At 61.0% G+C, this 57,671-nt stretch carries 44 protein-coding genes (1 of these 44 running past the window's edge); 18 read left to right on the forward strand and 26 right to left on the reverse strand.

The window, feature by feature from the left end; translation table 11 throughout:
* Positions 1-168: 168 nt before the first annotated feature.
* Entirely contained in the window at positions 169-1,380 is a 1,212-nt protein-coding gene (locus tag KVG85_RS02340; protein WP_016770856.1) for a pyridoxal phosphate-dependent aminotransferase, read from the reverse strand.
* Positions 1,381-1,604: 224 nt separating this feature from the next.
* On the opposite strand from KVG85_RS02340, the gene msrB reads away from it, so the two are divergent.
* The 3 genes from msrB to KVG85_RS02355 all read left to right on the forward strand — a co-directional run bounded on the left by msrB (position 1,605) and on the right by KVG85_RS02355 (position 3,045).
* A complete protein-coding gene (gene msrB, locus KVG85_RS02345) occupies positions 1,605-2,000 on the forward strand; it encodes a peptide-methionine (R)-S-oxide reductase MsrB (protein WP_217862876.1) in 396 nt (131 codons plus the stop codon).
* Between the two features lie 104 nt (positions 2,001-2,104).
* Positions 2,105-2,590, forward strand: coding sequence for a glutathione peroxidase (locus tag KVG85_RS02350; protein WP_217862877.1), 486 nt, complete (start codon positions 2,105-2,107; stop codon positions 2,588-2,590).
* Positions 2,587-3,045 carry a MarR family winged helix-turn-helix transcriptional regulator gene (locus KVG85_RS02355; protein WP_217862878.1) on the forward strand — a complete coding sequence of 153 codons (459 nt, stop codon included), beginning with the start codon at positions 2,587-2,589 and terminating at the stop codon, positions 3,043-3,045. The genes KVG85_RS02350 and KVG85_RS02355 overlap by 4 nt, the downstream gene beginning before the upstream one ends.
* Here KVG85_RS02355 and KVG85_RS02360 read toward each other — a convergent pair.
* Positions 3,029-5,350, reverse strand: coding sequence for a hybrid sensor histidine kinase/response regulator (locus KVG85_RS02360; protein WP_217862879.1), 2,322 nt, complete (start codon positions 5,348-5,350; stop codon positions 3,029-3,031). The two genes, KVG85_RS02355 and KVG85_RS02360, sit on opposite strands and share 17 nt — an antisense overlap.
* A 165-nt stretch (positions 5,351-5,515) precedes the next feature.
* Here KVG85_RS02360 and KVG85_RS02365 point away from each other — a divergent pair, with 165 nt between their 5' ends.
* On the forward strand, positions 5,516-6,406 hold the full coding sequence (locus KVG85_RS02365; protein WP_016770851.1) for an ATP-binding protein: 891 nt from the start codon (positions 5,516-5,518) through the stop codon (positions 6,404-6,406).
* Positions 6,403-6,885 (forward strand): GAF domain-containing protein, encoded by a 483-nt coding sequence (locus KVG85_RS02370; protein WP_130901296.1) that lies wholly within the window; start codon positions 6,403-6,405, stop codon positions 6,883-6,885. The genes KVG85_RS02365 and KVG85_RS02370 overlap by 4 nt, the downstream gene beginning before the upstream one ends.
* Here KVG85_RS02370 and KVG85_RS02375 read toward each other — a convergent pair whose 3' ends face one another.
* From KVG85_RS02375 to KVG85_RS02410, 8 genes are all read right to left on the reverse strand, one after another.
* Positions 6,886-9,831, reverse strand: coding sequence for an HD domain-containing phosphohydrolase (locus tag KVG85_RS02375; protein ID WP_217862880.1), 2,946 nt, complete (start codon positions 9,829-9,831; stop codon positions 6,886-6,888).
* Between the two features lie 49 nt (positions 9,832-9,880).
* Positions 9,881-13,525: a transporter substrate-binding domain-containing protein gene (locus KVG85_RS02380; RefSeq protein WP_217862881.1), complete on the reverse strand. Its 3,645-nt coding sequence runs from the start codon at positions 13,523-13,525 to the stop codon at positions 9,881-9,883.
* Between the two features lie 8 nt (positions 13,526-13,533).
* Positions 13,534-14,160: a response regulator transcription factor gene (locus KVG85_RS02385; RefSeq protein ID WP_016770847.1), complete on the reverse strand. Its 627-nt coding sequence runs from the start codon at positions 14,158-14,160 to the stop codon at positions 13,534-13,536.
* Positions 14,161-14,542: 382 nt separating this feature from the next.
* On the reverse strand, positions 14,543-15,871 hold the full coding sequence (locus KVG85_RS02390) for a deoxyguanosinetriphosphate triphosphohydrolase (RefSeq protein WP_016770846.1): 1,329 nt from the start codon (positions 15,869-15,871) through the stop codon (positions 14,543-14,545).
* A 69-nt stretch (positions 15,872-15,940) separates the two neighbouring features.
* The gene (locus KVG85_RS02395; RefSeq protein WP_217862882.1) at positions 15,941-17,104 is read right to left on the reverse strand and encodes an EAL domain-containing protein; all 1,164 of its coding nucleotides are present in this window, start codon (positions 17,102-17,104) and stop codon (positions 15,941-15,943) included.
* 120 nt (positions 17,105-17,224) lie between these two features.
* On the reverse strand, positions 17,225-17,563 hold the full coding sequence (locus KVG85_RS02400; RefSeq protein WP_016770844.1) for a hypothetical protein: 339 nt from the start codon (positions 17,561-17,563) through the stop codon (positions 17,225-17,227).
* Positions 17,560-17,946, reverse strand: a complete 387-nt coding sequence (locus KVG85_RS02405; protein WP_016770843.1) for a phage holin family protein — start codon at positions 17,944-17,946, stop codon at positions 17,560-17,562. The genes KVG85_RS02400 and KVG85_RS02405 overlap by 4 nt, the downstream gene beginning before the upstream one ends.
* Before the next feature lie 2 nt (positions 17,947-17,948).
* Positions 17,949-18,263 carry an ElaB/YgaM/YqjD family protein gene (locus KVG85_RS02410; protein WP_016770842.1) on the reverse strand — a complete coding sequence of 105 codons (315 nt, stop codon included), beginning with the start codon at positions 18,261-18,263 and terminating at the stop codon, positions 17,949-17,951.
* Between the two features lie 301 nt (positions 18,264-18,564).
* Here KVG85_RS02410 and KVG85_RS02415 point away from each other — a divergent pair, with 301 nt between their 5' ends.
* Positions 18,565-19,773, forward strand: coding sequence for an ammonium transporter (locus KVG85_RS02415; RefSeq protein ID WP_041478438.1), 1,209 nt, complete (start codon positions 18,565-18,567; stop codon positions 19,771-19,773).
* Here the strand turns inward: KVG85_RS02415 and KVG85_RS02420 are convergent.
* Positions 19,770-21,482 carry a cation:proton antiporter gene (locus KVG85_RS02420; protein WP_217862883.1) on the reverse strand — a complete coding sequence of 571 codons (1,713 nt, stop codon included), beginning with the start codon at positions 21,480-21,482 and terminating at the stop codon, positions 19,770-19,772. The two genes, KVG85_RS02415 and KVG85_RS02420, sit on opposite strands and share 4 nt — an antisense overlap.
* A gap of 198 nt (positions 21,483-21,680) precedes the next feature.
* On the opposite strand from KVG85_RS02420, the gene KVG85_RS02425 reads away from it, so the two are divergent.
* From KVG85_RS02425 to KVG85_RS02435, 3 genes are all read left to right on the forward strand, one after another.
* Positions 21,681-21,920, forward strand: a complete 240-nt coding sequence (locus KVG85_RS02425) for a glutaredoxin family protein (protein ID WP_217862884.1) — start codon at positions 21,681-21,683, stop codon at positions 21,918-21,920.
* Between the two features lie 109 nt (positions 21,921-22,029).
* Positions 22,030-22,347, forward strand: coding sequence for a hypothetical protein (locus KVG85_RS02430; RefSeq protein ID WP_016770837.1), 318 nt, complete (start codon positions 22,030-22,032; stop codon positions 22,345-22,347).
* A 70-nt stretch (positions 22,348-22,417) separates the two neighbouring features.
* Complete coding sequence (locus KVG85_RS02435; RefSeq protein ID WP_217862885.1) at positions 22,418-23,308, forward strand: pseudouridine synthase; 891 nt, start codon at positions 22,418-22,420, stop codon at positions 23,306-23,308.
* Between the two features lie 82 nt (positions 23,309-23,390).
* Here KVG85_RS02435 and KVG85_RS02440 read toward each other — a convergent pair whose 3' ends face one another.
* Together KVG85_RS02440 and mobA are read right to left on the reverse strand one after the other, a co-directional pair.
* Positions 23,391-23,612 carry a YgdI/YgdR family lipoprotein gene (locus KVG85_RS02440; protein WP_016770600.1) on the reverse strand — a complete coding sequence of 74 codons (222 nt, stop codon included), beginning with the start codon at positions 23,610-23,612 and terminating at the stop codon, positions 23,391-23,393.
* 78 nt (positions 23,613-23,690) lie between these two features.
* The gene (gene mobA / locus KVG85_RS02445; RefSeq protein WP_217862886.1) at positions 23,691-24,293 is read right to left on the reverse strand and encodes a molybdenum cofactor guanylyltransferase MobA; all 603 of its coding nucleotides are present in this window, start codon (positions 24,291-24,293) and stop codon (positions 23,691-23,693) included.
* Between the two features lie 81 nt (positions 24,294-24,374).
* On the opposite strand from mobA, the gene moaB reads away from it, so the two are divergent.
* Positions 24,375-24,914 (forward strand): molybdenum cofactor biosynthesis protein B, encoded by a 540-nt coding sequence (moaB, locus tag KVG85_RS02450; RefSeq protein ID WP_217862887.1) that lies wholly within the window; start codon positions 24,375-24,377, stop codon positions 24,912-24,914.
* Entirely contained in the window at positions 24,898-26,124 is a 1,227-nt protein-coding gene (locus tag KVG85_RS02455; RefSeq protein WP_130927529.1) for a molybdopterin molybdotransferase MoeA, read from the forward strand. The genes moaB and KVG85_RS02455 overlap by 17 nt, the downstream gene beginning before the upstream one ends.
* Positions 26,125-26,183: 59 nt before the next feature.
* Here the strand turns inward: KVG85_RS02455 and KVG85_RS02460 are convergent, their stop codons facing one another.
* Positions 26,184-26,492 (reverse strand): hypothetical protein, encoded by a 309-nt coding sequence (locus KVG85_RS02460; RefSeq protein WP_217862888.1) that lies wholly within the window; start codon positions 26,490-26,492, stop codon positions 26,184-26,186.
* A 314-nt stretch (positions 26,493-26,806) separates the two neighbouring features.
* Here KVG85_RS02460 and yegS point away from each other — a divergent pair, with 314 nt between their 5' ends.
* The gene (gene yegS, locus KVG85_RS02465; protein ID WP_217862889.1) at positions 26,807-27,724 is read left to right on the forward strand and encodes a lipid kinase YegS; all 918 of its coding nucleotides are present in this window, start codon (positions 26,807-26,809) and stop codon (positions 27,722-27,724) included.
* Here the strand turns inward: yegS and KVG85_RS02470 are convergent.
* From KVG85_RS02470 to KVG85_RS02480, 3 genes are all read right to left on the reverse strand, one after another.
* Complete coding sequence (locus KVG85_RS02470; protein ID WP_016770832.1) at positions 27,708-28,367, reverse strand: response regulator; 660 nt, start codon at positions 28,365-28,367, stop codon at positions 27,708-27,710. The two genes, yegS and KVG85_RS02470, sit on opposite strands and share 17 nt — an antisense overlap.
* Positions 28,364-29,257, reverse strand: coding sequence for a sensor histidine kinase (locus KVG85_RS02475; RefSeq protein WP_122507494.1), 894 nt, complete (start codon positions 29,255-29,257; stop codon positions 28,364-28,366). The genes KVG85_RS02470 and KVG85_RS02475 overlap by 4 nt, the downstream gene beginning before the upstream one ends.
* Positions 29,258-29,718: 461 nt before the next feature.
* Positions 29,719-30,189 carry a hypothetical protein gene (locus KVG85_RS02480; RefSeq protein ID WP_073472559.1) on the reverse strand — a complete coding sequence of 157 codons (471 nt, stop codon included), beginning with the start codon at positions 30,187-30,189 and terminating at the stop codon, positions 29,719-29,721.
* Positions 30,190-30,643: 454 nt separating this feature from the next.
* Between KVG85_RS02480 and KVG85_RS02485 the strand changes: the two genes are divergently transcribed.
* Positions 30,644-31,579: a chemotaxis protein CheV gene (locus KVG85_RS02485; RefSeq protein WP_016770829.1), complete on the forward strand. Its 936-nt coding sequence runs from the start codon at positions 30,644-30,646 to the stop codon at positions 31,577-31,579.
* 190 nt (positions 31,580-31,769) lie between these two features.
* Positions 31,770-32,576, forward strand: coding sequence for an MOSC domain-containing protein (locus KVG85_RS02490; RefSeq protein WP_217862890.1), 807 nt, complete (start codon positions 31,770-31,772; stop codon positions 32,574-32,576).
* A 72-nt stretch (positions 32,577-32,648) separates the two neighbouring features.
* Here the strand turns inward: KVG85_RS02490 and ppnP are convergent, their stop codons facing one another.
* The 8 genes from ppnP to KVG85_RS02530 all read right to left on the reverse strand — a co-directional run bounded on the left by ppnP (position 32,649) and on the right by KVG85_RS02530 (position 41,975).
* The gene (gene ppnP / locus KVG85_RS02495) at positions 32,649-32,933 is read right to left on the reverse strand and encodes a pyrimidine/purine nucleoside phosphorylase (RefSeq protein WP_024013687.1); all 285 of its coding nucleotides are present in this window, start codon (positions 32,931-32,933) and stop codon (positions 32,649-32,651) included.
* A 71-nt stretch (positions 32,934-33,004) separates the two neighbouring features.
* On the reverse strand, positions 33,005-33,547 hold the full coding sequence (locus tag KVG85_RS02500) for a 3'-5' exonuclease (protein WP_122691521.1): 543 nt from the start codon (positions 33,545-33,547) through the stop codon (positions 33,005-33,007).
* Between the two features lie 70 nt (positions 33,548-33,617).
* Positions 33,618-35,645 (reverse strand): acetyl/propionyl/methylcrotonyl-CoA carboxylase subunit alpha, encoded by a 2,028-nt coding sequence (locus tag KVG85_RS02505; protein ID WP_437182168.1) that lies wholly within the window; start codon positions 35,643-35,645, stop codon positions 33,618-33,620.
* A gap of 46 nt (positions 35,646-35,691) precedes the next feature.
* Positions 35,692-36,489 (reverse strand): enoyl-CoA hydratase/isomerase family protein, encoded by a 798-nt coding sequence (locus tag KVG85_RS02510; protein ID WP_217862892.1) that lies wholly within the window; start codon positions 36,487-36,489, stop codon positions 35,692-35,694.
* Positions 36,486-37,643: a citronellyl-CoA dehydrogenase gene (gene atuD, locus KVG85_RS02515; RefSeq protein WP_016770823.1), complete on the reverse strand. Its 1,158-nt coding sequence runs from the start codon at positions 37,641-37,643 to the stop codon at positions 36,486-36,488. The genes KVG85_RS02510 and atuD overlap by 4 nt, the downstream gene beginning before the upstream one ends.
* Positions 37,644-37,673: 30 nt before the next feature.
* Complete coding sequence (gene atuC / locus KVG85_RS02520) at positions 37,674-39,290, reverse strand: geranyl-CoA carboxylase subunit beta (RefSeq protein ID WP_110601482.1); 1,617 nt, start codon at positions 39,288-39,290, stop codon at positions 37,674-37,676.
* A gap of 3 nt (positions 39,291-39,293) precedes the next feature.
* On the reverse strand, positions 39,294-40,178 hold the full coding sequence (locus tag KVG85_RS02525) for an SDR family oxidoreductase (RefSeq protein WP_217862893.1): 885 nt from the start codon (positions 40,176-40,178) through the stop codon (positions 39,294-39,296).
* A gap of 12 nt (positions 40,179-40,190) precedes the next feature.
* Complete coding sequence (locus KVG85_RS02530; RefSeq protein WP_217862894.1) at positions 40,191-41,975, reverse strand: acyclic terpene utilization AtuA family protein; 1,785 nt, start codon at positions 41,973-41,975, stop codon at positions 40,191-40,193.
* 184 nt (positions 41,976-42,159) lie between these two features.
* On the opposite strand from KVG85_RS02530, the gene KVG85_RS02535 reads away from it, so the two are divergent.
* From KVG85_RS02535 to KVG85_RS02545, 3 genes are all read left to right on the forward strand, one after another.
* Positions 42,160-42,783, forward strand: coding sequence for a TetR/AcrR family transcriptional regulator (locus KVG85_RS02535; protein WP_016770820.1), 624 nt, complete (start codon positions 42,160-42,162; stop codon positions 42,781-42,783).
* A 93-nt stretch (positions 42,784-42,876) separates the two neighbouring features.
* The gene (locus KVG85_RS02540; RefSeq protein WP_217862895.1) at positions 42,877-43,674 is read left to right on the forward strand and encodes a substrate-binding periplasmic protein; all 798 of its coding nucleotides are present in this window, start codon (positions 42,877-42,879) and stop codon (positions 43,672-43,674) included.
* 85 nt (positions 43,675-43,759) lie between these two features.
* Positions 43,760-44,773, forward strand: coding sequence for a GNAT family N-acetyltransferase (locus tag KVG85_RS02545; RefSeq protein WP_217862896.1), 1,014 nt, complete (start codon positions 43,760-43,762; stop codon positions 44,771-44,773).
* Between the two features lie 122 nt (positions 44,774-44,895).
* Here the strand turns inward: KVG85_RS02545 and KVG85_RS02550 are convergent, their stop codons facing one another.
* Positions 44,896-45,450 (reverse strand): RNA polymerase factor sigma-70, encoded by a 555-nt coding sequence (locus tag KVG85_RS02550; RefSeq protein WP_008088195.1) that lies wholly within the window; start codon positions 45,448-45,450, stop codon positions 44,896-44,898.
* Between the two features lie 370 nt (positions 45,451-45,820).
* Here KVG85_RS02550 and KVG85_RS02555 point away from each other — a divergent pair, with 370 nt between their 5' ends.
* Positions 45,821-57,671, forward strand: the 5' portion of a protein-coding gene (locus KVG85_RS02555; protein WP_217862897.1) for a non-ribosomal peptide synthetase. 1,148 nt of this gene lie beyond the right edge of the window; only the first 11,851 of its 12,999 coding nucleotides appear in the window; its start codon is at positions 45,821-45,823; the stop codon falls past the right edge of the window.

A 57,671-nucleotide genomic window follows, 5' to 3' on the forward strand; every position in this document is an offset into this window, starting at 1 on the left:
CCTCGATTCCGACACGGATGACACAGCCTTTCGCCCCGCCGCCATTAGGTCAGATACGTCTGTACGGCTCGCATCGCAAGTGTAGAAGGGCTGCAAAGGCGCGGAACAAAGATGTGTTGCTGAATCAGACAGTGCGCAACAGCCAATTCGTTGCGCACTGCTGGCCCATTACTGGCGGTAGGACTTGAGGAAGTTGCCGATGCGGCCGATGGCCATTTCCAGATCATCGACGCGGGGCAGGGTGACCACGCGGAAGTGGTCCGGCCACGGCCAGTTGAACGCTGTGCCCTGCACCACCAGCAGCTTCTCGGAAAGCAGCAGATCAAGCACGAATTTCTCGTCGTTATGGATCGGGCACACCTTCGGGTCAATTTTCGGGAACGCGTACAGCGCGCCCATCGGCTTCACGCAGCTGACGCCGGGAATATCGTTGAGCAACTCCCAGGTGCGATTGCGCTGCTCCAGCAGGCGACCCTGCGGCAGCACCAGATCGTTGATGCTCTGGTAGCCCCCCAGCGCGGTCTGGATCGCGTGCTGGCTCGGCACGTTGGCGCACAGGCGCATGTTGGCTAGCATGTCGATGCCTTCGATGTAACTCTGCGCGTTGTGTTTCGGCCCGGAAATGGCAATCCAGCCGGAGCGGAAACCGGCCACGCGGTAGGATTTCGACAGGCCGTTGAAGGTCAGGCAGAGCAGGTCCGGGGCCAGCGAAGCGGTGCAGATGTGCACGGCGTCGTCATAAAGAATCTTGTCGTAGATCTCGTCGGAGAACACCACCAGATTATGCGCCCGGGCGATTTCCAGCATGCCCAGCAACACTTCCTTCGAGTACACCGCACCGGTCGGGTTGTTCGGGTTGATGATCACCATGGCCTTGGTGTTCGGGGTGATCTTGGCCTTGATGTCGGCCAGATCCGGGAACCAGTCGGCGCCTTCGTCGCACAGATAATGCACAGCGTTACCGCCAGCGAGGCTGACGGCAGCGGTCCACAGCGGATAGTCCGGGGCTGGCACCAGCACTTCGTCGCCGTTGTTGAGCAGCGCCTGCAGCGACATCACGATAAGCTCGGACACACCGTTGCCCAGGTAGATGTCTTCGATGCCGACACCTTCAACCTGCTTCTGCTGGTAGTACTGCATCACCGCCTTGCGCGCGCTGAACAGGCCTTTGGAATCGCTGTAGCCCTGCGCGGTCGGCAGGTTGCGGATCACGTCCTGGAGGATTTCGTCCGGCGCTTCGAAACCAAACGGCGCCGGGTTGCCGATGTTCAGCTTGAGGATGCGCTGGCCTTCCTCTTCCAGTCGTTTGGCGTGCTTGAGCACCGGGCCGCGAATGTCGTAGCAGACGTTGGCGAGCTTGTTCGATTTGCTGAACTGCATGGCGATGTGATCCCGAAAATGAACGATCCAGGCGGCAAATGGACAACCGTACTGGGATTGCTGCGTCTTCGCACAGGCGGAGGTCTGGCGCTTTAGCGCTCAGAATCCGTTTGAATGCGCCCGGTCTGGCTGCCAGACTGGCGCGTGACGAGGCGCAATCATACGTGCCGCCCGATCCGTGGAAAAGGTACAGATCGGGCTTTTTCAGCCGCTGAGGTGTGATGATGGAAAAGTTGCAGAAAACCCTGGAAGAGTGGAAGGCCATGCTCGACCCCGAGCAATACAACGTCTGCCGTCTGAGTGCTACCGAGCGTCCGTTCTCGGGCAAATACAACGACACCAAAACCGACGGTGTCTACCACTGTGTCTGCTGCAACGAGCCTTTGTTCGATTCCAAGACCAAATTCGACTCCGGCTGCGGCTGGCCGAGCTTTTACGCGCCGATCGGCGAAAGCGCGATGACAGAAATCCGCGACACTAGCCACGGCATGATTCGCACTGAAGTGAAATGCGCGCGCTGCGATGCGCATCTGGGGCACGTATTCCCGGATGGCCCGCCACCGACCGGCCTGCGTTATTGCATCAACTCGGTGTGCCTGAATCTCGAGCCGCGCGAATAACCGAAACAGGCGACATTGCGTCGCCTTTTTATCGAGTAATTAGATTGCACACAATTCAATTGCTCGTTATGTTTGCGCCTTCCTCACCATTGCGGAGCCGACCCATGAGCGACAACCTGCTGAATATCCCGTGCACCACCATCAAGGGTGAGCATAAGACCTTGGCCGATTTCGCCGGCAAAGCGGTGCTGGTGGTCAATACCGCGAGCAAGTGTGGCTTCACTCCGCAATACAAGGGCCTCGAAGAACTCTGGCAGACCTACAAGGACCAGGGGCTGGTGGTGTTGGGTTTCCCGTGCAACCAGTTCGGCAAACAGGAGCCGGGCAATGAGGGCGCCATCAGCGAGTTCTGCGAACTGAATTTCGGCGTCAGCTTTCCGCTGTTCAAGAAGATCGACGTCAACGGCGCCGATGCTCACCCGCTGTTCGTGCAGTTGAAGAAGCGCGCCCCGGGCCTGCTCGGCTCGCAGGGCATCAAGTGGAATTTCACCAAGTTCCTGATCGGCAAGGATGGCCAGTTGGTCAAGCGTTTCGCCCCGACGACCAAGCCGCAGGACCTGAGCGGCGAGATCGAAGCTTTGTTGAAATGAGTCAGCCGGGTGATTCGCTGAAGCTCGACAGCCAGTTGTGCTTCAAGCTGTACGCGGCCTCGCGGGCGGTGATTCGCGCCTACAAGCCGATGCTCGATCAGTTGGGCCTGACCTACCCGCAGTACCTGGCGATGCTGGTGCTGTGGGAATGGCAGGACGCTGCGCCGGAGCAACCGACGGTCAAGGCCTTGGGCGAACGCTTGGCCCTGGATTCGGGGACGTTGACGCCTTTGCTCAAGCGTCTGGAGCAGATCGATCTGGTCCAGCGTCGGCGCTCGGCGCGGGATGAACGCGAAGTTCATTTGAGCCTGACGCCTGCAGGGCAAGCATTGCGCGAGCAGGTCGGGCCGCTGAAAGCGCGCCTGCTCTGCGACAGTGGCGTTGATCTGGACCGGCTCAATGGTTTGCGCGCCGGCCTCGATCACTTGCTCGGGCAGATCAAAGGGCTTTCGTAGTCGGCATCCACTGATCGAGCAACGCGGCGAGTTCTTCGCGGCGAAACGGTTTGGCCAGATAGTCGCTCATGCCCGCCGCGCGGCAGCGTTCGCGTTCCTCGGACATGGCATTGGCGGTCAGCGCGACAATCGGCAGATTCGGCCAGCGCCCGCTCTGGCGAATCTGCCGACTGGCTTCATAGCCATCCATCACCGGCATGTTGCAGTCCATCAGCACCAGATCGAAATCGGCAAACTCCAGCTGATCCAGCGCCTCGGCGCCATGCCCCGCCACCACCACATCGCAGCCAAGCTTGCCAAGCATGCCTTTTGCCACCAGTTGATTGACCGGGTTGTCCTCGACCAGCAGCACCTTGCCCCGACGCGCGGACGGCGAGGCGTCCGCTTGCGCTTCGGTGAGGGCGGCGACCTCCGGTTGCAGAATCCGTCGCAGATGCTGGTACAGCGCGTTGCGCGCCAGCGGCCGGGCCTGCTGCTGCAAGGGGGCGAGGGCGGCGGCTTCTTCGCTGGGCAGAAAACTGCCGTAAGCAGTCACCAGCAGAATCGGCGCGGTGATGCTCGGGCGCAGACCGAACAGGCATTCCGGACAATCGGTGATCAGCACATCCGGATTCAGGCCCAGCAGCGAATCATCAATGGTGCGCTGCGTGTATTCCAGGCCCCACACCGGCAACAGGCTTTTCAGCAATTCCGCCAGGCCACTGCTGGCTGCAGTAATGGCGAGGACCTTGCCACGTAACGGCTGCGGAGGGAGGGCGCGAGTGTGGCAGGGCAGTGGCAGTTCGGCGCAGAACTGGCTGCCGAAGCCGCTTTCGGAACTGATGGTCAGCCGACCCTGCATCGCTTCGCACAGGTTGTACGTTAGCGCGAGCCCCAGCCCGGTGCCGCCGTACTGACGGGTGATACCAGCGCCGGCCTGGGTGAACGGCTGGAAGATTTTCACCTGCGCTTCCTGGGCGATGCCGATGCCGGTGTCGCAGACTTCGATGCGCACGCCATTCCTGTGCGCCGACAGACGCACATCGACGCGACCGAAGCGGGTGAATTTCAGCGCGTTGGACAGCAGGTTGCTGACGATCTGCCGCACCCGGGTCGGGTCGCCCAGCACCAGCGCCGGGAAGTGCGGCTCGATCAGGCAGGTCAGCTCTACGCTCGGCGCGGCGTTCTGCGAGAGCAGGTTGGCAGTGTCTTCGATCAGCGAGCCGAGGTCGAACGGGATGTTTTCCAGCTCCAGTTGCCCGGCGTCGAATTTCGACAGGTCGAGAATATCGTTGAGCAGTTCCACCAGCACCTTGCCCGAGTCGTGGGCGATCGACAGTTGTTGCTGCTGCTCGGCGTTGAGCGGGCCGTCCAGCGACAGCGCGATCATCCCTAGCAGGCCGTTGAGTGGTGTACGGATTTCATGGCTCATGTTGGCCAGAAACGCCGAACGCGCTTCGGCCATGTCCAGCGCAGTGCGGCGGGCCACTTCGAGCTCTTCGTTGGATTGACTGAGGCGGGCGTTGATTGCCTTGAGTTCGGCGGTGCGCGCCGAGACGATGTCTTCCAGTTGCGCGAGGTATTCGGTGAGGCGGTTTTCCGCGGTGCGCCTTTGCTGGATTTCGGTGGCGATGTTTTCGAACTGCTGATTGGCGACTTTGACCAGCACGCCGATTTCATCGTTGCCGTGGCCGGCGGGGCACTCAAGCGTGGTCGGCTCGGCGCTGCGCGGGTCGCGGCCGCTGAGTTCACGGATGACCCGCACCAGTGGTTTGGTCAGCATCACGTAGAACAGCGCCAGGAGAATCCCGGTCAGCAGCAGACTGCGGGCGAAACCGTTGAGCAGGGTGACTTCCGCGCGGCGCAAGAAGCGGCTGCCAAAGGCGTAAGTGTCGACTTCCAGTTTGAGGACGCCGAGGGATTCGTTGGGCAAATGGTCGAGGTACAGGCGATCTTCGAAATGACGCTTGGCGCCGAACAGGAAGTCGCTGATCAGCCGATAGCTGCTCTGCAGTTCCGGGCGTTTGACGTTGGCCAGCACGGTGTCGTTGTTGTCGATCAGTTGCGCGGCGATGATCGCCGGCGAGCGCAGCAGGCCGAGGGTGAGCTCCTGCGCCAGTTCGGCATCGATGTTGTAGGCGATGCGCGAGGCCGGATTGTGGCTGATTTCCAGCAGTGCGAGGATTTCCCGGTTGATGGAAGCGTCTTCGCTGGCATAATCGATGCCGATCTGCAGCAGACTGAGCAGGGTGCCCAGAATGAACCCGACCAGCACGGTAAGCCTGGCTTGCTTGTAAGACAGCCGGTGGGTGAATTTGATATCCATGGGTTGTTGAACCACTTCCGTTTCCCTTCGCTGCTCAAGCATAGTCGATCATGCAGGGATACCGAGGTTCCCGAATCGCCTTGTAACAAGGCTTGCTGAGGCGATTTTATCTGTGTGTCGTCGCTGGATCGTCATCATCACTGTGAAAGTGCCCGAGGAGAAGACGTGGATTCCCGATTGAATGCTTTTCTTGAACGCGCCGAGTCGGTTCTGGCGCGAATCGAACCACTGTTGCCGGCACCGCGCCCCGTCATTGACTGGAACACATGCCTGGCAGCGCGCTGGCAGCGTGACGGTCGCAGCGGCTACCTGTTGCCGCTGGAAGTCAGCCTCGACATGCGTCTGTCCGACCTGATCGGCGTCGACCGTCAGCTGGAGCAGTTGGGGCGCAACACCCAACAATTTCTTGATGGCATGCCGGCCAACCACGCCTTGCTCTGGGGCTCGCGCGGTACCGGCAAGTCTTCGCTGGTGCGTGCGTTGCTGGCCGAGCATGCCGCTGCCGGCCTGCGACTGATCGAGATCGAACGCGATCACCTGGCTGACCTGCCACGGGTGGTCGAGCAAGTCGCCAAATTGCCGCAACGTTTCGTGCTGTTCTGCGATGACCTGTCGTTCGAATCCGGCGAAGGCGACTATCGCGTGCTGAAGAGCGTGCTCGACGGTTCGCTTGAGCAGGCCCCCGACAACGTCTTGCTGTACGCCACTTCCAACCGCCGCCACCTGGTGCCGGAAAAGGAAAGCGACAACGAAAACTGGAAGCGCGTCGACGGCGAACTGCACCCGAGCGAAGCGGTGGAAGACAAGATCGCCCTGTCTGACCGTTTCGGTCTGTGGCTGTCGTTCTACCCGTTTACCCAGGAACATTTTCTCAACGTCGTCGAGCACTGGATCGGCCAGTTGGCCGCCAAGGCCGGCCTGAGCTGGCAGCGCGACGAAGCACTGGACATCCTCGCCGTGCGCTGGGCCACCGGCCGCGGTAATCGCAACGGACGTTGCGCGTATCAATTCGCCCGCTACTGGGTGGGACTGAAATTGCTGGAGCACAAGGCATGATTGATTTGCAACAAAGCGGCCAGGGCCTCGAAGGCTACGGTATGTTGGCCGCGCAACTGGAATCGCTACTGGCGGACGAACGCGACTTCATCGCCAATGCCGCGCAGTTCTCGGCGTTCCTGTTCAACCAGCTCGATGATCTGAACTGGGCCGGTTTCTACCTCAATCGCAACGAAGAGCTGGTGCTCGGCCCGTTTCAGGGCCAGATCGCTTGCGTGCGCATCCCGTTCGGGCGCGGTGTGTGCGGCGCTGCTGCTGCCAGCCTGCAAACCCAGCGCGTCGAGGATGTGCATGCTTTCCCCGGTCACATCGCCTGCGACAGCGCGTCCAACAGCGAACTGGTTGTGCCGTTGGTCAAGGACGGACGCCTGATCGGTGTGCTCGACCTCGACAGCCCGAAGCTGGCGCGTTTCGGCGCCGAAGATCAGACCGGCATCGAGCAACTGGCGGCGATTTTCCTGCGCCTGACCGACTGCTGATCAACCGCTGAGGCCAGCCTTGTGCAACAGGCTGGCCGTATCCACGCTGTCGATTTGCGCGGGATCAAGAAACCGCGTCGCGTACTGCATGTACACACCCTCATTGATGAACAGGCCGAACAGCGGCGCATCGATGTGCGCTTCACGGCACATGGTCGCCATGATCCCCAGCGCCTCGCTCAACGACTTGGCTTTCTTGTAAGGGCGATCGGCGGCAGTCAGCGCTTCGAAAATATCGGCAATCGCCATCATCCTCGCCGGCAGGCTCATTTCCTCGCGCTTCAGCCGTTTCGGATACCCGGTGCCGTCCATTTTTTCATGATGGCCGCCGGCGATCTCGGCAATGCTGTCCAAGTGACCGGGGAAGGGCAGGTGGCTGAGCATCATGATCGTCTGCACCATGTGATGGTTGATGATGTAGCGCTCTTCGCGGGTCAGCGTGCCACGGGCGATCTTCAGGTTGTACAACTCGCCGCGGTTGTACTTGTACGCGGGTACATCGAGTTTGAAGCCCCAGGGGTTGTCCTCGGGGATCAGCTCGTTCTTGTCGCGTTCGATCAGATGCTCGGGTTTGTCGGCAAGCAGTCTTTCACTGACGGGCAGTGTCGGCGCCGATGTTTTTGCCTGGCGGCGGTTTTCTTCCCAGGACACACCGAGGCGATCATCAAGTGTGCGCAGCCATCTGCGTTGCGCGACTTGCTCGAGGCGCAGCAGATCGGCCTCGGCCATGGCCTCGCCACCGAGATTGCAGCGGGCGACAAAGGCAAAATCGTCATCGAGCATCAGCAACTCACTATCACGGGCGCGGGCCAGCGCCGCTTCATCTGCACCGTTCGCCAACGTCTGCCAGTAATTGATCCACACGTCACGCTTGAGCACCTCGAAGCGGGTGCGGATTTCGTGGATGCGATCGTTGATGGTCTCGAGCTTGGTGGCTTTGTCGACCACGTATTCCGGCGTTGTGACCTTGCCGCAATCGTGCAGCCACGCTGCGATGTGCAACGCCTCCCATTCATCCTCGCTCGGTTGGTAAGCGCTGAACGCCGGGTCCTGGCTTGCCGCAGCAGCCTGGGCGAGCATCAACGTCAGTTCCGGCACCCGCTGGCAATGGCCGCCGGTGTAGGGGCTCTTGGCGTCGATCGCGCTGGCGAGCAGTTGGATGAAGGCATCAAGCAGTTGTTTCTGCCGCGCTTGCAGGCGCTGGCTTTCGATGCTCACCGCCGCCGCGCCGGACACCGCCTGCAAGAAGGCGATACGGTCGGGGCGCAGCTTTTCCAGATCGCCCGGCGCGCCGCTGTCATTGACCAGCAGAACCAGCAGGCCGATGGTTTCATTGTGCTGGTTGTGCAGGCGGATGCCGATCAGGTGAATGCGAGGTGATTCCATGGCCAAGAGGATTTTCTGCAAGTCGCCGGCCTGATCGAAGCCCAGATGGCTGACGGTATTGTTGGCGCTGGCCAATTGCTCGAACCACGCCGGGCCAGTGTTCTTATGCAGCTCGCGTCCCTCAATGTCGAACGCCTCCAGCTTCTGCGGCACGCCATCGATGACCAGTCCATAAGGCTCCATGCGCGCGCCGTCGGCTTCGCGCAGGTAGATCAGACCGGCCTGCGCCTGAGCGATCTGCACGGTTTCGAACAGCACACGTTCGAGCAGCGGGGCAAAACGGGTTTCGGCGCAAAGGCTGTCGGTGATGCGGAAGAAACTGCCCAGGGTTTCTTTCATCCGCGCCATCGACAGGCTCAACTGATCGACTTCCAGTACGGGCGAGCGGCGCGCCAGCGGAGAACTGAAGTCGAAGCTGCGGATGGCATCGGCTTCCTTGACCAGGGTATGCAGCGGTTTGACCAGAATCCGCGAAATCACCCAGCCCAATGGCAGGCACAGCAACAGGATGGCGAGGGTGATCAGCGCGCCTTGCCAGCGCATCCGGAACGCATCCACCAGCAATTCGTCTTCCGGCACCAGCAACGCCAGTTGCAAACCTTTCGGCCCGCCTTCCTCGATGCTGGTGCGCGCGAGGATCCATTGCCGGTCGTTTACTTGCAGACGCTTGCCGATAGTGTCGGAGCTGAGCAGCGCGTTCAGCTCAGGGCTGAGATCGGCCGCTCTGGCCAGTCGCGCGGTGCGGTTATCGACGATCAGGCGGTGGCTGTCGGGGTAGGCCACGGCGTTGCCGTCGGTGTCGTACAACGCGATTTCTGTCGAGGGCGTGACCCGGTGCTTGCCCAGGGCGGTCGACAGCGAAGCGAGGGTCAGATCGGCGCCGATCACGGCATTCTCGCCGCTGCGCCGGGCCAGCGTGGTGCCGACATTGTGGGTCGAGAAAAATACATAGGGCTCGGTGGTGATCTGCCCTGCCTGTTGCAGGGCGTCGCTGAACCAGGTCCGGCTGCGCGGATCGTACGGCTCTTGGGGATGCTCGCGGCGGTTGATCAGTGTCAGGGCCTGATCAAAGAACAGTGATTGCGAGCGTACAGTGCCTTGTGGCTCGTGCTCGATGCTCCAGACCTGATAGGCCGCCGCTTCAGGCGCCTGAAGCTGTGCCTTCAGAGCCGCAGTGCGCAGCGCGCGCACCATGAAGAAATCGCCATTGGCGTAACCCAGATACAGCGACGCCAGCGCCGGGTTGTCGGTCAGCGACTGGCTGAAGGGTCTGAGCAACGGCAGGCGTTGTTCCAGACTACTCGCCTGGGCCGCCGGGGTGTCCGCCAGCAGGCTCAGCAGGTTGCGGATCGGCTGATAGGTTGCCTGCAGATCGAGGCGTACATCCTGCTCGATGCGGTCAAACAGCTTTTCGCTGCTCGACAGGATGATCTGCGTGGTCTGGTGGTAATTGAACAGGCCCAGCACCACGCCCGTGAGCAATAAAAGAAAGGTGAACATGACGCTGATGTGCACGTGCAGCGGCAACCGGCGTTGCTCGGGGCGCAGTGGGCTGTGCATTGCTGGCTCTCCATGAATGTTTAACTCACTGCTCAGCGTCCAAGCATAGTTAAGACTCGCTGACTGTGCCTTGATCGGCCAGGGTCAATTGCTGCTGCAGGGCCTGCGCCAGTTCGAGCATCGCCTGGCTGGTTGCCGCCCAGCGACGCGCCATCTCCTGTGGCGCGAGCGCTTGCTCGCAAGCGGCCTCAAGCTCATCACAACATTCAATCAGCCGCGAGGCCTGCGCGATGCGTGCTGCGCCCTTGATCTTGTGCGCAACCACTGCCAGCGCTTCGCGATCATCCTCGGGCGACAGCCTGAGCAGTTCCTCGCGGTCGAGGCGGCTGCTCTTGAGCAGTTCCATCAGCATGCGTCGGGTCTGCGCCGGGTTGTTACCGGTCAGCAAGCTCAGACTTTGCAGGTCGAACACCGAGGCCGGTGATGCCGGCGTGATGCTGTCGATCCACTGTCCGAGCAGGGTCAGACTCAACGGTTTGAACAGGCAGTCGTTCATGCCGGCGAGCTTGCAGCGCTGGACTTCTTCCGGCTGGGCATTGGCGGTGAAACCCAGCACGGTGCACGGCTGGCGATGGTTTTGCAGTTCAAGCTGGCGAATCCCACGGGTCATGTCATAGTCGTTCATCAAGGGCATGTTGCAATCGACGATCACCAGATCGAAATGATCGGCCTTCCACCGTTCGAGGCCGCTGCAGCCATCTTCGGCAATGCTGAAGCGATGACCGAGAAACTCCAATTGCTGACACATGAGCAAACGGTTGGCCGGATGATCGTCGACAACCAGGACATGTAACGGCGTTGTCGCAGGCTTGATCAACGGTTCGCTTTTCGGCGGATTCGCCTTTGCCGGCAGGCTGTCCAGCGGCAGCGATATGCACACCTGAGTGCCGATGCCGGGCTGGCTGCTCAACTGCAGTTGTCCGCCCATCATTTCGCACAGGTTGCGACTGATCACCAGCCCGAGGCCGGCGCCGTTTTTTGCCTGCCTACTGCCGTTGTCCGCCTGCGAGAACGGCTCGAACAAGCGCTGTTGATCTTCGGCGCTGATGCCTGAGCCGCTGTCCTGCACGGTCAGTTGCATCAATGTTCGCCCAGCAGCATCTGCCGGGATCAGGTCGAGGGTGATCCGCACGTGGCCGCTTTCGGTGAACTTGATAGCGTTGCTGACCAGGTTGGACAGCACCTGCTTGAAGCGCAGCGGATCCAGATGCACATCCACAGCCGGGTGCGGCGGGTTGAAGACGACTTGCAAGGCAAGGTTTTTCTGCCGCGCGAGGCCGGCGAAGATACGCGCAACGGAGGTCACCGTGTCGACCAGATTGATCCATTCCGGCGAGAGGCTCAGACGTCCCGACTCAATGCGGGCAATGTCGAGGATATCGCCGATCAGCCCGAGCAGATCCTTGGCCGAATGGTAGGCCGTGTCGATCGATGCGCGATCGGGATGCTGCGGATCGATGCGTCGCAGGGTCAGTTCGAGCATGCCGATTACGGCGTTCATCGGTGTACGGATCTCATGGCTCATGGTTGCCAGGAAGGTACTTTTGGCCCGGTTCGCCTCGTCCGCCTGTTCTTTGGCTGCACGCAGTTTTTCAAACAATTGGCGGCGTTCACTGATGTCTATCCAGCCGCCGATAATCCCTTGAACGTCACCGCTGGAGTCGCGATAGGGAAGAATCCAGTGGTAAATCGTCAAACGGCGGTTGCCGATGTGCAGGGGCCGGTCGAGGATCAACGGAATGCCTTCGGCAATGACTCTCTGGTAATCGGCCTGGAATGCCTCGGCCTCGCAAGCGTTGCTCAGGGTGCCCTGCATCACGCCTTTGCCGATGATGTCCTCGCGTCTGGCGTTGAACGCTTCGAGATAACTGTCGTTGCAACTTTGCAGCAGACCCTGGCGATCTCGCACGTAGATCGGGTGCGGCGTGCCGTTGACCAGCGAGCGCATGAACTCCAGTTGATCGTTCAGCGCTCGTTCGGCAGCCTGGCGTTGCTTGATCTGGTGGCGCATGTAGGCGTTCCAGGTCAACAACAGCAGCAGAATCAGGCCGGCGGCCGCGACTACTTGATAGAACAGGCGCTGGTAGTTTTGCCAGATGTTCTGTGATGCCGTGGAGTAACCGCGCCAGCGGCCGTTGATCACCCCGAGCTCCTCGGGAGCGATGCTCAGCAGTGCCTTGTTGATGATCGAGGCCAGTTCGGTGTTGTCACGTGCGGTCGCCAGCGAGAAGGCTGCCTGACTGGTGCCGATCGTGGTGGTGATTTGCAGTGGCCGATCGAATATGCGCGATGAGATGAAATAGTTGGCGATCACCAGCGAGTTCACCGCACCGTCGACATGGTTGTCGGCGAGCATCGACACGGCGCTGAACGTGTCGGGGGTTTCGATCAGTTCGATGCCCGGAAAATTCTCATGCAAGTAGGCGACCAGCGGATTGCCTTGGGCGATCGCCAGACGCTTGCCTTTGAGTTGGCCCAGATTGGTCGGGCTGTCGGCGCTTTTGCGGGTCAGCAGCACGTAGGAATTTTCCAGATACGGGCGACTGAAACTCAGGTTTTTTTCACGTTCGGCGCTGGGCAGCAGGGCGGCAATCAGATCGGCCTTGTGGTTGTCGATCTGCCTGATCATTTCCGCATCGTTGCGGCTGCGCTGAATCTCGAAACGCAGGCCGGTACGCAAGCGGATCAGCTCGAGCAGGTCGGCACTGATGCCGCGGAAATTGCCGGCGCTGTCGAAGAAGGTCAACGGTGCGTAAGCTTCATTGACCACCACGCTGACGACGGGATGCTGCTTGAGCCAGTTTTCCTCACGATCTGTCAGCTGCAGTTTTCTGTCAGTGAGCAGCAGGTCGCTGCCGGCGCTCCAGCGCTTGGCGATGTCGTCGCGCTGACTGCTCGGGATCGCTGCGAGCACCGTGTCGATGATGCCCAGCAGCTGCGGATTGCTGCGCCGCACGGCGAAGCTGAAGCCATGGGCTTCCTGCTTGCCGAAGTTGGCCATACGGACGTTGTTGAGATAGCCCTTGTTGATCATGTAATGGGTGGAGAGGGTGTCGCCGAGAAACACATCGGCCTGGTCGAAGGCCACCGCGTTGATAGCGTTCTGATAGGACGGATAGCAGGTGATCAGCGCTTTGGGATACAGCGCCTTGATCTCCGGAAGCGGCAAATAGTGATACACCATGCTCAGGCGCAGGCCGGCGAGGCCTTCGGTCAGCGAGCGGGTTTCGTCCTCGCGGGTTACCAGTACCGGCTGATCGACCGCATAGGGTCTGGAAAGCGCGAGGTTGGCATTGCCTGCTTCGTAGCCATTGGCTGTGCCAAGCAGGTCGATCTGGCCATCGATCAAGGCGCGGATTGCAGCCTCGCGGGAGGGAAAGCGTTGCACGCGAATCGGCAAACCGGTGGCCTGACCGAGAATCCCTGCGTAATCGGCGGTCAGTCCCTCGTAGTCCTGGCCACTGACGGTCATGTCGAATGGCGGGTAATCAGGTGCGGAGGTACCCAGTTTCAGTTCGCTGCGAGTCTGCAGCCATTGCCGTTGTGACGGCTGCAGGACAGTCTGAACGGCCTCGGTGGCCGAGCGGCTGAGCAATGCATAGTCCGGTGAAGCGCTTGGCGCGGCGAGGGCATTGGCGCTCAGGTACAGAACAGCGCTCAAGGCAATCAGGTAGTCCTTTACACGGCTGGGCATGCGGAGTCTCACACGAGTGCGTTACGTTTGGCCATCTCGATAAGTTCTACAAGGGATCTGGCTTTGAGTTTTTGCATCAGACGCTTTTTATAAGTGCTGACGGTCTTGTTGCTCAGAAACATGCCCTTGGCTATTTCCTTGTTGGTACGTCCCTGAGCAAATAACTGCAATACCATCAGTTCGCGGTCATTGACGGATTTGAACAGTTCAAGTTCAGCGTATCGAGTGTCGTCGGCGCGCACCGGATTAAGCGCTTGACTGGGGAAATAGTTATAACCGGAAAGTACCGCTTTGATTGCACTGACCAATTCGCTCAAGTCTTCCTGCTTGCAGACATATCCCGATGCACCGGATTGCATGCAGCGGATACCGAACAGCGTAGGACACTGCGCCGTCAGAATCAGAATCTTGAAATTGGAACCCATGGTGTTGAAGCGGGCCAGTACTTCGAGGCCGTCCAGCTTGGGGATGCTGATATCGAGAATGACCAGGTCGGGCATGCATTCACGGACCATCTGCATGGCATCGACACCGTTATCGGTCTCACCGACGACCTTGTAGCCTTCATGTTCCAGGAGCATTCGCACGGCGAGGCGGATGACCGGATGATCGTCCACAATAAAAACGGAGTTCATAAATAGAGTCCCATGCAAGCATGAATAAAGCGCGCACCTTAGCTCAGATGCGTGAGCACTCGCATGGACTGGTAGTGTCGCGACTACGTTATCGGATTAATCCTACGCGTAATGAGGAAAGGGACTACGTTGAAATTAGGATTGCCGTAAGGAAGCACGGGCGTTCGATTCGCCGAAGATGGAAATTATCCAAGAGCCAATATTGATCTCCAATTATTTACTGGTGTTTAAAGTTGTGTTTAACAAGTGCAGTTTGTTTTGTTTGGATGCCTGAGTCAGCGCAATCTACCTGACCAGTTTGAAAAACGCATATATCGTTCGTGGCGAGGACACTTACCTGGCATTCAGCCGGCCAGACCAATGGCCGGCTGATGCAAGACGATCAATGACTTGAACGCCCGGTCATTTCCAGTGCCATGTCACTGGCGTAACTGTCGGTCATGCCGGCGATGAAGTCGATCATGCGCAGAAACGAACTGTGCAGCGAACCCTGCGGATCCGGCGCATTGTTGCCGAGCAGATCGAGAATCCGGCGGCTCTTGAACGACGGCGTGCGACCGTTGTGCTGCTCCAGCGCGGCGCCGCAGAACGAATTGAGCAGGATCTCCAGCGTCGTGTACGCGCCGATCTCATGCAGGGTCTTGCGCTTGTCCTGAAAGATTTTCTTGCGCGCGATGTCCTTGGCGTTCAACACGCAGCGCTTCGCCGGCCCGTGCATGTGCTCGACCAGATCGCCATGCAGCGTGCCGGCCAGCAGGGCGTCCTGCTGTTCGACAAACGCCCGCGCCGCCGCGTTGGTCAAATGCTCGATGGCCTTGCCGCGCAGGATCGCCAGTTTGCGCCGCCGGGAATCCTGCGGGCCGAGCTGGCGATAGGTTTCCGGCAAGTCGTCACCGACCAGGCCGAGCAGCAGCGACTCGACTTCGGCGTACTCCAGCAGCTCCATCTCCAGACCATCCTCAAGATCGATCAGCGCATAGCAGATGTCGTCGGCTGCCTCCATCAGATAAACCAGTGGATGGCGTGCCCAGCGCTGGTCTTCGATTTGCGGCAGACCGAGTTTGTGCGCGATTTGTTCGAGCAATGGCAGTTCGCTCTGATAGCAGCCGAACTTGTGTTTCTTGTAGCCGAGGGAGTCGGCGTGGCGCGCGGTCCACGGGTACTTCAGGTATGTCCCCAGCGTCGCGTAGGTCAGGCGTGTGCCGCCGTCGAACTGGTGATATTCCAGCTGCGTCAGCACGCGAAAGCCCTGGGCGTTGCCTTCGAAGTTGAGAAAGTCACCGCGCTCGGCCTCGCTCATGCCGTCCAGCCAGCCACGCCCGGCGGCTTGCTGGAACCAGTGGCGAATGGCGTCTTCGCCGGAATGGCCGAACGGCGGGTTGCCGATGTCATGCGCCAGGCAAGCCGATTGCACGACCATGCCGAGGTCGGCCGGGTCGCACCAGTCTGGCAGCGCGCTGCGCAAGGTTTCACCGACACGCATGCCCAGCGAACGGCCGACACAACTGACTTCCAGCGAATGGGTCAGGCGCGTGTGAATGTGATCGTTGCTGGTGACCGGATGCACTTGGGTCTTGCGCCCGAGGCGGCGGAAGGCCCCGGAGAAAATGATGCGGTCATGGTCTTTGTGAAAAGGGCTGCGGCCGAGTTCTTGCGGGCTGTGCAGCGGCTTGCCGAGGCGTTCGCGGTTGAGCAGGGTTGGCCAATCCAAGGCTGATTCTCTCCGTCTGGTGACTGATCGCCCTAGCTTCCCGGTTCGGCTGCGCGCCTGCAAGCGGAACTACAGACCCGCCGCATCGATATCGATCAGCAACAGCCGTTCGCCGTTATCGAAAAACTGCCCCGCAGTCAGGCAATACTGGTTGGTGGTGGCATCGCGATAGGTGTTGGACAAGGTCAGGCGGCGTTCTTCCCAGCCTTCGGCCAGCAGATGATAGAAGTACGGTCGCCACGACCAGTTGTGCCCCAGATAGCGGTCATCGGCAAACCAGCCGTCATGGCGCCATTCGAGGTTGGGCGTCAGTTGCGTGCCGTGGCGATCGCACTGATAAAAGCGCAGCAGCCAGGGAAACGCCTGCAATTGCGGCAATGCACTGAGCGGGGCGCGGGCCTGCGCCCATTGCTGCAGAATCGCCATCAGCTCGCTGAGCTGCTGACGCATTTGCATCAGCCGCCCGCGCTCGCTGAGTTTCTGCTTCACGTAGCGTTGCCGCAATTGCGCGAAATGCGCGACGAAGGCATCCGTAGCGAAGAACTCTTCCTGCGCCCGGGCGAAGAGAAAACCCTGCACGTAGCGCGAACCGCATTCCAAGGCGAAATTCAGCTGCGCTTCGGTTTCGACGCCTTCGGCGATGATCCAGCAGCCGGTTTTCTCGGCCATCTGCGCGAGCGCTTTGACCACATCGCTGCTCGGCCCGCCAAGGGCCGCTGCTTGGAACAGGCGCATATCGAGCTTGAGAATGTCCGGTTGCAGGGCCAACACCCGATCCAGCTGCGAATATCCAGCGCCGAAATCGTCGATGGCGATTCTTGCCCCTGCGTCACGGTAGCGCCCGACCACGTGGGCCAGGCGTTCGCTGTTACCGCCCAGTTCGGTGATTTCGAAAACGATGCGCTGCGGATCAACCTCGTGTCGTGCCAATTGCTTGAGGCTTGGCAGCGCTTGATCGGCCCGCAGGCGACTGATCCAGCGTGGCGACATGTTCAGGCTGAGAAACCACTCCGCCGGCGCTTCATGCAGGCGGCTGAGGGCGTGGTCACGGATCTGCCGATCGAGACGGCGCAAAGCGGTGGCCGGCGTGCGCGGATCGGCGAACAATGGCCCGACCGAGGTCAGTTGACCATCGCTCTGACGCAGGCGACCCAATGCCTCGACGCCTGCGATGCGGCCGGTGGCGGTATCGATGAAAGGCTGAAAACAGGCGAGCGGTTGCCCGTCGATCACGGCAAGTCCTTAATCTTGTTTTTGGTTTGGCCGCGCTTACCGGATAGGCACGCGGGATGGAATCTCCCGATAAGGAGATTCATCCCGGCGCTATTGCAAGAATGTAGCCAGATGGGCGCTTCAGCGTTTGCCCGAGCTGTGCATGACCAGTCTGATCAGCGGCCCAAGCGTCGTGCCCAGACGCAGCAGTCGCGTCAAACCGCCACCACTGCTGCGTTTCGAGCCTTTGCCGGTGAGGAAACCCAGCAGCGTCACCGCCGCCACGCCCCACAACGGCGCGTGCTTGATGCCGAAACCGTCCTGCACGTTCTGCTTCATGCCACGCATGCGCTGTAACGGTTGCAACACTTGCGCGGTCTCGTGGCGGATTTCCTGACGATGCATTTCCATGCGCAGGCGGATCAGTGCCTTGCGCATTTCCCGGCGCGAGCTGTTGTGCGGAAGTTCAGGCAGGCTCATGGCAGCAGGCGCTCCCGGTCGTTGGCCAGCTCTTCGAGCGTGCCGTGGAAAGGCGAGGACTCATCGAAAATCGCCGCTTTGAGGCGCAGGCCGCAGAAGATCGACGCCAGCGTGTAAAACACGCACAGGCCGATGATCGCTGCCAGGCGGTAGGTGTCCCAGAAGATGATCATCACCAGCGTCGACAGACCTACCAGCAACAACAGGGCAAACACCAGCGCCAGGCCGGCGAACAGCAGCAGGCTGACGGTGCGTGATTTCTGCTCCTGCAATTCGATGCCGAACAGCTCGACATGACTGTGCAGCAGGCCCAGAACGGCAGCGCCGAGGCGACGCGTGGAGGAGGCGGTGCCCGTAGTCGGGCCGGATTCACCGATCGACATGATCAGCGCCGAGTTGCCAGCAGGCCGATCAGAAAGCCGACGCCGGCAGCGATGCCCACCGACTGCCATGGGTTGGCCGATACATAGTCTTCAGTAGCGGTGACCGCCGCCTGACCGCGTTCGCGCAGGGTGTCTTCAGTCACTTTCAGGGTTTCCCGGGCACGCAGCAGGCTGTCGTGAATCTGGGCACGCAGCTCATCGGCCTGATCACCAGCGAGGGTCTTGGTGTGCTCGAGCAGGCGTTCGGTGTCGGCAACCAGAGTCTGGAAGTCGTTCATCAGGATTTCTTGAGCAGTCTTTGCCTTGATGCTGGCCATGGGTGGATCTCCGTAGGTGGCTTTGAAGCGTTCGAGTATGAGCCTTGCGCGAAGGTTCAGTGCAAATGCCTGGTACAACTTTTGCTGTGTCGTGGTGCGTCGCTCGGCGTATGTGCGCTGTTGCCGGGCGTCCTAGCAGAAAAACTCTAATTCATTTGCCGGCGGTTCGTGTTCGGACATCGATTCATGCGCCAAATCAGTTCATCGACCCTGCCGTTGAATGACTGGTGAGTCGTAATTTGGTGCATGAAATGCCCGCATGAACCGCTTTGGTGCCTTTTAGCCTTGGGTCTGCCTCCTCATGGAAAATCTGCAAAGCGCTGTGGACACGCTGGTTCACAGCTCCAACACGTTGTTCATTCTGATCGGTGCGGTGATGGTACTGGCGATGCACGCCGGTTTCGCCTTTCTGGAGGTCGGCACGGTCCGGCAGAAGAACCAGGTCAATGCACTGGCGAAAATCCTCAGCGACTTTGCCGTGTCGACCCTGGCCTATTTCTTTATAGGCTATTGGATCTCCTATGGCGTCACCTTCATGCAACCGGCAGCGGTGCTCACGGCTGACCATGGTTATGGCCTGGTGAAATTTTTCTTTCTGCTGACCTTCGCAGCCGCCATCCCGGCGATCATTTCCGGCGGCATTGCCGAACGTGCGCGTTTCGTCCCGCAGTTGTGCGCGACGGCGCTGATCGTTGCGTTTATCTATCCGTTTTTCGAGGGCCTGATCTGGAACGGCAACTTCGGCTTGCAAGGCTGGCTGGCGGCGCAGTTTGGCGCGGCATTCCATGATTTCGCCGGCTCGGTGGTGGTGCATGCCGTGGGCGGTTGGCTGGCGTTGGCCGCTGTTCTGCTGCTCGGCCCGCGCAATGGCCGCTATCGCGATGGACGCCTGGTCGCGTTCGCGCCGTCGAGCATTCCGTTTCTCGCACTGGGCTCGTGGATCCTGATTGTCGGCTGGTTCGGCTTCAACGTGATGAGCGCACAGACCCTGCAAGGCGTCAGTGGCCTGGTCGCGGTCAACTCGCTGATGGCCATGGTTGGCGGTACCGTCGCGGCGTTGATCGTCGGGCGCAATGACCCGGGCTTTCTGCACAACGGCCCGCTGGCCGGTCTGGTGGCGATTTGCGCCGGCTCCGATCTGATGCATCCGGTCGGTGCGCTGGTGACGGGCGCGATCGCCGGAGCCTTGTTTGTCTGGTGCTTTACCGCAGCGCAAGTCAAATGGCGCATCGACGATGTGCTGGGCGTATGGCCGCTGCATGGTTTGTGTGGCGTGTGGGGCGGGATTGCCTGCGGCATCTTCGGTCAGTCTGCGCTGGGTGGCCTGGGCGGCGTCAGCCTGATCAGCCAGTTGATCGGCACTGCGCTTGGCGTCGCGGTCGCGCTGGTCGGCGGCTTCGTTGTCTACGGCGCGATCAAGGCATTGCATGGGCTGCGCCTGAGTCAGGAACAAGAGTATTACGGCGCCGACCTGTCGCTGCACAAGATCGGCGCGGTGAGTCAGGATTAGATTTCCTCATCATTGGCTCCGGGGTAGAAGCCGTGCAGGAGGCGATAGCGATCGATGCGCACCTGATCGACCTTCTCCTGCACTTTGTGCGCGGGCAGGCCGAGCATGATCAGCGCATGTGAAGCGAGCATCAGGCTCGACTCCAAAAGCTCCGGCACCACCTCGGTGGCGCCGGCGGCTCTGAGTTCCGCCGATTGGCTGTCGTCACGGGTGCGTACCAGAATCGGCACCTGTCGGTTGAGTCGCCGGGCCTCGCGCAGAATGCGCAAGGCCACATCGCTTTGATCCACGGCAATCACCAATAGCCTGGCGCGCAACAGGCCTACCGCAACAAGCAGATCGCCACGCGCCGAGTCGCCGTAATGTACGTCGCTTTCCGCAGATGCGGCTTCCTGCACCCGCACCGGATCGTTGTCCAGCGCAACATAGGCTTGCCCGGCGTTGCCCATGAAGCGGCCGATGGACTGGCCGACGCGCCCGTAGCCGCAGATCACCACGTGCTGGTCGAGGTCGGCGTTGAGCGCGCTGATCTGTTCGATCTGCGCTTCCTGATTGGGCTTGCGGTGCAGCACGGCGGCGATGCGCGGCGCCGCACGCAACAGCAGTGGCGTGAGCAGCATCGAACAGAACGTTGCCGCGAGCAGCAGCGCACCCGGCTCGGCCGGCAACAGGCTGTTCTGCTGCATCTGCGCCATCAAGGCAAAACAGAATTCGCCACCCTGGGCCAAGGCGAGACCGCTGCGCCATGCGGTTTCGCTGTCACTGCCGCGCCACTTCACCAGCAGCGCGACCACGATGCCTTTGATCAGCATCAGGCCCAGCGTCAGACCGATGATCAACAGGCTGTGACTGACGAACAGTTGCAGGTCGATCAGCATGCCGATGCTGACGAAGAACACGCCGAGCAGAATGTCGCGAAAGGGCCGGATATCAGCTTCGATCTGGTGCCGGTAATGGCTTTCCCCGAGCAACATGCCGGCGAGGAAAGCGCCGAGTGCAGGCGACAGCCCCAACAAATGCGTGAGCCAGGCTGTCAGCAGCACGATCACCAGCGCCAGCAGGACGAACAGCTCCGCAGAGCGCGAAGCCGCCACCTCATGAAACAGCCGTGGCAATAACCAGCGACTGGCGAGCAGCAGGCCGAAGAACAGCACCACGGTTTTGCCCAGGGTCAACGGCAAGGCCCAGTACCAGGGCTGCTCGCTGTTCCCGGCGAACACTGGCACCAGTGTCAGCAGCAATACCGCGACAACGTCCTGAAACAGCAACACGCCGACCGCGTTCTGGCCGTGGCTGCTGAATACTTCACCAAGACTGCCCAGCTCCTTGGTCACGATCGCCGTGGATGACAGCGATAACCCTGCACCGAGCAACAGCGCCGGCATCAGCGGCATGCCCAGGCCCATCAACAGTGTGCCGAGCAAGGCTGTGCTGATGAGCACTTGCTGACTGCCGAGGCGAAACACCACCTGACGCAGCGCAATCATCTTCGACAGGGAGAACTCCAGGCCTAGCGAAAACAGCAGAAACACCACGCCCAGCTCGGCGACATCCGGCAGATGTTCGCTCTCGTTGACCCAGTCGAAAGCGTTCGGCCCGACCAGTAATCCCACGCACAGGTAACCCAGCACCGGCGGCAGTCGCAGGCGCCGGAACAGGGCAATCACCACCAGGGATGAGGCGAGGATGATCAACAGATTTGCAAACACGGGACACTCCGCTGTCAGGGCGTTGGCCTCTGAAGCGTAGAGGCAAAAAGTCCGCGAGGATGACGCATTTGCAATTTGCGCTGAATGATTTGCGTCAGGATTTTGCGCCGGCAGCGTTCGGGCCTTTGGGCGGCGCCGGGTCGACGAGGGTTCGGCGGCGTCCTAGAATGGGCTCACCTGTTTTCCGGTAACGCCGTCATGCCTCCAGAATGTCAGCTGTTCGGCACCCTCGGGTGTCATCTGTGTGAAGTCGCCGAAGCCGAGCTGATGCCCTTCGTCGAGCATGGTCTGCTGGTAGAACTGGTGGACATTGCCGACGACGAATCGTGGTTCGAAAAATACGGCTTGCGCATCCCGGTACTGCGGCGCGTTGACACTGGCGCGGAGCTGGATTGGCCCTTCAGCGCCGACCAGGTGGTGGCATTTTTAGGCTGTTGATTTTGCCTTGATCCTTCCGCTGGTCGCAGCAATACATCCTTGCGTTGGCGCTCGCTGACTTCTTCGGTTACTGTATGTCCATACAGCAATCGAGTCAGAGGGATGAACCGTGGTCAATGTCGAACAGTTGAAGAGCAGCGTTAACCGGATGTCGGTCGACGTGGTGCGCGAGGCCGTCCTCGAATTGCGCCTGGACGGGCTGGTCACGGAAGGCAAGACGCCGTTCAACAAGCTGCATTTCAACACCTGCTTTGCCGAGATCGAAGCCCTGTTTCAGCGCGCCGGTTATCACAAGCAGCTGGATGTGGTCGGTTATCAGGGCCTGCTGTATGCCTTGTACGATCCGGGTCGCTGGGAGGCGGTCGATGTCTTGCGCTGGCTGAAGGAGTTCACCGAAGCGGCCGCCCTCAAGTCGATTCCGGCCTGATCAAACTGCGCTAGGTGGCTTTGCCTCACTGTTGGATAATGCCGGCCTGCATTGAGGAATTCTGTTTCGTATGACCAGCCCCGTATTTTCCGCTGCGCACAATCAGGCCAGCACCTTGTATCTGCCGCCCGGTCCCTGGCTGACGGTACTCGATTGCCTGTGCGAGCACTTCAGTGCCATCGGCCGCGAACAGTGGCTCGACCGCATTGCTCGGGGTAGGGTGCTGGATGCTCAGGGCCAGCCGATTGCGCTGGACCTGCGGTACAAGGAAGGTTTGCGCATTCATTATTTTCGCGAAGTGCCGGACGAGAAACCGATCCCGGTGCTCGAGTCGATTCTCTACGCCGATGAACATCTGGTGGTGGCCGACAAACCTCACTTTCTGCCAGTCACCCCGGCCGGGGAGTATGTCGAACAAACCCTGCTGCGCCGGTTGATCCGTCGGCTGGACAATCCGCATCTGGTGCCGCTGCACCGCATTGACCGGCACACCGCAGGGCTGGTGATCTTCTCGGCCAATCCGCAGACCCGCTCGGCCTATCAGTCATTGTTTCCGACCCGGCAGATCGACAAGCGCTACGAAGCGATTGCCCCGGCGTTGCCCGAGCTGAATTTCCCTTTGGTGCACAAGAGCCGTTTGGTCGATGGCGAGCCGTTTTTCCGCATGCAAGAAGGGTTTGGAGCCAGCAACACCGAAACGGCGGTCGAGGTGCGTGAGAAGAATGGTGATCTGTGGCGCTATGGTCTGTATCCCGTGACCGGCAAAAAGCATCAGTTGCGGGTGCACATGACGGCGCTGGGCGCGAGTATTTGCAACGATCCGTTTTATCCGACTGTGTTGAAAGATGTCGAGGACGATTACGCCAACCCGTTGAAGCTGCTTGCACAAGGCCTGCGCTTCATTGACCCGGTGACCGGTGAATTACGGGAGTTCGAGAGTCAAATCACCTTGCAGTGGTAATGCTGAAACTGCTTTCCGAGCGCCCATGAAAAAGCCCGCATGACCATGCGGGCTTTTCTGTATCCGGTAACGACGCGGAGCCTTACAGCTCTTTGACGGTACGAACCTGATCCTTGTTGATGCGGGTCTCTTTGCCGTCCAGCTGCTGGAACTCGTAGAAGCCCGAATCATCATCGTATTTCGGGGTGTCGACGGCCTGGATTTCGCGACCGTCATTCAAGGTGATCACTGTCGGCGAGGAGCAACCGGCGAGGGTTGCCAGGCCCAGTGCGAGCATGAAAGTGGCGAGGGTCCGTTGAGTCATGAGTGTGTCTCCGAATGGGAAATCTTCTGGTTACTGAGCTTGAGACGTAAACAAGGCGTGAGAGTTCCTTGCATGGTGTCAGTCTGACACAGTGTTGTGCAGATGTAACAATTCCGGGGTGTTGAGGTTGGCCAGTCGCGGGTCGTTGTCAGGACATTGCAATGCAACGGCACCGAGGCTGCGCATCACCCGACCCGGGCTGCGCTCGCCTGCATTCCAGGCTGCTTCGAATGCCGGCAACAGCGCCACGGGAATCACGCACAGCAGCGGTTCCCAGTGCTCGCCGTGGCGCAACATTAAAGGTTTTTCACGTTGCAGATCGGCAGTCATCAGCATGTCTTCGAGCAAGGCCTTGTCGATTCGCGGCACATCACATGGCAACACCAGCAGATGCGCATGGCGCGCCGCTTTCAGCCCGGCACGAATACCGGCCAGCGGCCCGGGGAAATCGCCTTCATCATCCATCACCAACTGATCGGCAAACCCGGCATAACGCTCGCGATTGCGGTTGCACGAGATGATCAGATCGTCGGTCAACGGCCGTACCTTGCGCTGCAGATGCGCTATCAAAGGCTCGCCCAGCCACTCAATAAGCCCCTTGTCCTGACCGCCCATGCGCTGGCCGCGTCCACCCGCCAGAAGCAGGACGGAGCAGGGCGGCAATTGACTGTTCGACGGCATGACGACTCTCCAGAGGGGCGGCGGAAAAATGGGCCGCTGTGATATAACACCGGGCTGTCTCCCCTACAACTGGAAGAGCCTATGAAAGCCAAGGCTGATGTACCTTTCGTGCCGCTCAATATTGCGGTGCTGACTGTCAGCGACACCCGGACCCTGGAAACCGATACGTCCGGCCAGGTCTTCGTTGACCGCTTGATCGCGGCCGGCCACGCGCTGGCCGAGCGCGTTCTGCTTAGAGATGATCTCTACAAAATTCGTGCGCAAGTCGCCAACTGGATTGCCGACGATGTGGTTCAGGTCGTGCTGATCACCGGCGGCACCGGCTTCACCGGGCGTGACAGCACGCCGGAAGCGGTGGCATGCCTGCTCGACAAGCAGGTCGACGGGTTCGGCGAACTGTTCCGCCAGATCTCCGTGGCCGATATCGGCACTTCGACTGTGCAGTCCCGGGCCTTGGCTGGTCTGGCCAACGGCACGCTGGTGTGCTGCCTGCCGGGTTCGACCAATGCGGTGCGCACCGGCTGGGATGGCATCCTCGCTGAGCAACTGGACGCTCGTCATCGTCCGTGCAACTTCGTCACCCACCTGAAGCAGGCGGCGCCTTGTGAATCCCGTGGGTAAGCCGGGCAAGACCGGCAGTTTGCTGCCTGTCGAAACGGCGCTCGAGCGTTTGCTGGCCATGGCCGATGCGTCGCGCATTGTCGAGCGCGAGCACTTGCCGCTGGCTCAAGTCGAAGGGCGGGTGCTGGCGGAAGATCTGATCTCGACACTGGATCTGCCGCCGTGGCCGAACAGCGCCATGGACGGCTACGCCTTGAACCTGGCGGATTGGCAAGGCGAGCCGCTGCCGGTCAGTCAAAAGGTCTTCGCCGGGCAATCTCCACAACCTTTGGAGCCAGGCACCTGCGCACGCATCTTCACCGGGGCACCGCTGCCGCCGGGCGCCGACTGTGTCGAGATGCAGGAAAACGCTGAAGTTCAGGCCGACGGCCGAGTGCGCTTCCTCGAGCCTTTAAAGGCCGGGCAGAACATTCGTCCGCAGGGCCAGGAAACTACGGTCGGCGAATTGGTGCTGCAAGCTGGCACCCGGCTCGGACCGATTGAGCAGGGCCTGGCTGCTTCGCTTGGCTGTGCCGGCCTCAATGTCGTGCGCAAACCTCGCGTCGCTGTTTTGTCCACCGGCGACGAGCTGGTTGAACCCGGCCAGGCATTGGGTCCGGGCCAGATCTACAACAGCAACCGCGTGCTTCTGTGCAGTTGGCTGCAGCGTCTGGGCTGCGAAGTCATTGATGGCGGAATTCTCCCGGATGATCTGCCCACCACGCGGGCGCGGTTGGGCGAGCTGCAAAATGTCGATCTGATTCTGTCTACCGGCGGTGTCTCGGTCGGTGAGGCGGATTTCCTCGGCATTGCCCTGCGTGAAGAAGGCGAGTTGGCCCTGTGGAAGCTGGCCATCAAGCCCGGGAAGCCGTTGACGTTCGGCCATTTTCGCAACGTGCCGGTGATTGGCCTGCCCGGCAATCCCGCCTCCACGCTGGTGACGTTCGCCCTGCTGACGCGGCCTTATCTTTTGCGTCGCCTGGGTGTGCAAGCCGTCGAACCGCTCAAGTTTGCAGTGCCAGCAGGCTTTGTCTGGCCGGTGGCCGGCAACCGCCGAGAATATCTGCGCGGGCGTCTGGAGCAGGGCCGCGCAATCATTTATCGCAACCAGAGTTCGGGTGTGCTGCGCAGCGCCGCGTGGGCCGACGGGTTGGTGGAAGTCCGAGAGGGCCGCACGCTGAGCGAGGGTGATGAAGTGAGCTTCATTCCCCTCAGTGACCTGCTGGGGTAGCCCATCTTGCCCATGCACGCGTCGGCGGGTAAGCACGGCGCGTGCAACAATTGATTCGGTCAGTTGCTGATCAACGTCACCAACTGGTCGAATCGGCTGTTGGCCACCCAGCCCAGCAGTCCGAGGATGACAGCGGTGGCACCCGCCGAATACGCCAGACGGTGTTTGATCGTCCGGACATCATTGAGCACTTCGTCCATATCGCGGCGCATGTATTTGAAGTGAGTCTCCAGCTCGCTGACTCGGGGTTCCATATCAAACTCTCCAGGGGTCTTGGCGCTGTTACAGAAGTCTGGCTTCTTGCTGGCACGACTTTCGGCAAGAGCGGCGACCGGGCTCACCGGTGTCTTGGTTTCATGGTTGTGCATGGAAGTTCTCGCCGATCGTATCAACTGCACGCTTGCTGGTTCTTCCATTGCTCGATTCATGAAAATAAATCGCGGGGTATCCGTTCATTACCGGCACATCCTTGTGTTATTGGGTTAAAGGTTGATGCTGCCGGCACACGGTGACCCATGGGGTGGGCGGGGTCAATTAAGCCGATTCCTCTTGTTTCGTAAGAAAAAATACCGCTGTGTAGGACACCTGCTGTTGGAAGAGGAATTAATTGCCATTCCCGTGGCTTTTTCGAGGCGCGCAGTGGTCAAGATGTTTCAACCGATTCAATTCTTGGAGTGACGTTATGAGTGAACGCCGGGCACTGCTGATCCTGCATGGCAAACAGGCACTCAACGAGGATGTCCGCGCTGCCGTCGAAGCCAGGCGCGAGCAAGGCTGGGAGCTTGCGGTGCGAGTGACCTGGGAAGCCGGCGACGCCCAGCGTCTGGTTGAAGAAGCGCTGGCAGCGGGTTACACGAAAATCATCGCTGGCGGTGGCGATGGCACCTTGCGTGATATCGCCGAAGCGCTGGCTCAGCACCCGAAAAAAGCCAGCCTCGTCTTGCTCCCATTGGGGACCGCCAACGATTTTTCCCGTGCCGCCGGTATTTCGCTGGAGCCTGCCGAAGCCCTTGAGCTACTGGACGTTCAGCCCTCGGATATCGACTTGGGCGAAGTGGGCGGGCAGATTTTCCTCAACATGGCGACCGGCGGTTTCGGTAGCCAGGTGACCGCCAATACTTCGGAAGACTTGAAAAAGGTCTTGGGCGGCGCCGCTTATCTGTTTACCGGCCTGACCCGGTTCAGCGAGCTGCATGCCGCTTATGGCGAGTTGCAGGGGCCGGACTTTCATTGGCAGGGTGAGCTGCTGGCGCTGGGCATCGGTAACGGCCGGCAGGCGGGTGGCGGCCATGTGCTGTGCCCCGAGGCGCAAGTCGACGATGGTTTGCTGGACATCAGTATCCTGCCGGCACCGCAAGAACTGGTCGGCACGCTGAAGAATCTGCTGAGCGAGGGCTTCGGCCTCGACAACATGTTCGTGCGGGCGCGATTGCCGTGGGTCGAGATCAAGGTCGCCGAAGGGCTGAGCATCAATCTCGATGGCGAGCCGCTGGAGGGCGACAGTCTGCGATTTGTTGCGAAACCTGCAGCGTTGCAGGTGCACCTGCCAAAGGACTCGCCGTTATTGGGCCAACAGCCCTCAATCAGTCATCAAGACTGATGATCTGCTCACGCACGGCGAACAGCACCAAGCCCGCCACGTCATAGATCTGCAAGCGCTTCATGATCTGTGCGCGGTGGGTTTCAACGGTCTTGACGCTCAAGCCCAGGCCGTTGGCGATTTCCCGGGTCGATTTGCCGCGCACGATCAGGCGAAGGATTTCCAGCTGGCGCGCGGTCAGATTGTGCGAATCGGCGACGTCCGGCTGGCTCTTCTGGTTTCGCGTCAGTGCCTGATTGATCACCGTATGAGCAATGGCCGGGCTGAGGTAGCGCTCGTTGTTGCGCAGGGCCTCCAGCGCATGCTCGAGTTCGGTTGCGGTGGTGTCCTTGAGCAGGTAGCCATGGGCACCGGACTCCAGCGCCTGCATGATCAGTGCCGGATCGGTGTGCATCGACAGGATCAGCACTTTGCTCTGCGGCCGCACGCGCTTGAGGCGTTGCAGCGCTTCCAGGCCACCGGTTTCTCTCATCGAGATGTCCAGCAATACGATGTCCGGGCTCAGTTGCTCGACCATTTCAAGCAATTGCGAACCATCACTGGCTTCGCCGATTACCGCGTAACCGGGAATATCCAGTACCAGAGCGCGCACGCCGGCTCTGATCAGCGAGTGGTCATCCACCAGAAGTAAGTTACAAGTCAACGCATAACCTTATTCGTACTGGCCCGTTCGAGCGCTCGCGGCGCCCAGGGGAAAAGTGCTTCGATTCGAGTACCTTTGCCCGGCTCGCTGATAACGCTCAATGTGCCGCCCAACTGTTCGATACGCTCGGCCATTCCGGCCATGCCGCGTTGGCCTTCTCTGGCCGGGTCGGCCGCCGGGGCAAAACCCAGGCCGTCATCACTGATCAACAGCGTCAGACCTTGCGGCAATCGCTGTACCCGAATCAACAGGTTTTTTGCCTGTGCGTGGCGCAGGATGTTGGTCACCGCTTCCTGGGCGATGCGAAACGCGGCGACGGCCATTTCCTCGGGGATGCCGTTGAGCCGTTGCTGGCAATCGAGACTCCAGTTGACCGGCGTGTTGGCCAGTGTCTTGAGCAAGTGCGCACGCAGGCTGGCTTCTAGGCCCAGGCTGGTCAATTGACGTGGATTGAGAATCGCCGAGACGTCACGCACCTTGTTCAGGGTTTCATCCAGCGTGTCGCAGAGCACCTTGCATTGTTCCTGCAGATCCTCCGGCAGGCGGCGTTTGAGCCAGTCACTTTGCAGCTTGGCGGCAGTGAGCAACTGGCCGATATCGTCGTGCAATTCACGGCTGAGGCGATGACGCTCGTTTTCCTGAACTTGCAGAAGTCGATCAGCCAACTCTTGTGGCTGAAACTTGATCGATTTGCGTGACAAGCGATATTGCACCCAGACGCACGCGGTGGCGGCGATGTCGAGCGCCAGCAATCCCAAAGGAAGGCGTGCGGAAACAACATACGCCAGCAGACTGCCCAAGGTCGCCAGAACACACAGGACAAGTGTGAAGCGCCGGGCGTTTTCCCGCGAGGGTGGCCATGTGATAAGTGACTTGAGACTGGCGTACATAACGGATGGAGCCAATGGATGTTCGCTGCGGGCAGACCGACCGGTGACTGGCAGATCTCTGTGTGGAAATACTGTCATTTATGTTATTGATTCAAACCGCATTCATTAAGCGATCATTGACTCGCAATAACATCGAAAAGGTAACACTGAAGTCAGTATGCCATTAACCGGCAGGCAACTAACCGGCGGCATAATACCACTTAACATACCGTTGGTCGCGGGTGCTATATATGTCCATTCAGTCAGGAAATAGCGGATCGTGGACGCAAGTTCCATATTGGAAAAGTTTGAGTTGTTGTATTTGGGCCACTTCGATGTACCGGGAAGTGCCGCTGGGTCCACACAGGGAAACCCTGATGCGGGCACTTGGAAATTAACCGTTGGTCGGGCTGATTATTTGCCCCGGATTGTCGCTTTCAGGCACGAACTATTCATTTACGACAATATTGCGACTGACAGGCTCAAGCCTGGCGCGCGGTAAAGGGCGAAGAGAGCAAACGTTTGCTCACCACCTTCGGCTCGAACGAGGATTGGCCCATTTGTGCGGCGAAGGCTTCGAGCAGATCTGTCTGTTCACTTTTATCCAGAGTCAGCTGCCCGGTCTTGTGGTCGACCAGCTCAAGCTGCCATGCCATCAGGGTGAAACAGTCTCGCAAGGCATCGAGTGCCTGTTCGTGCAGGTCGACGCGATCCTGGGTCAGATTGAGCAGACTGTAGATGTGCAGGGAAAACTCGGAGATTGCTTCCAGTGCCAAGGCTTCGGCGCGGCCCGCCAGCTTCAGCAGAGTGCCGAGCATGCAGTCGATGGCATCCTTGTCATTGCTGATCAGTTGCAGATGGCTCAGGCATTCTTCGGACTTGGCGAGAAGCGTTTCGGCCTCGACCAGAAATTCGGGGAAGCGTTGCGCCCAGTCTTTACGGTCGATTGGCATGTTCATCTCCACCACGTCGTGTTGGTTGACGGATGGCCGTGTGTGGCGACGATCGTGAATCGTCGGCAGATCGCGCCCGGCGGTGCAGGTGCACGGACCGAGGGGTTCCAGAGGGTGGGTTGCCACTGAATTGCGATCGCACACAATAGCCTGACTCCGTTCATGCAATGAGAATGGCGTCACAGTAATGGCTATTGGAAATGGCGAATATCAGGTTGGGCCTGATTGATCCTAGGGGAATCCCTTAGGCGCGGGAACCTAACGTGCAAACCGAGGTCGCGCCGCAATGAATCTAGCAGATGAAATCACGATTGCCAGTAAAGCATGATGTCAGTGTGACATCAATGGCCGTTTGTGGCATTTTTAGCGGCGCGCTTTACAGCAATCAAGATTAGCTGAATGCAGCCGATAAACACCCATAGTGAATTCATCAGAACAAGCCCAGGAGTCATTGATGGCCGGCATTCTCGACACGGTAGACCAACGCACGCAACTGGTGGGTGAGAATCGCCTGGAAATCCTCATGTTTCGCCTGGCCGGACGCCAGCTGTTCGCGATCAACGTGTTCAAGGTTCAGGAAGTGCTGCAGTTGCCCAAGCTGACCCTGATGCCGCAGCGTCATCCTTTCGTCTGCGGCGTGGTCAATCTGCGCGGGCAGACCCTGCCGGTGATCGACCTGTCCCAGGCAATCGGCATGCGCCCACTGGTGCCGGGCCCGAACAGCACGATCATCGTCACCGAATACAACCGTTCGGTGCAGGCCTTCCTCGTCGGCGGTGTCGACCGCATCGTCAACATGAACTGGGAAGCCATTCTGCCGCCGCCGACCAGTGCTGGCCGTCAGCATTATCTGACCGCGATCAGCAAGGTCGACGATCAACTGGTGGAGATCATCGACGTCGAGAAAGTCCTCGCTGAAATCGTCCCGTACAACGCCAAGGTCTCGCGCGAGAAACTCGACGATCCGGTACTGGAGCGCGCCCGTGGCCGCGAAGTCTTGCTGGTGGACGACTCCAATGTAGCGCTCTCGCAATTGCGCGATACCCTCGGACAGCTCGGGGTGAAAATGCACATTGCCAGCGACGGTCTGAAAGCCTTGAACATGCTCAAGGCCTGGGCCGATACCGGCGTGCACATGACCGACAAACTGCTGATGATTTTCACCGACGCGGAAATGCCGGAAATGGACGGTTATCGCCTGACCACGGAGATCCGCAACGACCCTCGCCTGCGTGGCCTGTACGTCGTACTGCACACCTCGCTATCGGGCAGTTTCAACGACTCAATGGTGAAGAAGGTCGGCTGCGACAACTTCCTTTCCAAATTCCAGCCGGACAAACTGGTCGACGTGGTGCGCCAGCGTCTGATGCTCGACGCCGTGCCGGCCTGAAACACGCACATTTTGCTTCCTGTGGGAGCGAGCCTGCTCGCGAAAGCGCAGGGTCTGACACATCGATGGTGAATGTGCCGGCCTCTTCGCGAGCAGGCTCGCTCCCACAGAAGTGCATTTACATTAATGACGGCTTTGATTCGGTATTGAAGCTCGTATAGGGTGGCGTTTTTCCATCAGGGAGCTGGCCATGCTGCGTCTGAGCGCGCTTTATCGTTACCCGTTGAAATCCGGCAAGGGCGAAATCCTGCAAAGCATTGAGCTGGACAAGCTCGGGCTGGCGGGCGACCGACGCTGGATGCTGGTGGACGAGGCCAGCGGGCGCTTTCTGACCCAGCGTGCCGAAGCGAAGATGAGTCAGTTGTCGGCGTTATGGAATGCCGGCGGCGGTCTGACCCTCAGCGCTCCAGAGCAGGGTGCTATCGAAGTCGCGCTGCCCGCTGCCGACGCCGAGCTGCGCGGTGTGACGATCTGGCGTGACACCCTGCGGGTGCCGGACGCCGGTGATCAAGCCGCGCGGTTTGTCAGCGACTTCCTCGGCAAGCCGACACGCCTGGTGCAGATGCCGCTGGAGCGGGCACGTACCACGCAAGCGGGTTTCGGCAAGGATGACGATCAAGTGGCGTTCGCCGACGGTTATCCATTGCTGCTGATCGGCGAAGCCTCGCGGCTGGCGCTCTCGGAAGCGGTAGGGCGAGAGCTGGAGATGCTGCGCTTTCGCCCGAATCTGGTCATCGAAGGCAGCGCACCTTACGCCGAGGACAACTGGAAACGTATTCGCATCGGCGATATCGAGTTTCGCGTGGTCAAGCCGTGCGCGCGTTGCATCATGACCACTGTCGACCCGCAAACCGGTGAGCGCAGCGCCGATCGCGAGCCGTTCGCGACGTTACAGAAACATCGCTCAACCGCCGATGGCGCGATGTTCGGACAGAATCTGGTCAACGACGGCAAAGGCCGCCTGGAAGTCGGCATGCCGGTGGAAATCCTCGAATAGGTTGTCGCTGAAACGAAAAATGCCCGGGTCTTTTGGACACGGGCATTTTTTTGCGCTGTGAAACCGGCGGGATCAGCCGCGGTATTCGCACAGGTAAGCGGTATCCACTTCGACTTTCAGCTGGAACTTGCTGTTGGCCGGGACGTTGAACTGGCTGCCGGCGGCGAAGGTTTCCCAGTCGCTGCTGTCTGGCAGTTTTACGCTCAGCGCGCCGGACACCACGTGCATGATCTCGCGCTGGCTGGTGCCGAATTCGTATTCGCCCGGGGCCATGACGCCAATGGTCGCCGGACCTTCAGCGGTGCCAAAGGCGATCGACTTGACGGTGCCGTCGAAGTACTCGTTGACTTTAAACATGGGCGGATTCCTCGAAAAGGGCTTAAAAGGGGGCGGCCAGTATGCACAAGGCTTTTCGCGCCGTCACGCGCCTATAGCGGCAGAACCAATGGCAACAACCGTGCAGTATTGCGGGCATCTTCCAGCGCGCGATGTTGTTGGCCGTTGAACTGCATGCCCGCCAGTTGCAACGCGGCGTTGAGCCCCAGCGGTCGTTCCAGGCGGCGGGCCTTGGCGAAGCGCTGTTTGAGGTTCATGTGCGGGACTTTGCTCAGGCCGCTGTCGATGTGCAGGCGCTGCCACTCCTGCAGCAACTGCTGGCGATCGTAACCGCCCCAACTGGCCCAGCCGTCAAGGCGAGCCTGATGCTGTGCCAGCCAACGCTCAAAGGCTGGCCAGACGTCGCTCAGCGGTTGCGCCGAATCGATATTGGCCTGGCTGATGTGCGTCAGCTCCCGACAGAATGGCGTCAGCAATGGCCGGCGGGTCGGTTTGACGAAGCGCTGGAAGTGATCCTGCTCGCGCCCGGCGCGGTCGACCAGGGTCGCACCGATCTCGATAATTTCCATTTCCGTGACCGGCCAGCCACCCTCGTCTGTGGTGGCTTCCAGATCTATGACCAGCCAATGGGGCATCGCAGGGTTCCTGATTTCCGCGTTCTGATTTATCAGAGCGTAGTCAAACCCCGCGCTTGTGCCCGGGCGACTACTCGACCTGCAACAGAACCTGACGATTTTTTACCTGATCGCCGACCTTCACTTGCACCCGTTTGAGCACGCCATCGATGCCGGCCTTCAACGGATGCTCCATTTTCATTGCCTCCAGCACCACCAGCAATTGACCCTTGCTGACCGTACTGCCTTCGCTGACCAGCACGTCGACAATGGCACCGTCCATCGGGGCTTTGAGGGTGCCGGAGGCGACGCTGGTCTGACTGTCGATCGGCGCATGAGTTCGATCCTCCAGGCGCAGGCTGCCCGGATGGGTGAACAGCCACAGCTGCTGATCGTGCAGACGATAGGCGTGGCGCTGGCGCAGACCATCAACTTCGATGGTGATCGATTGCGCGGCGTGCTCAATGATTTTCACCTCCACAGTGCTTTCGCCAGCCTGCACGACCAACTCGCCGGTTTTGCGCGCCAGCACCGACAGCGTCCAGTCCTGTTCGTCACTGCCGAGTCGATAGTGCAACGGCACGCTGGCGTTGTTGCGCCAGCCATTCAACGGGGCGCGATGGGGCAGGGCGCTGGCCTGATAGAACAACGCCACGGCAATCGCCAGTTGCGCCGTCGTCGGCACATAAGTGTTGAGGCAGGCATGGCTGGAAAAATGTTGCTGGATGAAAGCGGTGCTGAAGTCGCCGCTGATGAACTGCGGATGTTGCAGCAGGCCTTCGAGCAAGCGTTGGTTGCTTTGCACGCCAAGCAGCACGGTGTCCTGCACCGCTCGCAACAATTTGCGCCGCGCCTCTTCGCGGGTTGCGCCGTGGGCGATCAGTTTGCCCAGCAGCGGGTCGTAGAACGGGCTCACCGACTGGCCTTCAAGCAGACCGTGATCGATCCGTGCGCCGTGATCCGAAGCCGGTTGCCATGCGGCAATTCGGCCGGTTTGCGGAAGAAAATCCGCAGCGGGATCTTCAGCGTAGAGGCGCACTTCCATGGCGTGACCGTCGAGACGGATCTGCTCCTGCGTCAGCGGTAGCGGCTGGCCCTCGGCAACCAGCAACTGCCATGCGACCAGATCCAGCCCGGTGATCAATTCCGTCACCGGATGCTCGACCTGCAGACGGGTGTTCATCTCCAGAAAGTAGAACTGCCCGCACGCGTCGAGGAGGAACTCCACGGTGCCAGCGCCGACGTAATCCACCGCGCGCCCGGCCTTGAGCGCCGCTTCGCCCATGGCCTGGCGCAGCTCGGCGGTCATCACCGGGCACGGCGCTTCTTCGATGACTTTCTGATGGCGGCGCTGGATCGAGCAATCGCGTTCGCCGAGGTAGACCAGATTGCCGTGCTGGTCGCCGAATAGCTGCACTTCGACATGGCGTGGCTCGACCAACGCTTGCTCGAGAATCAACTCGTCACTGCCGAAACCGTTCATTGCTTCGGACCGCGCGGTGCGCAGTTGCGCCGCCAGTTCGCTGGCCTCGTGCACCAGACGCATGCCACGTCCACCGCCGCCGGCGCTGGCCTTGATCATCAGCGGATAGCCGATGCGTTCGGCTTCGGCCAGCAGCGTCGCGTCGTCCTGCGCTGCGCCTTGATAGCCGGCAATGCACGGCACGCCGGCGTCAAGCATGGCGATTTTCGACAGGCGTTTGCTGCCCATCAGTTCGATCGCTTCGACGCTGGGGCCGATGAAAGTCAGCCCGGCTTTGGCGCAGGCGCGGGCGAAATCGGCGTTTTCCGAGAGAAAGCCGTAGCCCGGGTGAATCGCGTCGGCGCCGCTGCGGCGGGCGGCGTCGAGGATCGCCGCAATGTTGAGGTACGACTGCTGCACCGGCGCCGGGCCGATGTGCACGGCTTGGTCGGCCATTTGCACGTGTAGCGCATCGGCGTCGGCGTCGCTGAACACGGCGACGGTGCGATAACCCAGCGCCTGGGCCGTGCGCTGGATGCGGCAGGCGATTTCACCGCGGTTGGCGATCAGGATTTTGTGGAGGGTGGGCATGGTGGGGTTCCTGAAATGATAGCGGTGAATGGGATGGCCGCATCGCGAGCAGGCTCGCTCCCACATTCGGAATGCATTTCGACCTGTGGGAGCGAGCCTGCTCGCGAAGCTTTTAGCTGACCCACCGAGGTTTGCGTTTCTGCATAAAAGCCATGGTCCCCTCGACTCCCTCGCCTCCGGTTACCGCCGCGCTGAACCACTGCGCCGCCTCATCGAGCAATTCACTCGAAGGCTGCCCGGCGCTGGCCAATAACAATTTTTTCGTCATCGCATTCGCTTCGGGTGCGCAGCGCAGCACCTGTTGCAAGACCTCATCCAGTTGCTCGGCCAACGCTTGCGCATCCTGTTCAACGAAATGCACCAGCCCCAAACGATGCGCCTCGTGGCCATCGAAACGCGCTGCGGTCAGGGCCAGTCGGCGGGTTTCGGTCAGGCCTATCCGTTGCACCACAAACGGTGCGATTTGCGCCGGGATCAGGCCAAGGCTGGTTTCCGGCAAGCCGAACTGCGCCTGGTGATCGCTAATCGCAATATCGCTGACGCAAGCCAGGCCGAAGCCGCCGCCGAGCACGGCGCCTTGCAGCACAGTGATCAGCACTTGCGGCGCATGTTGGGCTTGTTCCAGTAACGCGCCAAACGCCCGGTTCAACTCACGGTAAGCGTCCGCGCCCTGAGCCCGGGCACTGGCCATGTCCTTGATGTCGCCGCCGGCACAAAAATGCCCGCCGGCACCGCTGAGCACCAAGGCCCGCACTGTGCGGTCATCGTGCACCGCCGCCAGCACCGCGCGCAGTTCGGCGACCATTTGCAGGCTCATCGCGTTGCGGCTGTCCGGGCGGTTGAGGGTGATGTGCAGCACGCCGCCATGCAGTTCCAGCAACAGCGTCTGGCAATCGGGCAGGCTGCTCATTTCTTTTTCCCCGGCAGGGTGCCCATCAGTTTGCAGATGATCCCCAGCATGATTTCGTCGGCGCCGCCGCCAATCGATACCAGGCGCACATCGCGATAGGCGCGGGCCACCGGGTTGTCCCACATGAAGCCCATGCCGCCCCAATATTGCAGGCAGCTGTCGCTGACTTCCCGGCCCAAGCGTCCGGCCTTGAGCTTGGCCATCGACGCCAGGCGCGTGACGTCCTGGCCTTTGATGTACTGCTCGGTGGCCTGATAGACCAGTGCGCGCAGGCATTCGATTTCGGTCTGCAATTCGGCGAGGCGGAAGTGGATCACCTGGTTGTCGATCAGCGCGTTGCCGAAGGTCTTGCGCTCCTTGCAGTACTCGATGGTGCTGTCGATGCAATATTCCAGGCCCTTGATCATGTTCGCCGCGCCGAACAGGCGTTCTTCCTGGAACTGCAGCATCTGCATCATGAACCCGGCGCCTTCATGGCCGATGCGATTGCGCTGCGGCACGCGCACGTTGTCGAAGAACACCTGCGCGGTTTCCGAGCTGCGCATGCCGAGCTTGTCCAGGTGCGAACTGAGGCTGATCCCCGGGGTGTTCATCGGCACCATGATCAGCGACTTGTTGATGTGTGGCTTGTCGTCCGAAGTGTTGGCCAGCAGGCAGATGAAATCGGCGCTCGGCGAGTTGGTGATCCACATTTTGCTGCCGTTGATCACATAGTCGTCGCCGTCCTTGCGCGCAGTGGTTTTCAGCCCGGCGACATCGGAACCGGCGCCGACTTCAGAGACGCCGATGCAGCCGACCTGTTCGCCCGTGATGGCCGGGCGCAGGAATTCTTCGCGCAATTCATCGGAGCCGAAGCGGGCGAGGGCGGGTGTGCACATGTCGGTCTGCACGCCGATCGACATCGGAATCCCGCCGCAATGAATGGTGCCGAACTCTTCGGCGGCGACGATCGAATAGCTGTAGTCGAGGCCCATGCCACCGAATTTTTCCGGCTTGGAAATGCCCAGCAGACCCAGTTCGCCGGCCTTGCGGAAAATCTCGTGGATGGGGAAGCGTCCGGCCTTTTCCCACTCTTCGACGTGCGGGTTGATCTCGTGCGTGACGAACTGGCGGACGGTGCGGCGCAGGGCTTCGTGTTCCGGGGTGAAGATCATTGTTGTTGTTCTCCGTAGGATCCGTGGCGGTCAGAAGCGGCTGACGCCGAAGCTGTTGGGTTGCAGCGTGCGCATGTCGGCTTCGTGGCAGATATCCAGCAAGTAACCGAGCAGGGTGCGGGTGTCGCGCGGGTCGATCAGGCCGTCGTCCCACAGATTGGCGCTGCCGTACAGTGCGGTGGATTGGCTGTCGAGTTTCTGCGCGGTCATCTGTTCGAGCATGTCGAGCATTTTCGGATCAGGCTCGATGCCGTCCTTGAGCTGTTTGGCCTCAGTGACGATGCGCAGAACCTTGCCGGCCTGAGCGCCACCCATCACTGCCGTTCGGCTGTTGGGCCAGGCGAAGATGAAGCGCGGATCGAGCCCGCGCCCGCACATGGCGTAGTTGCCGGCGCCGTAGGAACCGCCGACGACGATGGTCAGTTTAGGCACCCGTGCGTTGGCCACCGCCTGGATCAGTTTCGAGCCGTGCTTGATCACGCCTTGCTGTTCCGATTCGGTGCCGACCATGAAACCCGTGGTGTTGTGGAAAAACAGCAGCGGCGTCTGGCTCTGGTCGCACAACTGGATGAACTGCGCCGCCTTGCTCGCACCTTGCGGGGTGATCGGTCCGTTGTTGCCAATGAAGCCGCAGGCGCGGCCCTGGATTTTCAACTGGCCGCAAAGGGTTTGCTGATCGAACTCGCCTTTGAATTCGAGAAAGTCCGATTCATCGGCAATCCGCGCGATGATTTCGCGCACATCGTAGGGCTTTTTTGCATCGTCCGGGATCAGCCCGAGCAGTTCGTCGATGGGGTAGAGCGGTTCTTTGAATTGCGGCTGCGGCAGCCACGGCAGCTGCTCGTTCCAGGGCAACATGCGCATGATGTCGCGGACCTGGCGTATGCCGTCAGCGTCGTTTTCGGCGAGATATTCGGCAGTGCCGGCGACCTGCGCGTGCATCTCGGCGCCACCGAGTTCTTCATCGGTGGCCACTTCGCCGGTCGCCGCTTTGAGCAATGGCGGGCCGGCGAGAAACAGCTTGGCCTTGCCGCGCACCACCACCACGTAATCCGACAACCCCGGTTGATAGGCGCCGCCCGCCGTGGCCGAGCCGTGTACCACGGTGATCTGCGGCAAACCCATGGCTGACATGCGCGCCTGATTGGCGAAACTGCGCGCGCCTTCGACAAAAATCTCCGCCGCGTAGTTGAGATTGGCGCCGCCGCTTTCGGCGAGGGTGATCATCGGCAGTTTGTTTTCCCGCGCGATCTGTTGCAGGCGCAGAGACTTTTTCAGGCCGCTCGGCGAGATCGTGCCGCCCTTGATCGCGCTGTTGTTGGCGACCACCATCGCGCGGATGCCGCAGACATAACCGATGCCGGCAATCAGCCCGCCACCGGCCGAACTGCCGTCCTTGTCGTCATGCAATTTGTAGCCGGCGAGGCTGGCCAGTTCGAGGAACGGCGCGCCGGGGTCGAGCAAAAGGTTCAGGCGCTCGCGGGGCAACAGTTGCCCGCGTTTGCTGAATTTGTCTTTGGCTTCGGCGGCCTTGTTCAGCAGGTTCTGTTCGAGCTGCTGCACCTGCTCGATGGCGGCGAGCATGGCCGCGCGGTTGCGCGCGAACGCTTCGCTGTGCGGATCGAGTTGCGACTGAATCTGCGCCATGGCTTATTCCTTGTCCTTGAGCACTTCGGGACGCAACACTTCTGGTAAATACGCGCGGTGGAAACCGTTGAACGATTCGCTGTGGCTCGCCTTGTGCAGCGGCCAGGCGCGACTGCCGAGGCTGGCGGCGCCGTCGATTTTCAATGTGGTGCCGCTGATGAACGCTGCCGCCGGGCTGAGCAGAAACACGATCGCCGCACTGACTTCCGATTCGGTGCCGATACGCTTGAGCGGCACATGCTCGCGCAGGGTCGGAATCACTGCTTTGAATGCGCCCTCGTAAGTGTCCATGCCGCTGGAGGCGATCCAGCCCGGCGCCACCGCGTTGACCCGGACCCCGGCGTAACCCCACTCGAACGCAGCAGTCTTGGTGAAGTTGTCCATGCCTGAACGCGCGGCGCCCGAGTGGCCCATGCCGGGCATGCCGCCCCACATATCGGCAAGCATGTTGACGATGCTGCCGCCGTGTTTGCTCATCGACTGGTTGAACACTTCGCGGGCCATCAGAAAGCCGCCGACCAGATTGGTCCGCAGCACGGTTTCAAAGCCCTTCTGATTGATCGAGGCCAAGGGCGACGGGTATTGGCCGCCGGCGTTGTTGACCAGGCCGTGGATCGGCCCGTGTTCGGCGATCAGCTCTTTGACCAGTGGCTTGACCGCTTCTTCATCGCGGATATCGCAGGCCTTCCAGTGCGCGCGGCCGCCGTCCTCGGCGATTTCGGCGGCGACTTTTTCCAGCTTTTCCGGCTTGCGCCCGACCAGCAGCACATTGGCGCCGAGGGCCGCCAGTTCATGGGCGGTGCAGCGACCGATGCCGCTGCCGCCACCGGTGACAATCAGGTTCTGGCCGCTGAACAGATCGGCGCGAAAAATCGACGCGTAAGCCATGCACACCATCCTCTAGTCGAGCTGTTCGGCGATGCTCTGCGGCACCGGGATCTGGATTTCCAATAGTTGCTGGGCGAAGGCTTTGCCATGCGGGTCGATGCGCAGACTGGCGACACCGCCACCGCCGAGGGCGTTTTCCAAAAGAAAGTTGAGGCTGTGGGTGCCGGGCAGATACCAGCGTTCGACACGCCCGAGAAGCGGATCGAGGACGTGGCGCATCCAGTCGACCACCACCGAAGGGGTCAGCGCTTCGGCGATCCATGGCAGGTAATCGGGATGGCGCGGCATCACGCCGATATTGCTGTGGTTGCCCTTGTCGCCGGAGCGCGCCACCGCCAGTTTCACCAGCGGCACACTGGCATCGGCGCGGCCTTGGGGTTTGGGTGGCTGATGGGCGAGCGGCAAATCTGCGCTGTCGAGGGCCACTGGGTCGGGTAGGGCGCAAGGATGACGTTCGCCTGCGATGTCGACTTGCAGGGCGCAGGCGCTTTTATCGACGAGGAACGAGAACAAGCGGATGACTGGGTACACGGTCGGACGTCCGCCGACAATGCCGGTCAGACCGGGCGCCATACCGGTCGCGGCCTGGGCGATCTCTTTGGAAAACAGCACCAGCGCGCGTTTGTCAGGATGGCGTACGGCGATTTTGATCACCACTTCACGGCTGTCGCGGCGCTGGCCGTGGGGGCCGTAGGTGGCTTCGCTGCCGAGCAGTTCGACATGGGTTTCGCTGTACGGCGCCCAGCCGCGCAGGCTGAACATCTCGGCGGTCTTGTCGATGATCGCCTGACTGACCCGCCGCGCCTTGTCCACCGCGTCGATGCCGGCCATCAGGCAACTGGCGGTGCAGCGAAAACCGTCCGGGTACGTGGCGCTGACCTTGTATTTGTCGCTGGGCGGCAGGCCTTTGGCACCGTGCACCTGCACGACGTTTTTGCCTTGTTGCTGAAGTTTGACCTGAGTGAAATCGCAGATCACATCGGGTAACAGATAGGCCTGCGGATCGCCGATTTCGTAGAGCATCTGCTCGCCGACGGTCAGCGGCGTGACCAGGCCGCCGGAGCCTTCGGGTTTGCTGACGAGGAACTGGCCATCGGCGCTGACCTCGACGATCGGAAAACCGATGTGCTCGTAATCCGGCACCTCGCGCCAGTCGGTGAAATTACCGCCGGTGCACTGCGCGCCGCATTCGATGATGTGCCCGGCCAGCGCGGCATGGGCGAGTTTGTCGTAGTCATGCCACGACCAGCCAAATTCGTGGACCAGCGCCGCGCTGACTACGGCGCTGTCGACCACCCGGCCGGTGATGACAATGTCGGCACCCAGGCGCAACGCTTCGACAATTCCCGGCGCGCCGAGGTAGGCGTTGGTCGACACGCACATGCGCGGAAGCGGCGCGCCGCTGAACATTTCGCGGATATCGGCGGGGTTTTTGAGCTGTCCTTGCAAGTCGTCGCCGAGCAACACGGCGATCTTCAGCTGGACCCCAGCCTGGTCACAGGCCGCTTGCAGGGCCGCCGCGCAAGCCTGCGGATTGACCCCGCCGGCATTGCTGATCACGCGGATGTTCTGTTCGGCCAGTTGCGTCAGCAGCGGCGCCAGCACTTCAACGAAGTCACCCGCGAACCCGGCCTGCGGGTCTTTCAGGCGCGCGCCGGCCATCAGCGACATGGTGATCTCGGCCAGATAATCGAACACCAGATAATCCAGGTTTCCGCCGGAGACAAGCTGGGCGGCAGCAGTGGAAGTGTCGCCCCAAAAAGCACTGGCGCAGCCGATTCGCACGGTGGTTGGCATTTTTATCTCCGACTCAGGGACCTGCGACAGAAGTGTCTGGAGGCTACCAAGCAAGCGCTTGGTTTGTAAACAGGCGAAACATTCTTCTGCCCAAGCGCTTGCTTGGTGCCCGCGCGCGGCTTAAATTGCGCGCAACCCTGCGGTTACAGGGGGCAACACACTGATCGACTGTAGGAGAGAACGGGTGGACGAGCAAAAAGCCCTGCGGGTCATGCGCGAACTGGTCGACCAAGGCCAGTTGACCGACCCGGACAGCGCCCGCGGCAAATTGCTGCAAGTGGCGGCTCACCTGTTTCGCAACAAAGGCTACGAGCGCACCACGGTGCGCGATCTGGCCAGCGCTGTGGGCATCCAGTCGGGCAGTATTTTTCATCACTTCAAAAGCAAGGATGAAATTCTCCGCGCGGTGATGGAGGAAACCATCCGCTACAACACCGCGCTGATGCGCGCAGCCCTGGCCGAAGCCGGTGACGTGCGCGAGAAAGTGCTGGCGCTGATTCGCTGCGAATTGCAGTCGATCATGGGCGGCAGTGGCGAGGCGATGGCGGTGCTGGTGTACGAATGGCGCTCATTGTCCGAAGACGGCCAGGCTAAAGTCCTTGCTTTACGTGACGTTTATGAAGACATCTGGCTGCAGGTTCTGGGCGAGGCCAAGGACGCCGGCTATATTCGCGGCGACGTTTTTATTACCCGACGTTTCCTTACCGGCGCACTGTCCTGGACCACCACCTGGTTCCGTGCCGGCGGCAGTTTGAGCCTCGATCAGCTCGCCGATGAAGCGCTGATTCTGGTCCTCGAAGCGCGTTGAACGGTTGTCGGACCGGCCGACAAACTGGCTAAGTCGGCGAAACCGCCTAGCTTGAATGCATTGATCGCTATTTTTTTCGGGGAGTGGGGTGTTTTGAAGTCTTCGCCAATTCGGACAGCCGCCGGGCTGATGCTCGCTGCGCTGGCTGCGTTATGGGTATTGCCCGCTCAGTCAGCGCAATTGGTCCGGGTCGGCGCCGCGCATTTCCCGCCCTACACGATTCGCCCGGAAAACGGCGCCGATACCGGCCTGTTGCCGCAATTGATCGAGGCGCTGAACCACTCGCAGAGCGACTATCAGTTCGTCCTGGTGCCAACCTCGATCCCGCGCCGCTTCGGTGATTTCAAGCAGGGCCGCATCGATATGGCGATCTTCGAGAACCCCGAGTGGGGCTGGAAGGACATTCCCCACGACGACGTCGACATGGGCCTGGAAGACGCCGAGATTTTCGTCGCGCAACGCGAAGACGGCCGCCAGCAAAACTACTTCTCGAGCCTGTCGGGCAAACGTCTGGCGCTGTTCAGCGGTTATCACTACGAATTCGCCGACTTCAACGCCGACCCGAAATACCTCGCGCACAACTACAACGCCACGCTGACCTATTCCCACGACAGCAACCTGCTGATGGTCCTGCGCGGGCGCGCCGACATTGCCCTGGTGACCCGCTCCTATCTGTTCGATTACCTGCTGCGCAACGAGAAGGTCCGCGATGAACTGCTGGCGTCGCAGCGTACCGATCAGATCTATCACCATTACGCGATTCTGCGGCCAAACGCTCCGATCACCGGCGAAGCCTTCGGCAACCTGTTGCAGCGTTTGCGCGACAACGGCGAATTGCTGAGGATTTTCGAGCCCTACAGGATTGCCGTGATGCCGGCGCCTCATCACTGAAGCGCTAATTGCCTCTCGCGCTTAAATTTCCCCTCCCGGCTCACGTCACTTCGTTGAACTGTCGACGATTACGTGAGCCTGACCCATGTCCAATCTGAATGACCTGACTGCTCTGGCGTTGCCCTCGGGCAGTCAATTGATCGCTGATGCTACCGAGAGCCGGCTGAGCCTGAGCCTGGACGGGCAACCGTTGATTCGTCTGCGCCTGGACCGCGAGGCCAATGGCCCGATCCAGCTTGATGAGCGTTTTGCCCTGCCGCACGGGCAAGCCTTGTGGGCCGCCTGTTATTGGCTGTTCGCCCGTGATCCGGCGTGCCAGCAATTGACCTGGCAACTCGATCAGCCGCCGACCGAAGCCTTATTCAGTGGTTTGCTGATCAACACCGAAGTCGCCGGCGAGTATCGCTGCGAGCGCACGCTGTTCTGGCAATTGCCGCAGCCGTGGCTGGGCACTTCACTGACCGGCAGCTATCCGCAGCAAATGGTCATCAGCCAGGGCAAGCGCCATCCGTTGCGACCGGTGAAGCCGCGCGGTGAAGTCTATCGGCGTTTCGATGCACGGCTCGGCGCGTGGATTTCCTTGCGTACGCTGGAAATTGAAGAAGATCTGTCGCGCTTCAATCGCTGGCAGAACAGCCCGCGCGTGGCGAGTTTCTGGCAGGAGGAGGGCAGCCTTGAGCAGCATCGCGACTATCTCAACAAGCTCGATGCCGATCCGCACACGCTGACGCTGATCGGCTGTTTTGATGATCAGCCATTCGCCTATTTCGAAGCCTACTGGGCCAAGGAAGATCGCATCGCGCCGTTCTACGATGCCGGCGATTACGACCGTGGCATTCACATGCTGGTCGGCGAGGAAAGTCATCGCGGCCCGCACAAAGTGGCGAGCTGGTTATCGGCGCTGGTGCATTACCTGTTTCTCGATGATCCACGCACCCAGCGCGTGGTCGCCGAGCCACGTGCCGACAACGCGAAGATGATCGGGCATATGCACAACCAGTGCTTTCACTGCGAGAAGGAATTCGATTTTCCGCACAAGCGCGCGGCGCTGATGATTCTGGGGCGGGAGCGGTTTTTTGATCGGTGCCCATTGGCCTGATATCGCATCAAGCAAAAGATCGTCCGATCGCGGCCCGAGCCTTCGGCAGCTCCTACAGAGGAATGCATTCTCATGTAGGAGCCGCCGAAGGCTGCGATCTTTTTTGATCAGACGACGCGGTCTCAGCGACGCCCCGCAATCACCGCATCCCGCCGACTGCCCGAGACCTTGCGGCAGTGCACCAGCGCATCACGAATCATGAAGTTGACCAGGGTGGGTGATACGCCCAGTTCCTTGGCGATGTCTTTCTGCGGCACGCCGTGCAAGCGGTACATCTCGAAGGCATAACGGGTGCGGCTGGGCAGCTCAGTCAGCGCATCGGCGATGTGTTCGAGGGTCGAGAAGTTGATGTGCGAAGTTTCCGGCGAAGCGCCCTGAATCACCACGTTCAAGCCTTCCTCTTCCGGGCCTGAGTATTTCTGTTCGAGCGCCTGCTTGCGGTAGTGATCGATGGCGAGGTTGCGCACGATCTGGAACAGGTAGCTCAGCTGAGCCTTGATCGACGACGTGATCGGCGGCGCCGATTGCAGTCGGAAAAACGCATCCTGAACCACATCTTCGGCACGAGACCTGCAACCGGTAATGCGGGCTGCAATCTTGACCAGAATCAGTCGATTGTCGACGAATGCCTGAAGTAGCGGTGAATCGCACCTGCTTGTGGATACTTGTTCCGTCATGGAAATCACCTTGCTGCCAATAGGTTAGTGGGAGGGCCTCGGGGGACGGCGCCGTCCTACACATCGAGCGACAAATTATGTTGAATGATAATGATTGTCAAATGAGAAAGAGAGGTATTGCTGTAAGGCGATGTGTTTTGCCAACTGCGACACGCCGCCGCACCCCAGCCCCGCTGGACGTCGCGCCTGCCGACTAATTATTTCCCTACTCCATCCGTTCTCATTGGTGAATGGCCCGGGTGCAGATCCCCGGCCTCAGCGCATTCCGATGCCCAGCGTGGTCGGCACAGACCGCGCCCCGCACGCCTCTCGACAGGTGTGACGCAGCCACCCGATTCCACTTGCAAGCCGAATTCAGGCAGGAAACCTCATGACCGACGCGTTCGAACTCCCCAGCACCCTGGTCCATGCCCTCAAGCGTCGCGCGGCCCTGACGCCGGACCGACTGGCCTTGCGTTTTCTCGCCGAAAACCCGGAGCAGGCTGTGGTGCTTAGCTATCGGGAACTGGATCAACGCGCGCGCACCATCGCCGCTGCGTTGCAGGCTCAGGCTGGATTCGGTGAGCGTGCGGTGCTGCTGTTTCCCAGTGGCGCGGATTACGTCGCGGCGTTTTTCGGCTGCCTGTATGCCGGTGTGATTGCGGTGCCGGCCTATCCGCCGGAATCCGCGCGTCGTCATCATCAGGAGCGTTTGCTGTCGATCATCGCCGACGCCGAGCCCACGCTGTTGCTGACCAGCGCCGACCTGCGCGATGCCTTGCAACAAATCGACGGCGCGCCGCCGCTGTTGTGTGTCGACACCCTCGACAGCGCACTGGCTGAACGCTGGATTGAGCCGAGCCTGCCGCCCGAACACATCGCCTTTCTGCAATACACTTCCGGCTCCACCGCGCTGCCCAAGGGCGTGCAGGTCAGCCACGGCAATCTGGTCGCCAACGAACTGCTGATCCGTCACGGTTTCGGCATCGACGTCAACCCGGACGACGTCATCGTCAGCTGGTTGCCGCTGTATCACGACATGGGTTTGATCGGTGGCCTGCTGCAACCGATTTTCAGCGGCGTGCCGTGCATTCTGATGTCGCCGGCCTACTTCCTCGGCCGGCCGTTGCGCTGGCTGGAAGCGATTGCCGAATACGGCGGCACCATCAGCGGCGGCCCGGATTTCGCCTACCGTTTGTGCAGTGAGCGGGTCAGCGAATCGGCCCTTGAGCGCCTCGATCTGAGCCGTTGGCGCGTGGCCTATTCCGGTTCCGAGCCGATCCGTCTCGATACCCTCGAGCGCTTCGCCGAAAAATTCGCTGCTTGCGGTTTCAGCGACAACAGTTTCATGGCCTCGTACGGTCTGGCCGAGGCGACCCTGTTTGTCGCTGGCACACCGCGCGGCACCGGCATCCCGGCGTTGCGTGTGGACGATCAGGCGCTGGCGCAAAACCGCGCCGAGCCGGGCGACGGCAGCGCGGTCATGAGTTGCGGCATCAGCCAGCCTGAGCACGCGGTGCTGATCGTCGAACCCAATACCCTCGAAGAACTCGCCGATAACGCCGTCGGCGAAGTCTGGGCCGCCGGCCCGAGCATCGCCCACGGTTACTGGCGCAACCCCGAAGCCAGCGCCAAGACTTTTGTTCAGCACGCCGGCCGCACCTGGTTGCGCACCGGCGACTTGGGTTTTATCCGTGAGGGCGAACTGTTCGTCACCGGGCGCCTGAAAGATATGCTCATCGTCCGTGGCCACAACCTCTACCCGCAGGACATCGAGCAGACCGTCGAGCGCGAAGTCGAAGTGGTGCGCAAGGGCCGCGTGGCGGCGTTCGCGGTCAACCACAACGGCGAAGAGGGCATTGGCATCGCTGCGGAAATCAGCCGTAGCGTGCAGAAAATCCTTGCGCCAGATGCGCTGATCAAAGCCATTCGCCAAGCCGTGGCCGAGGCGTATCAGGAGGCGCCAAGCGTGGTGGTGCTGCTCAATCCGGGCGCGTTGCCGAAAACCTCCAGCGGCAAACTGCAGCGCTCGGCGTGCCGCAACCGTCTGGCCGATGGCGGTCTCGACAGTTACGCGCTGTTCCCTCCGATCACAGCCGCAACGGAAACCGCGACCAGCAGCACTTCGGATCTTGAGGCGTTGATCGGGCAAATCTGGGCCGAGCAACTCAACGTCAAGCAGGTCAGTGGCGACGACCATTTCTTCCTGCTAGGCGGCAACTCGATCGCCGCCACGCAAGTGGTCGCGCGGGTTCGCGAAGCACTCGGTGTCGAGCTGAGCCTGCGCCTGCTGTTCGAAGCGCCAACCCTCTCCGCTTTCGCCGCCGGCCTGGCGCAGCAGCAACAGACTGGCGGCAGCGCCCAAGATGCAATCAGCACGTTGTCGCGCAGTGAGCCGATGCCGCAGTCGCTGGCACAAAACCGTCTGTGGATCACTTGGCAACTCGATCCACAGAGCAGCGCCTACAACATTCCCGGCGGCCTGCGCCTGCGTGGCGAGCTGGACGAAGATGCCGTGCGCAGCAGCTTCCAGCAACTGATCGAACGCCATGAATCACTGCGCACACGTTTCTTCGAACGCGACGGTGTGGCATTGCAGCAAGTGCTTGCCGCTGCCGAATTCGACCTGCAACTGATCGACATCAGCGACCTGCCAGCGCCCGAGCGTGAAGCCTGTGCCGAGCAGATTCGCGAAGACGAGGCGCGCACTCGGTTCGATCTGGAAAAAGGCCCGTTGCTGGCGGTGACACTGGTGCGTCTCGATGATGAAGAGCATCAGTTGCTGGTGACCCTGCATCACATCATCGCTGACGGCTGGTCGCTGAATATCCTCCTCGACGAATTCTCGCGCCTCTATGCCGCCGCTACCCAAGGTGCAACGGCGACGCTGGCAGCGCTGCCGGTGCAATACGCCGACTACGGCAACTGGCAGCGGCAATGGCTGGCGCAAGGCGAGGGCGAGCGGCAACTGGCGTACTGGAAAGCGCAGTTGGGCGAACAACATCCGCCATTGGAACTGGCTACCGATCACCCGCGCTCGGCCAGACACAACCACAGCGCCGCGCGCCACAGCGTGCGCTTGAGTAGCAAACTCAGCGAGGCGATTCGCCAGACTGCGCAGGCCCACGAAGCCACGCCGTTCATGCTTCTGCTCGCTGCGTTGCAAAGTTTGCTGCACCGCTACAGTGGTCAGCGCGACATTCGCATCGGCGTGCCCAACGCCAACCGTCCGCGCCTGGAAACCCAAAGCCTGATCGGCTTCTTCATCAATACCCAGGTGTTGCGTGCGCAAATCGATTCGCGCCTGACATTTGCCGAGTTGCTGAACCAGACCCGCCAGGCCGCACTCGGCGCCCAGGCCCATCAGGATCTGCCCTTCGAACAACTGCTCGAAGCTTTCCCGCAGGCCCGCGAACAGGGACTGTTCCAGGTCATGTTCAACCATCAGCAGCGCGACCTCAGTGCACTCAAGCGCCTGCCGGGTCTGCTCGCCGAAGAACTGCCGTGGCACAGCCGCGAGGCCAAGTTCGATCTGCAATTGCACAGCGAAGAGGATCGCAACGGCCGCCTGAGCTTGGCGTTCGACTACGCCAGCGAACTGTTCGATGCTGCGACCATCGAGCGCCTGGCCGAGCATTTCCACAATCTGCTCAGCGAGGTCTGCGAACAGCCACAGCAGGCCATCGGCGATCTGCGCTTGCCGACCGCCGCCGAGCAGAATCAGCAGAAGGACTGGAGCGTCGCTCCGTGCACCCCGGCGCAACACTGGCTGCCGGAACTGCTCGAGCAACAATTGCGCAACACCCCGCAACGCACCGCGCTGGTGTGGGACGGCGGTAGTCTGGATTTTGCCGAGCTGCACGCGCAAGCCAACCGCCTCGCCCATTACCTGCGCGACAAAGGCGTTGGCCCGGACGTGTGCGTGGCCATTGCCGCCGAGCGTTCGCCGCAACTGCTGATCGGTCTACTGGCGATCATCAAGGCCGGCGGCGCCTATGTGCCGCTTGATCCGGATTATCCGGCCGAACGCCTCGCCTACATGCTCCGCGACAGCGGCGTCGAACTGCTCCTGACCCAGACGCAATTGCTCGAGCGTTTGCCGGCCAGCGACGGCGTCAGCGTGATCGCCATGGATGCGCTGCACCTGGATAAATGGCCGAGCCAGGCACCGGGCCTGCACCTGCACGGCGACAACCTCGCCTACGTGATTTACACCTCGGGTTCCACCGGGCAACCGAAAGGCGTCGGCAACACCCACGCCGCGCTGGCCGAGCGCCTGCAATGGATGCAGGACAGTTACCGCCTCGACGAAACCGACGTGCTGATGCAAAAAGCGCCGATCAGTTTCGACGTCTCGGTGTGGGAATGCTTCTGGCCGCTGATCACCGGCGCGCGTCTGCTGCTTGCCGCCCCCGGCGAGCACCGCGACCCGCATCGCATCGCGCAACGGGTCCAGCAATACGGCGTGACCACGCTGCACTTCGTTCCGCCGCTGCTGGCGCTGTTCATCGACGAGCCGCTGAGTGCCGAGTGTACGAGCCTGCGCCGGGTGTTTTCCGGCGGTGAAGCCTTGCCCGCCGAGTTGCGCAACCGTGTGCTGACGCAACTGCCGGCGGTGCAGTTACACAACCGCTACGGCCCGACCGAAACCGCGATCAACGTCACCCATTGGCATTGCAGTGCCGCCGATGGCGAGCGCTCGCCGATTGGCCGGCCGCTGGGCAATGTGATCTGCCGCATTCTCGATGCCGATCTCAATCCAGTACCGGCGGGCGTGCCGGGCGAACTGTGCATCAGCGGCATCGGTCTGGCCCGTGGTTATCTCGGCCGGCCGGCGTTGACCGCTGAACGCTTCGTCGTCGACCCACTGGGCGAGCAGGGCGCCCGCTTGTACCGCACCGGCGACCGTGCGCGCTGGTCCTCGGATGGCGTGATCGAATACCTCGGCCGTCTCGATCAGCAGGTCAAACTGCGTGGCTTTCGCGTCGAACCGGAAGAAATCCAGGCGCGACTGCTGGCGCAAAATGGCGTCGCCCAGGCCGTGGTGCTGGTGCGCGAAACCGCTGCCGGTGGACAACTGATCGGCTACTTCACGGCGAGCGATCCGCAGGAAAATGCCGACCAACAAATCGCTCGATTGAACAACGCTTTGGCCGCTGAGCTGCCGGAATACATGGTGCCCGCACAATTGCTGCGCCTTGATGCGATGCCGTTGAGTCCCAGCGGCAAACTCGATCGCCGCGCCTTGCCCGAGCCGCAATGGCAGGTGCGTGAACACGTCGAACCGGTCAGCGAACTGGAGCAACAAATCGCCGCGATCTGGCGCGAAGTGCTGGGTCTGAAGCAGGTTGGCCTGCTTGATGATTTCTTCGCCCTCGGCGGTCACTCGCTACTGGCCACGCAAATCATTTCGCGCACACGTCAGGCCTGTGACGTCGAACTGCCGCTGCGCACATTGTTCGAGCACAGCGAATTGGGCGATTACGCCGAACAGATTCGCCTGATCCAGGTCAGCGGCCGCACCAACCAACAGTTGCCGATCGGCACAGTCGACCGCAGCCAAGCGGTGCCGCTGTCCTATTCGCAGCAGCGCATGTGGTTCCTCTGGCAGATGGAACCGGACAGCCCGGCGTACAACGTCGGCGGCATGGCGCGCTTGCGCGGCGTGCTGCATGTCGAGCATTTCGAGGCGGCGTTGCAGGCGCTGATCCTGCGCCACGAAACCCTGCGCACCACATTCCCAAGTGTCGATGGCGTCGCCCGCCAACAGGTGCATGCCGAGACCGGCGTGCGCATGGGCTGGAAGGATTTCTCCAGCCTGCCGGCAGAAGTCCGGGAGCTACAAGTCCAGCAACTGGCCGATGCAGAAGCGCACCAGCCGTTCAATCTGGAAACCGGACCGCTGCTGCGCGCCTGCCTGGTCAAGACTGCCGAGCACGAGCATTACTTCGTCCTGACCCTGCACCACATCGTCACCGAAGGCTGGGCGATGGACATCTTTGCCCGCGAACTCAGTGCGCTGTATGAAGCGTTCGTCGATGAGCGCGAATCACCGCTCGCGCCGCTGCCGGTGCAATACCTCGACTACAGCGTCTGGCAGCGTCAGTGGCTGGAGTCCGGCGAGCGCCAGCGCCAGCTCGATTACTGGACCGCGCAACTCGGTCGCGAACATCCGCTGCTGGAACTGCCCGGCGACCGTCCGCGTCCACCGGTGCAGAGCCATCAGGGCGAGCTGTTCCGTTTCGATCTGAGCGACGATCTCGCTGCGCGGGTGCGGGCGTTCAATGCGCAAAACGGTCTGACCCTGTTCATGACCATGACCGCCGCGCTCGCCACATTGCTCTACCGCTACAGCGGCCAGACCGACCTGCGCATCGGCGCGCCGGTGGCCAACCGCATCCGCCCGGAAAGCGAAGGGCTGATCGGTGCGTTTCTCAACACCCAGGTGCTGCGTTGCCAGCTCGATGGGCAGATGTCGGTCGGCGAACTGTTCGAGCAGGTGCGCCACACCGTGATCGAAGGCCAGTCCCATCAGGATCTGCCGTTCGATCATCTGGTCGAAGCCTTGCAGCCGCCACGCAGCGCGGCTTACAACCCGCTGTTCCAGGTGATGTGCAACGTGCAGCGCTGGGAATTCCAGCAGAGCCGCACGCTCGCTGGGATGACAGTCGAGTATCTGGCCAACGATGCGCGGGCGACCAAGTTCGATCTCAATCTGGAAGTCACCGACCTCGACCATCGCCTCGGCTGCTGCCTGACTTACAGCACCGATCTGTTCGACGAACCGACCATCGAACGCATGGCCAGGCATTGGCGCAACCTGCTTGAAGCGTTGATCGCTGATCCGCAGCAACGCCTCAGCGAACTGCCGTTGCTCGACAACACCGAGCAACAGCACCTGCTCGACAGCCTTGGCGTCGAGCCGGGCGAACATCGTCTCGACCAGTGCATCCATCATCTGTTTGCCGAACAGGCACTGGCGCGCAAAGACGCGCCGGCGCTGACCTTCGCCGGGCAGACCCTGAGCTACGCCGAACTCGATGCCCGGGCCAATCGTCTGGCCTGGGCGCTGCGTGAGCGCGGCGTCGGCCCGCAAGTGCGGGTCGGTCTGGCGCTGGAGCGTTCGCTGGAAATGGTCATCGGCCTGCTGGCGATTCTCAAGGCTGGCGGCGCCTATGTGCCGCTGGATCCGGAGTACCCGCTCGACCGTCTGCATTACATGATCGAAGACAGCCGCATCGGTCTGCTGCTCAGCGATCGGGCGATGCTCCAGGCCCTGGGTGATTTGCCATCGGGCGTGGCGCGCTGGTGTCTGGAAGACGACAGCCCGGGATTGGCCGACTATCCGGCCAGCGAGTTGCCGTTTATCAGCCTGCCGCAACATCAGGCCTACTTGATTTACACCTCGGGCTCGACCGGCAAACCGAAAGGCGTGGTGGTCTCCCACGGCGAAATTGCCATGCACTGCCAAGCCGTGATCGAACGCTTCGGCATGCGCCCGGACGACTGTGAACTGCATTTCTATTCGATCAACTTCGACGCCGCCACCGAACGTTTGCTGGTGCCGCTGCTCAGCGGTGCGCAGGTGGTGCTGCGGGCGCAAGGGCAGTGGGACGCGGAAGAAATCTGCGGTTTGATTCGCACGCATCGAATCAACGTCCTCGGCTTCACGCCGAGCTACGGCAGCCAGTTGGCGCAGTTCCTTGCCACGCAGAATGACGTCCTGCCGGTGCGCATGATCATCACCGGCGGTGAAGCGCTGACGGGCGAGCATCTACAGCGCATCCGCGCGGCATTCCAACCGGCGCAGTTTTTCAATGCTTACGGCCCGACTGAAACCGTGGTCATGCCGCTGGCCAGTCTGGCGCCGCAGGTACTGGAAGAGGGCGCCGGCAGTGTGCCGATCGGTAGCGTGATCGGGTCGCGAGTCGCCTACATTCTCGACGCCGATCTGGCCTTGGTGCCGCAAGGCGCGACCGGTGAATTGTTTGTCGGCGGCGCCGGTCTGGCCCAGGCCTATCACGACCGTCCGGGCATCAGCGCAGAGCGTTTTGTCGCTGACCCGTTTGCCGCTGATGGCGGGCGCATGTATCGCACCGGCGACCTGGTGCGCCAGCGTGCCGATGGTCTGGTCGAGTATCTGGGCCGGATAGACCATCAAGTAAAAATCCGTGGTTTCCGCATCGAACTGGGCGAAATCGAAACGCGCCTGCTCGATCATCCTTCGGTCCGCGAAGCAGTGGTGCTGGCGCTGGATGCGCCGAGTGGCAAGCAGTTGGTGGGTTACCTCGTTACCGATGTCGCCGGACACGGCGAAGCGCAACAGGCGGAACTGCGCGAAGCGCTCAAGTCGCACCTCAAGGCGCAACTGCCGGACTACATGGTTCCGACCCACCTGATGCTGCTGGCAAGCATGCCGCTGACCGCCAACGGCAAACTCGACCGCCGCGCTTTGCCGGCGCCCGATCCCGAGTTGAATCGTCAGGACTACGTTGCGCCAAGTAACGAGCTGGAGCAGACCCTGGCGCAGATCTGGTGCGATGTGCTTAACGTCAGGCAGGTCGGCCTCAACGATAACTTCTTCGAACTCGGCGGCGACTCGATTCTGTCGATTCAGGTGGTCAGCCGCGCGCGTCAGCAGGGCATTCATTTCAGCCCGCGCGACCTGTTCCAGCATCAGACCGTGCAAACGCTCGCCGCCGTGGCCAGCCGCACCCAGCAAGTGACGGCCGAGCAGGGCCTGGTGGTCGGCGAGTCGCGCCTGACACCGATTCAGCACTGGTTCTTCGATACGGACATTCCCCAGCGTCAGCACTGGAATCAGGCGCTGTTGCTGGAACCGACTGTGCGCCTCGAGCCGCAACGATTGCAGCAAGCTTTGCTGGCCGTGACCGAGCAGCACGATGCGCTGCGTCTGCGTTTCACTGAAACCGATGATGCATGGCAAGCGACGCATCAAGCGCTGACGAATGAGGATGTGCTCAGGCAAGTCGGCGTCGATTCGCTGGATCGGTGCGAATCTCTGTTCGCCGACGCGCAACGCAGTCTGCATCTGCGCAACGGCCCGTTACTGCGCGCGGTGCTGGTCGATGTTGCGGATGTTCAGCAACGCCTGTTCATCGCCATCCACCACTTGGTCGTCGACGGCGTTTCCTGGCGCGTGTTGCTGGATGATCTGCAAACCGCTTATCGCCAACTCGACGCTGCGCAACCGCTGAAACTGCCGGCGAAAACCAGCGCCTTCAAGGACTGGGCCGCGCGTTTGCAGGCTTATGCCGGCAGCGAATCCCTGCGTGAAGAACTCGGTTGGTGGCAAGCGCAACTGGCCGGGCCAAGCGCTGATCTGCCTTGCGAAAACCCGCAGGGCGGCAGGCAGAATCGCCATGCGCAAACCGTCAGCGTACGCCTCGATGCCGAGCGCACCCGACAGTTGCTGCAACAGGCACCGAGCGCTTATCGCACTCAGGTCAACGACCTGCTGCTGACCGCGCTGGCCCGTGTGCTGTGCCGCTGGAGCGGCCAGCCCTCGGCACTGATTCAACTGGAAGGCCACGGTCGCGAAACCCTGTTCGACGAGATCGACCTGACCCGCACCGTCGGTTGGTTCACCAGCGCTTATCCGCTGCGCCTGACTCCGCAAAATATCGAAGAGGCCGCCGGGCAGGGCGCTTCGATCAAGGCGATCAAAGAACAATTGCGCGCCGTTCCGCACAAAGGTCTCGGTTATGGCGTGTTGCGTTATCTGGCCGATGACGGCTGCCGGCAGAGCATGGCCGCGCTGCCGCAGGCGCAGGTCACCTTCAACTACCTCGGCCAGTTCGACCAGAGCTTCGGCAGCGATGCGCTATTCCGTCCGCTGGATGAGCCAATCGGTGCAGCCCACGATCCGCAGGCGCCGTTGCCCAACGAGCTGAGTGTCGACAGTCAGGTTTACGGTGGAGAACTGCTGCTGCGCTGGACTTTCAGTGCCAAGCGTTATGAGGCGCAAACCATTAACGATCTGGCCGACGCCTACCTCGGTGAGTTGCAAAGCCTGATCGCCCATTGTCTGCAAGACGAAGCCGGCGGCCTGACGCCATCGGACTTCCCGCTGGCCAGACTGACTCAGGCGCAACTCGATGCGCTGCCGGTGCCAGCCGCGCACATCGAAGATGTCTACCCGCTGACACCGATGCAGGAAGGCATGCTCCTGCATACCTTGCTCGAGCCGGGCACCGGTCTGTACTACATGCAGGATCGATATCGCATCAACAGCGAGCTCGACCCCGAGCGTTTCGCCCAGGCCTGGCAAGCGGTGGTCGCTCGTCATGAAGCATTGCGCGCTTCGTTCTGCTGGAACGTTGGCGAAGACATGCTGCAAGTGATCCACACGCCGGGGCGCACGCCGATCGAGTATCTGGACTGGAGCGCCGTCGCCGAAACCGAGCAGGAACCACAGCTGCAAGCGCTGCTGAAAAGCGAGCGCGAAGCCGGGTTCGATCTGCTCAATCAGGCGCCGTTCCACCTGCGCCTGATCAAGGTCGGCGCGGCGCGTTACTGGTTCATGATGAGCAACCACCACATCCTCATCGACGCCTGGTGCCGTTCGCTGCTGATGAACGACTTCTTCGAGATCTATACCGCCCTCGGTGAAGGTCGCGAAGCGCAGTTGAGCGTGCCGCCGCGTTATCGCGATTACATCGGCTGGCTGCAACGCCAGAACCTGGCCGAGGCGCGGCAGTGGTGGCGGCAGAATCTGCAAGGCTTCGAGCGCACCACGCCGATCCCGAGCGACCGGCCGTTCCTGCGCGAACACGCTGGTGAAAGCGGCGGCATGATCGTCGGCGACCGCTACACCCGCCTCAATGTCGAGGACGGCGCACGGCTGCGGGAACTGGCGCAGGCACATCAACTGACCGTCAACACTTTCGCCCAGGCTGCGTGGGCTCTGGTTTTGCGGTGCCTGAGCGGCGATCGCGACGTGCTCTTCGGCGTGACTGTGGCCGGGCGGCCGGTGGAGATGCCGGAAATGCAGCGCACCGTCGGCCTGTTCATCAACAGCATCGCCCTGCGCGTGAAGATGCCGGCGGACGATCAGCGCAGCAGTGTGCGTCAATGGCTCAGCGCGTTGCTCGACAGCAACATGCAACTGCGCGAGTACGAATACCTGCCGCTGGTGAATATCCAGGAACAGAGCGAATTGCCCAAAGGCCAGCCGCTGTTCGACAGCCTCTTCGTGTTCGAAAACGCCCCGGTGGAAGTCTCGGTGCTTGATCGTGCACAGAGCCTGAATGCGAGCTCGGATTCCGGCCGCACCCACACCAATTTCCCGCTGACGGCGGTGTGTTACCCGGGCGACGACCTTGGCCTGCATTTGTCGTATGACCAGCGCTACTTCGACGAATCGACGGTCGAGCGCATGCTCAGTGAGTTCAAGCGCCTGCTGCTGGCGCTGGTCGACGGCTTCCATGGCGACATGGCCGATTTGCCGCTGCTGGGCGACGAAGAGCGCGACTTCCTGCTGCACGGTTGCAACCAGAGCGGCCATGACTATCCGCTGGAGCAAAGCTACGTGGCGTTGTTCGAAGCGCAGGTCGCGGCGCATCCGCAGCGCGTTGCCGCCAGTTGCCTTGACGAGCAACTTAGCTACGCCGAGCTGAACCACAACGCCAACCGCCTCGGCCATGCCCTGGTCGCTGCCGGTGTGCGCATGGATCAACCGGTGGCGCTGCTGGCCGAGCGTAATCTCGACCTGCTCGGCATGATCATCGGCAGCTTCAAGGCCGGTGCCGGTTACCTGCCGCTGGACCCGGGTCTGCCGAGCCAGCGCCTGAGCCGCATCATCGAGCTGAGCCGCACGCCGTTGCTGGTGTGCAGCGCAGCCTGCCTTGAGCAGGCGCAGACCTTGCTCGAAGAGTTTGGCTGTTCGAATCGTCCGCGCCTGCTGATATGGGAAGAGGTCCAGGCATCGGTGGCAGCGACGCACAATCTCGGTATTCACAGCGGCCCGGACAATCTCGCTTACGTGATCTATACCTCGGGTTCGACCGGGCTGCCAAAAGGCGTGATGGTCGAGCAGCGCGGCATGCTCAACAATCAGTTGAGCAAACGTCCGTACCTCGACTTGAGCGCGGCCGATGTGATCGCGCAGACCGCCTCGCAAAGCTTCGACATTTCCGTCTGGCAGTTCCTCGCCGCGCCGTTGTTCGGCGCGCGGGTCGACATCGTACCGAATGCGATTGCCCACGATCCGCAAGGTCTGC

It is taken from the genome of Pseudomonas triticicola, assembly GCF_019145375.1.
GTDB classification, from domain to species: Bacteria; Pseudomonadota; Gammaproteobacteria; order Pseudomonadales; family Pseudomonadaceae; genus Aquipseudomonas; species Aquipseudomonas triticicola.

Bases quoted from the DNA above. Each gene is read 5' to 3' on its own strand.
- KVG85_RS02385 (WP_016770847.1), bottom strand. From the start codon at position 14,160: ATGAACTCCGTTTTTATTGTGGACGATCATCCGGTCATCCGCCTCGCC.
- KVG85_RS02505 (WP_437182168.1), bottom strand. From the start codon at position 35,645: ATGTGGGAGCGAGCCTGCTCGCGATGCGGCCATCCCATTCACCGCTAT.
- KVG85_RS02545 (WP_217862896.1), top strand. From the start codon at position 43,760: ATGTCCAATCTGAATGACCTGACTGCTCTGGCGTTGCCCTCGGGCAGT.
- KVG85_RS02355 (WP_217862878.1), top strand. From the start codon at position 2,587: ATGAGTCAGCCGGGTGATTCGCTGAAGCTCGACAGCCAGTTGTGCTTC.
- msrB (WP_217862876.1), top strand. From the start codon at position 1,605: ATGGAAAAGTTGCAGAAAACCCTGGAAGAGTGGAAGGCCATGCTCGAC.
- KVG85_RS02480 (WP_073472559.1), bottom strand. From the start codon at position 30,189: ATGCCAATCGACCGTAAAGACTGGGCGCAACGCTTCCCCGAATTTCTG.
- KVG85_RS02485 (WP_016770829.1), top strand. From the start codon at position 30,644: ATGGCCGGCATTCTCGACACGGTAGACCAACGCACGCAACTGGTGGGT.
- KVG85_RS02410 (WP_016770842.1), bottom strand. From the start codon at position 18,263: ATGGCCAGCATCAAGGCAAAGACTGCTCAAGAAATCCTGATGAACGAC.
- mobA (WP_217862886.1), bottom strand. From the start codon at position 24,293: ATGCCGTCGAACAGTCAATTGCCGCCCTGCTCCGTCCTGCTTCTGGCG.
- KVG85_RS02415 (WP_041478438.1), top strand. From the start codon at position 18,565: ATGGAAAATCTGCAAAGCGCTGTGGACACGCTGGTTCACAGCTCCAAC.
- KVG85_RS02350 (WP_217862877.1), top strand. From the start codon at position 2,105: ATGAGCGACAACCTGCTGAATATCCCGTGCACCACCATCAAGGGTGAG.
- KVG85_RS02525 (WP_217862893.1), bottom strand. From the start codon at position 40,178: ATGGCTTACGCGTCGATTTTTCGCGCCGATCTGTTCAGCGGCCAGAAC.
- KVG85_RS02490 (WP_217862890.1), top strand. From the start codon at position 31,770: ATGCTGCGTCTGAGCGCGCTTTATCGTTACCCGTTGAAATCCGGCAAG.
- atuC (WP_110601482.1), bottom strand. From the start codon at position 39,290: ATGGCGCAGATTCAGTCGCAACTCGATCCGCACAGCGAAGCGTTCGCG.
- KVG85_RS02425 (WP_217862884.1), top strand. From the start codon at position 21,681: ATGCCTCCAGAATGTCAGCTGTTCGGCACCCTCGGGTGTCATCTGTGT.
- KVG85_RS02530 (WP_217862894.1), bottom strand. From the start codon at position 41,975: ATGCCAACCACCGTGCGAATCGGCTGCGCCAGTGCTTTTTGGGGCGAC.
- atuD (WP_016770823.1), bottom strand. From the start codon at position 37,643: ATGATCTTCACCCCGGAACACGAAGCCCTGCGCCGCACCGTCCGCCAG.
- KVG85_RS02375 (WP_217862880.1), bottom strand. From the start codon at position 9,831: ATGCACAGCCCACTGCGCCCCGAGCAACGCCGGTTGCCGCTGCACGTG.
- KVG85_RS02510 (WP_217862892.1), bottom strand. From the start codon at position 36,489: ATGAGCAGCCTGCCCGATTGCCAGACGCTGTTGCTGGAACTGCATGGC.
- KVG85_RS02370 (WP_130901296.1), top strand. From the start codon at position 6,403: ATGATTGATTTGCAACAAAGCGGCCAGGGCCTCGAAGGCTACGGTATG.
- KVG85_RS02405 (WP_016770843.1), bottom strand. From the start codon at position 17,946: ATGTCGATCGGTGAATCCGGCCCGACTACGGGCACCGCCTCCTCCACG.
- KVG85_RS02340 (WP_016770856.1), bottom strand. From the start codon at position 1,380: ATGCAGTTCAGCAAATCGAACAAGCTCGCCAACGTCTGCTACGACATT.
- KVG85_RS02475 (WP_122507494.1), bottom strand. From the start codon at position 29,257: ATGTACGCCAGTCTCAAGTCACTTATCACATGGCCACCCTCGCGGGAA.
- KVG85_RS02500 (WP_122691521.1), bottom strand. From the start codon at position 33,547: ATGCCCCATTGGCTGGTCATAGATCTGGAAGCCACCACAGACGAGGGT.
- KVG85_RS02435 (WP_217862885.1), top strand. From the start codon at position 22,418: ATGACCAGCCCCGTATTTTCCGCTGCGCACAATCAGGCCAGCACCTTG.
- KVG85_RS02550 (WP_008088195.1), bottom strand. From the start codon at position 45,450: ATGACGGAACAAGTATCCACAAGCAGGTGCGATTCACCGCTACTTCAG.
- ppnP (WP_024013687.1), bottom strand. From the start codon at position 32,933: ATGTTTAAAGTCAACGAGTACTTCGACGGCACCGTCAAGTCGATCGCC.
- KVG85_RS02440 (WP_016770600.1), bottom strand. From the start codon at position 23,612: ATGACTCAACGGACCCTCGCCACTTTCATGCTCGCACTGGGCCTGGCA.
- KVG85_RS02460 (WP_217862888.1), bottom strand. From the start codon at position 26,492: ATGCACAACCATGAAACCAAGACACCGGTGAGCCCGGTCGCCGCTCTT.
- KVG85_RS02360 (WP_217862879.1), bottom strand. From the start codon at position 5,350: ATGGATATCAAATTCACCCACCGGCTGTCTTACAAGCAAGCCAGGCTT.
- KVG85_RS02400 (WP_016770844.1), bottom strand. From the start codon at position 17,563: ATGAGCCTGCCTGAACTTCCGCACAACAGCTCGCGCCGGGAAATGCGC.
- moaB (WP_217862887.1), top strand. From the start codon at position 24,375: ATGAAAGCCAAGGCTGATGTACCTTTCGTGCCGCTCAATATTGCGGTG.
- yegS (WP_217862889.1), top strand. From the start codon at position 26,807: ATGAGTGAACGCCGGGCACTGCTGATCCTGCATGGCAAACAGGCACTC.
- KVG85_RS02380 (WP_217862881.1), bottom strand. From the start codon at position 13,525: ATGCCCAGCCGTGTAAAGGACTACCTGATTGCCTTGAGCGCTGTTCTG.